At 62.0% G+C, this 57,671-nt stretch carries 49 protein-coding genes and 2 pseudogenes (1 of these 51 running past the window's edge); 23 read left to right on the forward strand and 28 right to left on the reverse strand.

Features of this window, described 5'->3' with window-relative positions:
- Positions 1-125: 125 nt before the first annotated feature.
- The 5 genes from C483_RS11305 to C483_RS11325 all read right to left on the reverse strand — a co-directional run bounded on the left by C483_RS11305 (position 126) and on the right by C483_RS11325 (position 5,460).
- The gene (locus tag C483_RS11305; RefSeq protein WP_006653492.1) at positions 126-587 is read right to left on the reverse strand and encodes a HalOD1 output domain-containing protein; all 462 of its coding nucleotides are present in this window, start codon (positions 585-587) and stop codon (positions 126-128) included.
- Positions 588-789: 202 nt separating this feature from the next.
- Positions 790-1,533 carry a DNA polymerase sliding clamp gene (locus C483_RS11310; protein WP_006653493.1) on the reverse strand — a complete coding sequence of 248 codons (744 nt, stop codon included), beginning with the start codon at positions 1,531-1,533 and terminating at the stop codon, positions 790-792.
- 164 nt (positions 1,534-1,697) lie between these two features.
- Positions 1,698-3,134 carry a receiver/sensor box histidine kinase gene (locus C483_RS11315; RefSeq protein WP_006653494.1) on the reverse strand — a complete coding sequence of 479 codons (1,437 nt, stop codon included), beginning with the start codon at positions 3,132-3,134 and terminating at the stop codon, positions 1,698-1,700.
- A gap of 80 nt (positions 3,135-3,214) precedes the next feature.
- On the reverse strand, positions 3,215-4,450 hold the full coding sequence (locus C483_RS11320) for an ATP-binding response regulator (protein ID WP_006653495.1): 1,236 nt from the start codon (positions 4,448-4,450) through the stop codon (positions 3,215-3,217).
- Positions 4,447-5,460, reverse strand: coding sequence for a winged helix-turn-helix transcriptional regulator (locus C483_RS11325; RefSeq protein WP_006653496.1), 1,014 nt, complete (start codon positions 5,458-5,460; stop codon positions 4,447-4,449). Before C483_RS11325 ends, C483_RS11320 begins: the two co-directional genes overlap by 4 nt.
- 232 nt (positions 5,461-5,692) lie before the next feature.
- On the opposite strand from C483_RS11325, the gene C483_RS11330 reads away from it, so the two are divergent.
- The 4 genes from C483_RS11330 to C483_RS11345 all read left to right on the forward strand — a co-directional run bounded on the left by C483_RS11330 (position 5,693) and on the right by C483_RS11345 (position 10,879).
- Complete coding sequence (locus C483_RS11330; protein WP_006653497.1) at positions 5,693-7,123, forward strand: DUF2334 domain-containing protein; 1,431 nt, start codon at positions 5,693-5,695, stop codon at positions 7,121-7,123.
- Positions 7,120-8,769 (forward strand): glycosyltransferase, encoded by a 1,650-nt coding sequence (locus tag C483_RS11335; RefSeq protein WP_006653498.1) that lies wholly within the window; start codon positions 7,120-7,122, stop codon positions 8,767-8,769. The genes C483_RS11330 and C483_RS11335 overlap by 4 nt, the downstream gene beginning before the upstream one ends.
- 179 nt (positions 8,770-8,948) lie before the next feature.
- Positions 8,949-9,971: a hypothetical protein gene (locus C483_RS11340; RefSeq protein WP_006653499.1), complete on the forward strand. Its 1,023-nt coding sequence runs from the start codon at positions 8,949-8,951 to the stop codon at positions 9,969-9,971.
- Positions 9,972-10,060: 89 nt separating this feature from the next.
- A complete protein-coding gene (locus tag C483_RS11345; protein ID WP_006653500.1) occupies positions 10,061-10,879 on the forward strand; it encodes a 23S rRNA (uridine(2552)-2'-O)-methyltransferase in 819 nt (272 codons plus the stop codon).
- A 218-nt stretch (positions 10,880-11,097) separates the two neighbouring features.
- Here the strand turns inward: C483_RS11345 and C483_RS11350 are convergent, their stop codons facing one another.
- Both C483_RS11350 and C483_RS11355 read right to left on the reverse strand, forming a co-directional pair.
- On the reverse strand, positions 11,098-11,277 hold the full coding sequence (locus C483_RS11350; RefSeq protein WP_004267407.1) for a ribbon-helix-helix domain-containing protein: 180 nt from the start codon (positions 11,275-11,277) through the stop codon (positions 11,098-11,100).
- 138 nt (positions 11,278-11,415) lie between these two features.
- On the reverse strand, positions 11,416-13,794 hold the full coding sequence (locus tag C483_RS11355) for a twin-arginine translocase subunit TatC (RefSeq protein WP_006653501.1): 2,379 nt from the start codon (positions 13,792-13,794) through the stop codon (positions 11,416-11,418).
- A 175-nt stretch (positions 13,795-13,969) separates the two neighbouring features.
- Between C483_RS11355 and tatC the strand changes: the two genes are divergently transcribed.
- Entirely contained in the window at positions 13,970-15,031 is a 1,062-nt protein-coding gene (tatC, locus tag C483_RS11360) for a twin-arginine translocase subunit TatC (RefSeq protein ID WP_006653502.1), read from the forward strand.
- A gap of 779 nt (positions 15,032-15,810) precedes the next feature.
- On the opposite strand, the gene C483_RS11365 is transcribed toward tatC, so the two are convergent.
- The 4 genes from C483_RS11365 to C483_RS11380 all read right to left on the reverse strand — a co-directional run bounded on the left by C483_RS11365 (position 15,811) and on the right by C483_RS11380 (position 19,130).
- Complete coding sequence (locus tag C483_RS11365; protein ID WP_006653503.1) at positions 15,811-16,212, reverse strand: hypothetical protein; 402 nt, start codon at positions 16,210-16,212, stop codon at positions 15,811-15,813.
- 165 nt (positions 16,213-16,377) lie between these two features.
- Positions 16,378-16,737 carry a hypothetical protein gene (locus C483_RS11370; protein WP_006653504.1) on the reverse strand — a complete coding sequence of 120 codons (360 nt, stop codon included), beginning with the start codon at positions 16,735-16,737 and terminating at the stop codon, positions 16,378-16,380.
- Positions 16,738-16,919: 182 nt separating this feature from the next.
- On the reverse strand, positions 16,920-17,759 hold the full coding sequence (gene larE / locus C483_RS11375) for an ATP-dependent sacrificial sulfur transferase LarE (protein ID WP_006653505.1): 840 nt from the start codon (positions 17,757-17,759) through the stop codon (positions 16,920-16,922).
- A gap of 87 nt (positions 17,760-17,846) precedes the next feature.
- A complete protein-coding gene (locus C483_RS11380; RefSeq protein WP_006653506.1) occupies positions 17,847-19,130 on the reverse strand; it encodes an MFS transporter in 1,284 nt (427 codons plus the stop codon).
- A 140-nt stretch (positions 19,131-19,270) separates the two neighbouring features.
- Here C483_RS11380 and C483_RS11385 point away from each other — a divergent pair, with 140 nt between their 5' ends.
- Positions 19,271-19,885 carry a hypothetical protein gene (locus C483_RS11385; protein ID WP_006653507.1) on the forward strand — a complete coding sequence of 205 codons (615 nt, stop codon included), beginning with the start codon at positions 19,271-19,273 and terminating at the stop codon, positions 19,883-19,885.
- A gap of 71 nt (positions 19,886-19,956) precedes the next feature.
- Positions 19,957-20,898 (forward strand): metallophosphoesterase family protein, encoded by a 942-nt coding sequence (locus C483_RS11390; protein WP_006653508.1) that lies wholly within the window; start codon positions 19,957-19,959, stop codon positions 20,896-20,898.
- Positions 20,899-21,107: 209 nt separating this feature from the next.
- Here the strand turns inward: C483_RS11390 and C483_RS11395 are convergent, their stop codons facing one another.
- Complete coding sequence (locus C483_RS11395) at positions 21,108-21,467, reverse strand: DUF7344 domain-containing protein (RefSeq protein WP_049912606.1); 360 nt, start codon at positions 21,465-21,467, stop codon at positions 21,108-21,110.
- Positions 21,468-21,535: 68 nt separating this feature from the next.
- Positions 21,536-22,195 carry a helix-turn-helix domain-containing protein gene (locus C483_RS11400; RefSeq protein ID WP_006653510.1) on the reverse strand — a complete coding sequence of 220 codons (660 nt, stop codon included), beginning with the start codon at positions 22,193-22,195 and terminating at the stop codon, positions 21,536-21,538.
- Between the two features lie 644 nt (positions 22,196-22,839).
- Between C483_RS11400 and C483_RS11405 the strand changes: the two genes are divergently transcribed.
- On the forward strand, positions 22,840-23,562 hold the full coding sequence (locus C483_RS11405) for a retinitis pigmentosa GTPase regulator-like protein (RefSeq protein WP_152419874.1): 723 nt from the start codon (positions 22,840-22,842) through the stop codon (positions 23,560-23,562).
- A gap of 310 nt (positions 23,563-23,872) precedes the next feature.
- Here the strand turns inward: C483_RS11405 and C483_RS11410 are convergent, their stop codons facing one another.
- Entirely contained in the window at positions 23,873-24,703 is an 831-nt protein-coding gene (locus C483_RS11410; RefSeq protein ID WP_049912608.1) for an IS5 family transposase, read from the reverse strand.
- 417 nt (positions 24,704-25,120) lie between these two features.
- On the opposite strand from C483_RS11410, the pseudogene C483_RS11415 reads away from it, so the two are divergent.
- A pseudogene (locus C483_RS11415) lies at positions 25,121-26,432 on the forward strand (RNA-guided endonuclease TnpB family protein).
- Between the two features lie 110 nt (positions 26,433-26,542).
- Here the strand turns inward: C483_RS11415 and C483_RS11420 are convergent.
- The 3 genes and pseudogenes from C483_RS11420 to C483_RS11430 form a co-directional block, all read right to left on the reverse strand.
- Complete coding sequence (locus tag C483_RS11420) at positions 26,543-27,274, reverse strand: Yip1 family protein (protein ID WP_006653514.1); 732 nt, start codon at positions 27,272-27,274, stop codon at positions 26,543-26,545.
- Positions 27,275-27,405: 131 nt separating this feature from the next.
- On the reverse strand, positions 27,406-27,636 hold the full coding sequence (locus C483_RS11425) for a hypothetical protein (protein WP_006653515.1): 231 nt from the start codon (positions 27,634-27,636) through the stop codon (positions 27,406-27,408).
- Positions 27,637-27,723: 87 nt separating this feature from the next.
- Positions 27,724-30,644: pseudogene (locus C483_RS11430) on the reverse strand (PAS domain S-box protein).
- 182 nt (positions 30,645-30,826) lie between these two features.
- On the opposite strand from C483_RS11430, the gene C483_RS11435 reads away from it, so the two are divergent.
- From C483_RS11435 to C483_RS11445, 3 genes are all read left to right on the forward strand, one after another.
- Positions 30,827-32,914, forward strand: coding sequence for a MutS-related protein (locus tag C483_RS11435; RefSeq protein WP_006653516.1), 2,088 nt, complete (start codon positions 30,827-30,829; stop codon positions 32,912-32,914).
- 195 nt (positions 32,915-33,109) lie between these two features.
- Complete coding sequence (locus C483_RS11440) at positions 33,110-33,538, forward strand: DUF7539 family protein (RefSeq protein WP_006653517.1); 429 nt, start codon at positions 33,110-33,112, stop codon at positions 33,536-33,538.
- Positions 33,539-33,954: 416 nt separating this feature from the next.
- Entirely contained in the window at positions 33,955-35,385 is a 1,431-nt protein-coding gene (locus C483_RS11445) for an amidohydrolase family protein (protein WP_006653518.1), read from the forward strand.
- Between the two features lie 76 nt (positions 35,386-35,461).
- Here C483_RS11445 and C483_RS11450 read toward each other — a convergent pair whose 3' ends face one another.
- Both C483_RS11450 and C483_RS11455 read right to left on the reverse strand, forming a co-directional pair.
- Complete coding sequence (locus C483_RS11450; RefSeq protein WP_006653519.1) at positions 35,462-35,962, reverse strand: hypothetical protein; 501 nt, start codon at positions 35,960-35,962, stop codon at positions 35,462-35,464.
- Entirely contained in the window at positions 35,955-36,635 is a 681-nt protein-coding gene (locus tag C483_RS11455) for a nucleotidyltransferase domain-containing protein (RefSeq protein WP_006653520.1), read from the reverse strand. Before C483_RS11455 ends, C483_RS11450 begins: the two co-directional genes overlap by 8 nt.
- Before the next feature lie 347 nt (positions 36,636-36,982).
- On the opposite strand from C483_RS11455, the gene C483_RS11460 reads away from it, so the two are divergent.
- Positions 36,983-38,113 (forward strand): ORC1-type DNA replication protein, encoded by a 1,131-nt coding sequence (locus C483_RS11460; RefSeq protein ID WP_006653521.1) that lies wholly within the window; start codon positions 36,983-36,985, stop codon positions 38,111-38,113.
- A 122-nt stretch (positions 38,114-38,235) separates the two neighbouring features.
- Positions 38,236-38,619 carry a RidA family protein gene (locus C483_RS11465; RefSeq protein ID WP_006653522.1) on the forward strand — a complete coding sequence of 128 codons (384 nt, stop codon included), beginning with the start codon at positions 38,236-38,238 and terminating at the stop codon, positions 38,617-38,619.
- A gap of 145 nt (positions 38,620-38,764) precedes the next feature.
- Here C483_RS11465 and C483_RS11470 read toward each other — a convergent pair whose 3' ends face one another.
- Positions 38,765-39,034, reverse strand: a complete 270-nt coding sequence (locus C483_RS11470; RefSeq protein WP_006653523.1) for a DUF7553 family protein — start codon at positions 39,032-39,034, stop codon at positions 38,765-38,767.
- A 255-nt stretch (positions 39,035-39,289) separates the two neighbouring features.
- Here C483_RS11470 and C483_RS11475 point away from each other — a divergent pair, with 255 nt between their 5' ends.
- On the forward strand, positions 39,290-40,300 hold the full coding sequence (locus C483_RS11475; protein ID WP_006653524.1) for a DUF4397 domain-containing protein: 1,011 nt from the start codon (positions 39,290-39,292) through the stop codon (positions 40,298-40,300).
- Positions 40,301-40,569: 269 nt separating this feature from the next.
- A complete protein-coding gene (uvrB, locus tag C483_RS11480; protein WP_006653525.1) occupies positions 40,570-42,630 on the forward strand; it encodes an excinuclease ABC subunit UvrB in 2,061 nt (686 codons plus the stop codon).
- Between the two features lie 78 nt (positions 42,631-42,708).
- Here uvrB and C483_RS11485 read toward each other — a convergent pair whose 3' ends face one another.
- The 5 genes from C483_RS11485 to C483_RS11505 form a co-directional block, all read right to left on the reverse strand.
- On the reverse strand, positions 42,709-43,197 hold the full coding sequence (locus tag C483_RS11485) for a GNAT family N-acetyltransferase (protein WP_006653526.1): 489 nt from the start codon (positions 43,195-43,197) through the stop codon (positions 42,709-42,711).
- Between the two features lie 121 nt (positions 43,198-43,318).
- Positions 43,319-43,615 (reverse strand): stress response translation initiation inhibitor YciH, encoded by a 297-nt coding sequence (gene yciH / locus C483_RS11490; protein ID WP_006653527.1) that lies wholly within the window; start codon positions 43,613-43,615, stop codon positions 43,319-43,321.
- Positions 43,616-43,650: 35 nt separating this feature from the next.
- Entirely contained in the window at positions 43,651-44,184 is a 534-nt protein-coding gene (locus C483_RS11495; protein WP_006653528.1) for a hypothetical protein, read from the reverse strand.
- Between the two features lie 96 nt (positions 44,185-44,280).
- A complete protein-coding gene (locus tag C483_RS11500) occupies positions 44,281-46,134 on the reverse strand; it encodes an excinuclease ABC subunit C (RefSeq protein ID WP_006653529.1) in 1,854 nt (617 codons plus the stop codon).
- A gap of 111 nt (positions 46,135-46,245) precedes the next feature.
- Complete coding sequence (locus tag C483_RS11505; RefSeq protein ID WP_049912611.1) at positions 46,246-47,103, reverse strand: hypothetical protein; 858 nt, start codon at positions 47,101-47,103, stop codon at positions 46,246-46,248.
- 138 nt (positions 47,104-47,241) lie between these two features.
- Here C483_RS11505 and C483_RS11510 point away from each other — a divergent pair, with 138 nt between their 5' ends.
- The 3 genes from C483_RS11510 (at position 47,242) to C483_RS11520 (ending at position 49,486) form a co-directional block, all read left to right on the forward strand.
- A complete protein-coding gene (locus C483_RS11510; RefSeq protein WP_049912612.1) occupies positions 47,242-47,511 on the forward strand; it encodes a hypothetical protein in 270 nt (89 codons plus the stop codon).
- Positions 47,512-47,603: 92 nt separating this feature from the next.
- A complete protein-coding gene (locus C483_RS11515; protein ID WP_006653532.1) occupies positions 47,604-48,530 on the forward strand; it encodes an ABC transporter ATP-binding protein in 927 nt (308 codons plus the stop codon).
- Complete coding sequence (locus tag C483_RS11520) at positions 48,527-49,486, forward strand: ABC transporter permease (RefSeq protein ID WP_006653533.1); 960 nt, start codon at positions 48,527-48,529, stop codon at positions 49,484-49,486. Before C483_RS11515 ends, C483_RS11520 begins: the two co-directional genes overlap by 4 nt.
- 43 nt (positions 49,487-49,529) lie before the next feature.
- On the opposite strand, the gene C483_RS11525 is transcribed toward C483_RS11520, so the two are convergent.
- Positions 49,530-49,931 (reverse strand): PPOX class F420-dependent oxidoreductase, encoded by a 402-nt coding sequence (locus tag C483_RS11525; protein WP_049912613.1) that lies wholly within the window; start codon positions 49,929-49,931, stop codon positions 49,530-49,532.
- A 368-nt stretch (positions 49,932-50,299) separates the two neighbouring features.
- Here C483_RS11525 and C483_RS11535 point away from each other — a divergent pair, with 368 nt between their 5' ends.
- Positions 50,300-51,571, forward strand: a complete 1,272-nt coding sequence (locus tag C483_RS11535; protein ID WP_006653536.1) for an RNA-guided endonuclease TnpB family protein — start codon at positions 50,300-50,302, stop codon at positions 51,569-51,571.
- Positions 51,572-51,849: 278 nt separating this feature from the next.
- Here C483_RS11535 and C483_RS11540 read toward each other — a convergent pair whose 3' ends face one another.
- Both C483_RS11540 and ligA read right to left on the reverse strand, forming a co-directional pair.
- Positions 51,850-52,272, reverse strand: a complete 423-nt coding sequence (locus C483_RS11540; RefSeq protein WP_006653537.1) for a universal stress protein — start codon at positions 52,270-52,272, stop codon at positions 51,850-51,852.
- 170 nt (positions 52,273-52,442) lie between these two features.
- Complete coding sequence (ligA, locus tag C483_RS11545; protein ID WP_006653538.1) at positions 52,443-54,539, reverse strand: NAD-dependent DNA ligase LigA; 2,097 nt, start codon at positions 54,537-54,539, stop codon at positions 52,443-52,445.
- Positions 54,540-54,717: 178 nt separating this feature from the next.
- Between ligA and rio1 the strand changes: the two genes are divergently transcribed.
- The 3 genes from rio1 to C483_RS11560 form a co-directional block, all read left to right on the forward strand.
- On the forward strand, positions 54,718-55,593 hold the full coding sequence (gene rio1, locus C483_RS11550) for a serine/threonine-protein kinase Rio1 (RefSeq protein WP_006653539.1): 876 nt from the start codon (positions 54,718-54,720) through the stop codon (positions 55,591-55,593).
- A 78-nt stretch (positions 55,594-55,671) separates the two neighbouring features.
- Entirely contained in the window at positions 55,672-56,580 is a 909-nt protein-coding gene (locus C483_RS11555; protein ID WP_006653540.1) for a hypothetical protein, read from the forward strand.
- 265 nt (positions 56,581-56,845) lie between these two features.
- Positions 56,846-57,671 carry the 5' portion of a tryptophan--tRNA ligase gene (locus C483_RS11560; protein WP_006653541.1) on the forward strand. It continues 488 nt past the right edge of the window, so the window shows 826 of its 1,314 coding nt (coding positions 1-826); it begins with the start codon at positions 56,846-56,848; its stop codon lies off the right edge, out of view.

Raw genomic sequence — 57,671 nt, forward strand, 5'->3', positions numbered from 1 at the left:
GACGATGCGTTCGCTGCTGCGGAGAATCCTCGAGTCGCCCACTCGAGTTAGCTCAGCTCTGTCCGGTCGACGGTGGCGCTTGAACCGATTCGTACGGTGTGTCTGTGCTGGAAGCGAGTGTTATCTCAGGCGGTTGCTGTATCGGTTTCATCGGTATCGGTGTCAGTGCTGGTTGCGCTCCCAGTTGCACTCCGCACCGTGAGCGTTCCGGTACTGTGCAGTCCGACATCGAACTCTGCGTAGGTGAACCAGACCTCCTGCTCACCAGCATCCGCTTTCGTCGCCGCGTGTTCGAACACCCGATCCAGCGCGTCCGGGTCGATAATGTGGGCCAGTGCTGGCAGTTCAGCCGGACGGGTGTCCGTGAGCGCGGCGATCGTGACGACGACGCGCTCGCTTGCGCTGTCTGTTATCGGGTCAAAATTGGTGGTGTACTCGAGTGGGTTTGAGTTTGGGTTCGAGTCAGCGTCTGAGTGTGGTTCTGATTGGACATCTGTCTCCGCTCCCGAGTGGGTTCGCTGGTCCGGTTCATCCGCTGATTCCTGGTCCTCGAGATCACCGTCGCACGTATCGTCGCTGGAGGGCATGGTCGTATCCCTCCCACCAGTACTGGACAGGTAACGACTGTCCTGTCTCTGTGCAGCCTTTATGTCAGGTCTGGTGGACTGTCAACGGTAGATCACGGTCACCGAACGAAGACAGCAGTGATCGGTGCTGGTCCGGCAGAAAAACAGTGTCAACTGCGATCACCCGCTCCTCTCTTCGAGACCGCCCGCGAAAACTCCGGACTCAGTCGCTCTGGATACGCGGTGCGAGCATGTAGGTCACCTGGCCCTGCCCTTCCGCGAAGCCGAAGTAGATCTTGACCGGGAACTCCTCGCCGAGGTGCAGCGTGACCTCGGTGTTCGAGGGGATCGCCTTGTTCATATCCTTCAGGTAGTCCAGGCTGAACAGCGAGTGGGCGGGACCGGCCTGCAGGTCGATCAGGTCCGCCTCGGTAAGTTCGAGGTGGACGTCGTCGGTGTCACCCTCCGCATCGACGTAGAACGACTCGTCGCCGTCGTCGACACCCAGCGCGATGTGGTCGGAAACCATGTCTGCCGCCGTAACCGAGCGGTTGACGTCCTTCCCTTCGAGAACGACCTCCGCCGGCAGGTCGAGTTCCGGAATGTCTGGTTCCTGGCGAATGCTGTCCGGATCGATGAGCGCGAGGGTGTACTCGAGTCCGTCGATCTGGATGTGGAGTTTGCGGGTCTCTTCGTCGAGTTCGAACTGGATGAGCTGGCCGGATTCGGCCATGCCCGCGATGTCTTCGAGTCGGGAGAGGTCGACGCCGATCAGCCCGCCGTCGGCCTCGTAGGATTCGAAGGCGGCCGCGTCGAGCGAGAGGTCGACCATCCCGACGTTTGCGGGGTCGACGGCTCGAATTTCGAGTCCGTCTTCCTCCAGGTGGATCTTACACTCGTCGACCAGCACGCTGATCGAGTCGAGCGCGCTGGTGAGCGTTTCCGCGCTCACGATGGCCTTAAACATATGAATCGGGCTACGGACGGTTGGCATAAAAAGGCACCCTTTCGGACGAGAACCGTGCCGGAAGTGGTGGTTGTCACGTGGGCAGTGGGTACGCTCACGTCGCCAACGGTTCACATCACGCCGGCAGTGATGGATATCACGCTGACTGCGGTCTGCTGGCGGCGTCAGTCGTCGGCGATTTGCACGTTCGTGATCTCGAAGCGAGCACCTCCCTCGTCGCTCTCGGTTACAGCTACGTTCCAGCCGTGGGCGTCGGCGATGTCCTGGACGATCCGAAGGCCGAGTCCAGTTCCGTCGGGGTTGGTTGTGTAGCCCGATTCGAAGATCACTTCGCGTTTGTCTGGCGGAATACCTGGACCGTCGTCTGCAACGAAGAACCCGTCCTCGAGTAATCCAACTGTGATCGTCACCGTCTCTGTTCCGTCGTCCTCGTGAATGCCGTGCTCGAGACTGTTTCCGAGGAGGTTCTCGAACAACTGTACGAGACGATTCTGGTCCGCCTGAACCTGCACGTCGTCCGGTATCTGGATGTCGAGGCTCGCTGTCACATGAGGCGGCGGATTCCAGGCATATTCAACGGCTTCCGCGATCGAGACAGCACTGCTGTCGTCGATGACGTTGCCGGCTCGAGCGAGCACCAGTAGGTCGTCGATGAGGGTCTCCATTCGCTGGTGTGCGGTTGCTACGTCGTCGAGAAACGGGACATCGTCGGCTTCTGCCCGGGCCAGTTCGAGATAGCCCGTTGCGGCGGCAAGCGGTCCGCGGAGGTCGTGTGAGACAGTTCCTGTAAACTCCTTGAGCCGCTCGTTCTGTCGACTCAGCCGTTGCTCGGCGAGCTTCCGGCGGGTTGTCTCGTGCTGAAAGCCGACAAAGTACGGCGTTTCGCTGCCGTCGATCGGAGCGATCGTCACCTCGTTCCAGAACATCGTCCCGTCGCGCCGGTAGTTTCGAACTTCCGCCGTTATCGACTCTCGCGCCTCGATCGCCGCACGCATTCGGTCGACTGGCTCCTGTTCGGTTCGTTCTCCCTGTAGCAATCGGCAGTTCTGACCGAGCACCTCCGCGGCGGGATAGCCGGTCAGGTCGTAGAATTTTTCGTTGGCGTAGACGATCGGATTATCGGGGAGACTCGAGTCGGTTAGTACGATACCGACCGGTGCTTCGTCCATCGCCGCGTTCTTGCGCTGGAGTTCCTCGAATGTCCGGTAGCGCTCGACTGCCGTTGTAATTCGTGATGCGAGCAGGTCGTACTGTGCCATCCCGCGTTCTTTCCGAAGATAATCAGTTATACCGCGCCGAATCGCCTCGCTTGCAATCTCCTCCGAACCAGCGCCGGTGAACAGAATCACCGGTATCGTTGCGTCTTCCTCTCGAATCGCATCGTGCAGTTCGAGCCCCGACAGCCCTGGCATCTCGTAGTCACAGACGACACAGTCGTACTCTCGCGTTCGAAACCGCTCGAGCGCTACTTTCGGGTCCGTTTCCGTCTCGACGACGATGGCGTCCTCGAGTCGCTCGAGTACGGTCTCCGTGAGTCCGAGAATAACGCTATCGTCGTCGACACAGAGCACACGAATCTCGTCGTCTGCTGCCGCCGTCATACCGATCCTACGTGGTCGAGGGGCTTCAAGCTTCGAGCGCTGCTCTCGAGTCGAGACATCGATACACTGAGCCACCCCACTCACTCAGCAGCGTTCAATTCAATGCATAGGACGGGCTCTCCGTCGCCATCAGCCGGGTGGACAACCCCCACCTCGCCACCGTAGCGGTCGAGAAACGTCTGCACGAGCACCGACTCGATGTCGTTCCCCTCGCGTAGCTCGTCGACCGTCGCTTCGAGTACCGGCTTCTCGAGTGTCGGGGCGACGAGATCGAACCCGGCGCTGATCCCGTCCCCACCCCACCCGTCGGTATTGGTGATGCGTCGGCCGCTTTCGGTGTCCGTGCGTTCGGACTCCGGCTCCGGTCCTGACTCCGACTCGACGCACCGCTCCATCTCCTGCTCCGTTCGGAACGGCCGCAAAACGATCCGCTGCTGTGAGACATTACTGTACTCGACGAGCGTATACACGACCGCCCTGACAACAATTCCGAGAAACCGGTCTGCTTGCACCCGAACGTCCTCCTCCGATGTCGGATCGCACTCGAACGTCACGTCGCCGTAGCGCGTTTCGAGCCGATCGATCGCTATCTCGAGTACCGGCTCCAGCGCGACGGACTCGAGTACCGGGTTCGGCGTCTCGATCGCCTGCACCAGTGCGCCGATCGAGTCGGTGAGGTCGACGATGTGCTCTCCCGCGTCGACGATCCGTGAGACGGTCCGCTGCGTGTCGGGATCGCTCGGTGAGAGTTCCGCCGCCCAGCCCAGGATCACCGCGGCATCGTCGCGATACTCGTGGCGGACGTGCCAGTGGAGCAGCGCTAACTCTCGGCGCTGGCGTTCGATTTCGGCCAGCCGGCGCTGGCGCTCGATGGCGTATCTCACGGCCTGTCCGAGCAGCCGCGGTGTTACGTGCTCTTTCATCAGATAGTCCTGTGCGCCGCGCTCGACCGCCCGCTGACCGAGTTCGGTGTCGTCCATCGCAGTCAGAACGACGACCGGTATTTCGTGAGTGTCCTCGAGTACCGAGGTCAACGTGTCGAGACGACTCGAATCGGGGAGGTTCAGATCGAGGAGGATGAGGTCGAACGGACAGGTAGTCGTCTCGGCTGTGGTCGTGTCGTCCGTCTCGGGCGTGCCGATCGCGCTTCGAGCCTCCGCCAGCGTTTCGACGTGCTCGACGGAGGCCGACTCGAGTGGTGTGTCCTCCAGTTTCGAGAGGTGCTGGAGCATCGTCCGATACAGCCGTGCCTGCAGGTCGTCGTCCTCAACGAGGAGGATCGATTGGCCGCCGGCGAGTGCGCTCGGTGCTGTCATTCGTTTTCATCACCGTCTCTGCCGTCGTGTGTGCTGGTGTCGTCAGTCGAATCGTCGACCGCGTGGGTTCGGTTCTGGTTGTGGTCGTGGTCGTGGTCGTAGTCGTGATCTTGCCCGTGGCGCTGTGCGTAACTCACACCTGCCGACTCCGGGTCCGCTGTCGATCGCAGTCGCCGCCAGGGCTCTCTCGTCTCGGCAGCCGCCGCTCGGTCCTGCTCGAGTGTCGCCAGTTCGTCCGCTACCTGCTGGTAGGACTCCGCCGTCGGTGCCGTCGGTCCGAGGTGGCGCTCGACGAACGCCAGTCGGTGGCGACGCGCACGAATGTCTCGCCCAATCGCCGACTCCGCTCTGAGCCGCGTCAATCGCCTAACGGCGTCGCGAAGGGTCGTTTTCGAGAGCGGATCGCGGACCAACACGTCTGCCGGAATCGACACATCGTCGGGTGACACGTCTCCTGACGTCACGATCGCAACCGGTGTTCGCTGGCCGGCCGTCTCGAGTGCGGCTGCGATTGCGGTACCGTCGAGTGTCGGCAGACCGCGAGCGAGCACTGCTACATCGATGCTCTCGTCGAGCAAGCGGAGCGCCTCCTTGCCGTCTGCGGCCGTTGCCACGTCGTAGTCGGTTTGCAACCACAGTGCGTACAGCTCTCGGAGCCGCGGATCGTCTTCGGCGAGCAGGACCGTCGGCACGCCGCGCTCGGTTGCGTACGTCGCGTCCCAGTCTGCGAGCGATTCGAGGAGTCCGTACAGTTCACGCCCGGCACCGGTCAGTTCGTACTCGACGCGGCGGGGCTGTTCTTGCAGGACGTCACGTGAGACGACGCCGTGGTCGCGTAGTTCCTCCAGGTTCTCCGACAGCACCTTTCCCGAGATGTTCGGGAGTTCGCGCTTCAGATCCCCGAATCCGAGTCGACCGTTGGTCGCGAGGGCGACGATCAGCCGGGGTTTCCACTTGGTGCCGAGGATCGCCAGTGCGGTCGACTCCGCTGGGGTCGGTGGAGTGCTCATGGGTCGTCAGTGTGGGTCGCGGTCGTGAGTTCGTGAGTGAGTGTTCGTCTGTGGGCCATCGTTCGTGGCCATCTCTGCGGGCCAGGCTGTCGATCAGTGGTTGCTGTCCTCGCCAGCGATGATAAATAGCGGGTCCGTACGGAACGGAAAACTGGTGTTACCTCGAGGTAACCGACCGAGACTACGTACAGGTCGCTGACAGTACTGCCTGTCTCAGCTCTCTCCTTCGTGTATGAGTTCACTGCCGTCCACCTGTCCGATCTGTCGGTCACGCACGCTCACCGCAGAACACATCGACGAACACGACTGCGGCCACGTCGCGCCGGAAGACGACTTTGCGGACGGCTGTGAGAAGTGCAATCAACAGGTGTCGGCAGACGAGCTCACGCGACTCCAGACAGTCGGCCGGTGTCTCGAGTGCGATTCGCTGGCAACCGACGATTTCGACCTCAATCTGGATGTCGCGCCACCGCTTCCGACGGTGACGTTTCCGACGCTCCCCTCAAGAGAGGACAACCTGAGCTGGCTGCCGGCGCGCTACGTGCCCGAGTCGCGGCTGGCCCGGCAACTACTGAGTTCGGCGCTCGTCGTGATGGTGCTCCTGGCCGGCATTACGGGGGCGATATCGGTGATGCCGATGCTCGAGAGCGAGCCGGCGACGGTTGCAGCGGGCGAACCGGAGTGGGAGGAGTACGACTCCATCGTGCTGTTCAGAAACGACGACGTGCAGGCCTGGTACAATCAGGACGAGCTTCGGGACGTGAATCAGGTGTTCATCGACGAGGAGGTGCCGGTGACGCTTGGGATTATCCCGGATACGAACGGTGAAGCTCCGCTGACCGACGATCCCGAGCTCTGTACGTACCTGCAGTCCCTCGAGACGGAGTATCCCGGCCAGTTCGAGATGGCGCTGCACGGTTTCACTCACGAGCCGCTAACGGAGTTCTACGGTTCGAGCGAGTTCGGCGACCTTCCAGCGGACGAGCAACGCGAGCGACTGGAAGCCGGCGAGGAACTGCTCGACGAGTGTGTCCACTCGCCGTCCTCGACGTTCATCCCGCCGATGAACACCTACGACGAGACGACGGTGTCGGTCCTCGAGGAGGCGAACTACACCACCGTCTCTGGCGGCTCGTGGTTCACTGATGCGTACTACGATGGGAACGAGAGCACCTTCGAAGACGGTGGCCTCGTCCACGTCCCCGAAACCCGAGCGTTCGAAAACTGGACTGCCTACGAAGAACAGCTTCTTGAGGAAGATGAGGCGGACAGCGACGAATCCAACGAATCCGACGACACCGCCGTCCCGTTCGAGGACCTCGAGACGCTCACCGACTCCTTCGACGAGGCCCACGCGGCCAACGACGTTCACGTCGTGATGTTCCACTACCAGTACTTCACGACCGACGAACGCGTCGAGCAACTCGAGTTACTCGTCCAGCACATGAAAGACGAGAACACGGGCTTTCTGACCATCGAGCAGTTCGCGCTCGGAGTCGAGATGGGGACGGTCGAGCAGACGGACGACGGCTGGCGTGTCCTTGAGCCGGCTCACGTCGCGATTGCGGCGGAGCAAGCCGAGGCGGCCGCTGCGGACCGAGATAACGGGGACGGAGAAGCCGAACAGGCGCTTGCCGATATACAACAGTGGGTGGGCCGATGAACCCCATCATGATCGCGCCGGTCGTCGTCGGCCGCGACCGCGCACAGTTTGCGATTCGGCGGCTCCAGTCGGTCAAGTGGCGCTCGGTCGCGCTGTTTCTCTCCGCACTGGTGCCGTTCTGGCTCCTGGTCGATGTGATGGCTCCACAGACGCTGTACGCCATCGCGCTCCTCGGCCTCCTGTTACTGGTCTACCTCGGCTGGTCGTACTACGTCGTCGAACGCGCCCCACGATTCCGAGCTGTCTTCGGAACGCGAGGGCTGGCAGTCGCTGTCACCTGCTACATCGGACTCATCATCTGGCTCGGCTGGCTCAGGCCGTCGCTGCTCGCGCTCGTCCACCTCGGCGCCGTCGTGTTGATCTTCGTCTACTACTGGTTCATCGCGTTCATCGCGTTCTTCCACGATCAGGTCGGCCGCTCGAAGTACGCCCCGAAACCGCCCTACCCACAGCTCACCGTCCTCATCCCGGCCTACAACGAGGAGGGCTACGTCAGCCGAACGATCCAATCCCTGCTCGACGCCGACTACCCCGAAGACGCACTCGAGATCGTCGCAGTCGACGACGGCAGTACCGACAGCACCTTCGCCGAGGCGAGTGCCTTCGCCGCCGCGAGCGAGCGAGTCTCGGTCGTCAGCAAGGCAAACGGTGGCAAGTACTCCGCGCTGAACTACGGCCTCCTGTTTGCCTCCGGCGCCATTATCGTCACCGTCGACGCCGACAGCATCGTCGACCCAGACGCCCTGAAACACATCGTCGCCCCGTTCGCCGCCGACGAGGACATCGGTGCTGTTGCGAGCAACGTCACTATCTGGAACCGCGACTCGCTCGTCACTCGCTGCCAACAACTCGAGTACACCATCGGTGTGAACATCTACCGGCGCGCGCTCGATTACTTCGGCATCGTGATGGTCGTCCCCGGCTGTCTGGGTGCGTACCGCCGCGAGGTGCTCTCGGAGGTGTTCGCCTACGATCCGGACACGCTCACGGAGGATTTCGACGTGACGATGAAGGTGCTTCGGGCTGGTTACCGCGTCTCCGTGAGCGACGCACGCGTCTACACGGAAGCGCCGGCGACCTGGCACGACCTCTACCGTCAGCGCCTGCGCTGGTACCGCGGCAACTACATGACGATCATCAAGCACTGGTCGGTCGTGACGGACTCGTCGTACGGCTACTTGAACCGGATCGCACTCCCGTTCCGGCTGGTCGAGATGTTCTTCCTGCCGTTTGCGAGTTTCGTCGTGCTGGCGTACATCGCCTGGCTAATCGCTGCCGGTCACGTGCTCACCGTGTTCGCGGTGTTTGTTTTCTTCACGAGCATCGTCTTCCTGATTGCGGCGCTCGGCATTCAGATCGAGGGCGAAGACTGGCGGCTGCTCGTCTACGCGCCGCTGCTCGTCGTCGGCTACAAGCAGTTCCACGACGCGCTCAACGTCAAGTGTCTACTCGACGTGCTCACGGCCCCAGAACTCGGCTGGACGCGCGCAGCCCGTATCGAGCAGGTCGTGAGCGGGCGGCCCGACGTCGGTGTGATTCCAGAGCCGGAGGCAGGGGAAACGATAGGGGCAGAGACAGAGACAAAGACAAAGAACGAGACCAATCCCGGCACGGACCCGGACGCACACAACCACGGCGGAGACTGACCCCTGAGATGGGACTGGACTCGAGTACCGTGCTCGAACTGTCTTTCCTTTTTGCCTTTCTGCCTTCTTTCCTTCCTTTCCCTCCCACTCACCTTCTCCTCATCCCCTCACCAGACACCCCGAAGGTCCCGTGCTGTGCAGGCACGATACCCTTCCCGTCACTCCCACTACGCCCGGTTATGAGTCCCACTTTCACGGACGACGATGTCGGAAAGGCCGTCGAGAGCGCGGACGGCAAGCCACTTGGCATCGTGGTCTCCGTCGAGCCGGAAACCGCGTACGTCGACGCGGATCCGGAAACTACCGACTCGATCAAGGCCGTCCTCGGCTGGGGAAGCGAGTCGGAGGGTGCGGTGCCGGTGACGGACGACGCGGTCGAGCAGGTGACGGAGGATGCGATCCGACTGGGTCCCGCTGTCCCGGAGGAGAGCATCACGAGCGACGAGTCCCGAGACGCCGGCCAGACCACTGAGCGGCGAGCGGACCGGCAGGCAGCGACGGGCGCTGAGCGCGGTGACGACGAGTACACGCCCGGCGAACCGGTTTCCGGCGACACTACCGAATCAGAAACCGGAATCGACGGCACCGAGGAAGGTCCCGGTACGACGGCGGGCGATACCTCGGAGCCGATGATCGGTGACGAACACTACGACGGTCTGGCGGACGAACCACGCGTGGATCCGGACGAGCAACTGGAGGCGGAACCGGACGGGAGTGAGACAGAACCGACAGAGCGGGGAGAGACTGACGCTTCCGAACGTCCCACTGACGAATCACACCCCGACGAACTGGACGCCGTCGAGGAAGAGGCGAGCCGCGGACTCGAGGTCGACCCCACCGAACTGACTGACCACGATGCAGGTGCCGAGATCGAGCCCAGCGAAGATATAGGCCAGCGAACGGACGCCGAAGTCGAACCCGAAATGGACCTCGAAGAGCGCTCAGATGCCGATGTCGCGCCCGGTCATATGGACGAAGGCCGCCGTGACGACGCCGAGGTAGATCCGGAGCGAATCGATTCCGAAGTCGGTGAGGGGGCTGGCGTCGACGACGACGCAGGGCTGGACGACCGAGACCGATCCGAAGACACCACCGCTGAACGGACAGACCCTTCCTCCGACCGTTCTGACCGCTCTGATCGCTCTGATCGCTCTGACGAAGACGGGGACAGAGACAGCGACGACAACGCTTCCGCACAATAACCTCACACCGCCGCCACATCCCGACTCAAAGCCGAAAGTCGCGACACCTATCCGTCTTCACCCGCTAGTACGACCAACTGAGTACCCGTATGGCACGAAAGGACCACTACTACAACAAAGCAAAGCAGGAAGGCTACCGCAGCCGGGCAGCCTACAAGCTCAAACAGCTCGACCAACTCGAGAACGTCATCTCCGGCGGCGACACCGTCGTCGACCTCGGTGCCGCCCCCGGCGGCTGGCTCGAGGTCGCCGCCGAAGCCGTCGGCCCCCAGGGCCAGGTGATCGGCGTCGACCTCCAGCGCATCCGAGATTTCGACGACCACGACACCATCGAAACCCTGCGCGGGGACATGACTGAGGAACGAACCCGCGAGCGCGTTATCGAGGCTGCGGGCGGCGACGACTCAGCACAAACTGGCACCGCTACTGGAACCGGCGGCCCCGTCGACGTCGTCATCTCGGACATGGCACCCAACATGTCCGGCGAATACTCCCTCGACCAGGCCCGCTCGCTCCACCTCGCGCGACAGGCGTTCGAGACTGCACTCGAGTTACTCGACACGGACGGCGACTTCATCGTCAAGGTGTTCGAGGGGCCGGATGTCGACGACTTCCGTGCGGATGTCGAGGAGGAGTTCCAGTATGTGCGCGCAACGAGTCCGAAGGCGTCGCGCGATGAGTCCTCGGAGATCTACTTCATCGGGAAAGGACGACTCACCTCGCCGGTGAGCTCGGGAGACGAACTCGAGGTGGAGATCGTCGACACGGGGACGGAGGGCGACGGAATCGCCTCGGTCGAGGGCTATCGGCTGTTCGTGCCGGGAACTGCGGAGGGTGATGTTGTGACGGTTCGTGTCGGTGACGTGAAGCCAAACTTCGGGTTCGCAGAGCGGATCGACGAGGAGTAGGGTCGGTTTTCGTCTGTCATTTTGTGTCTTTGTGTCTGGCTGTTTTCGTCTCTCGTCTCTCGTCTTCTGCCTCCCGCCTTCGGTCTCTTTTCTTCCAGCGTTCGATCTCGTTTTTGCCGGTGTTCTGCTGTCGCGCTGCCCGCTGTCGTTTCTGCTGTCGCGCTGGCCGTTACGTCTACGTGACCGGCTCGCGACCCGCTGTGTCCCCTTCGGCTTCCTCACTCCTCGTCGGTGTCGAGTCGGTCGTGTCGGTCGTCGATTTCGTCGAGGAGATCGAGCGTTTTCCGGATCGAGGCGCGGATCGCATCGCTTCGGTTGACGAACTTGCCGTCGTCGCCGACGTGGCCGTCTAGGTCGTCGAGCAGTTCCTGTGGGATTTCCACGCTGATTTTGGGCATCAGTCTAGCAGCCCGTTTCGTAGCCTCCTCCCTTAAGTCGTCGGACAGCGGTGCCGTAGCTGGTTGCTGTCGACGTTGCTGTAAGGATCGGTCTGGGGCGTATCGGTGTTGCTGTGAGAACAGCCTGGAAGTGCCGACCTACGTCGTCGCCTCGCCCTCCGGCTCCGGACCGGCCTCGTCACCACCGCGGCCGCCACCGCCGAAGAGGCGGCCACCGCCGGTGAGCAGGTACAACACACCGAGTCCCAGCATGTAGGTCAGTGCGATCGGAATCGCGAACAGGAGCATCGTCAGGATCCCCTTCGGGCTGGCGATGGCCGCGATGGCGAAGATACCGACCACGACCGGCCGCCAGCGTTTGAGCATCGTCCGGTAGCTGATGATGCCGCCGACGTGGAACAGCGCCATCGTGACGACGATGTTGAACAGGAAGCCGATACCGATGGTCGTGAAGATCACCAGCCAGAAGAAGCTGCTGATCCGGTAGGAGACGACCATTCCGTTGGTGATCGCGTCGGAGACGAGATAGGAGATGACAGCGGGTGCGACCCAGAAGAATCCGAGGTAGGTCCCGAACGCGAAGCCGCCAAGCAGTGAGCCGCCCCAGACGACGAAGACGCGCCGGTCACCGCGGACCAGTCCGCGCTCTTTCATCGCCGGCCAGCCGTAGTACAGCACCATCGGAAGGATGGCGACGATGGCTGCGAGCACACTCACCTTCACCTCGAAGATCAGCACTTCGACCGGGTGGAGCGCGATGACGATGTCCATCTCCATGATGAGTTCGTCGAGGGTCATCCCGGCCGGATCGACATCGTTGCGGACGGCGACCTCGTGGAGGATGTGCTCTGGAACGCGGTCGAGGAACATCGTAAGGATCCAGCCGAGTCCGCCCTGGTAGAGCCAGAAGAACGTCCCGCCCATGACGACCATGAAGACGGCCACGATGCGGAACATCTTCGACGTGAGGCTGTTGAGGATGAACGCGATGTCGTAGGCGTAGCCGCCGATGTCGTCCTCGTCCGTTTCTTCCTCGGTGAACGGATCGAGCATGCCGGCGGCCGTACTCGCGAAGAGACCGCCTTCCTCCTCGTCCTCGTCCTCGTCGGCGTCGGCCTGGCTCAGTCCCTCTCCCTGGATATCGGCACCGTCTTCGCCTTCTTCGGACTCGGACCCAGACTCGGCCTCAGCCTCTGCCTGCTGCTCGTGCAGTGTATCGAACCGATCCAGAATCGCCTGTGCCTTCTCCCGGTCGTCGTCGTACATCGCCTTCCGAGCCGTCTCCATCGCCCGATCCTCGTCCATCTTGAGGAACACCGTCGCCGGCACCTCCTCGATGTCTTCGGGCATGAGCATCTCGAAATCGACATCGTCGGGATCGCTCGCCGACCGAATGTCACCCTCACGCGGGTACACCGGCGCCTGCAGTACCTTGATCGTATAGAGGAACAGGACGGCCACTCCCAGCCCGAGGGCGACCGCGAGTCCCACCGCGACATCACCCAGGAGGCCGTACTCGAGTGCAACCGACTCGAGTCCGAGCGGGCCGTCGGGGCCGGGGTGGGCCCACTCAGGGAGCGATGGGTAGATCGCTTGCTCGAGGTAGTCGAAGGCACCCTGATTAACGGCTGCGGCGATGGCGGCCGCAGCGACGACTAATACGCCGACGAACTGGATCACGAGCCGTTTGAGGTGGTCGGTTCCGGTGCCGTCGGTTTCGGCTGCGCCGCGTCGGCGGATGTTCGAGACGACTTTGGCGAGGCCGAGGCTGAAGATGTAGAGTGCGACCATCGGCATCGCCCACATGATGAGCGTGAACGGGTCCGGTGGGGAGAACAGCGCACCGAAGACGGTGACGCCGACGATGGCGTGGCGCCACTTGTCCCGGAACGTCTCGTAGGGGACGATCTCGGTGTACGAAAGGACGCCCATAAAGAGCGGCAACTGAGCCGCAAGCCCGAACGAGAGCGTCAGTAGTGCCATGAACTCGGTGAATTCGGTAATTCCGAAGCTCGGCTTGACACCGGCGCTGACGGCGTTACTCGCGAGGAAGTCGAACGCGTACGGGAAGAAAATCGAGTAGGCGTAGGTGATACCGATACAGAAGAGGATGATCGACGTGAGGCCGAAGCCGGCCATGTACTTCCGTGAGATTGGGACGACGCTCTTGTAGCCGCGGCGGCGAAGCGCATCCCGGGAGAGATACAGCAGGGCGGGAATCGCGAGGAGGATCCCGACGAGCATTCCGATTTTCGCCTGTAAGAGGATCACTTCGAACGGTGTTCGTGTGATCAGGTCCGTCGAACTCGCCACGTACGGCGACATCTCAGCTTTCGCCGTCTCTTCGAGGAAGTCCCAGATGAAGACGCGCAACGCATAGAAGGAGCCGATAAAGCCGATAACGAAGACGATAAACACCTTCTGCAGATGCGTCTGCGCGCTCGAGAACATCGCGCCGAGGGTTTCGCGCCCACTGTTTATCGCGCGGGCGGTATCCTCATCGACGGCAGAACTCATTTCGTGTGCTGGGGTAACTGACATCCAGTTATCAACCTTTCGAGTCAGGGACCCCCTGATCACGGAAGTGTCCGTGAGACGGCCCGACTTCTCGACCGGTCACCCGGCTTGTCACTCTCTCCCGGTGCTCGTAAGAAAAAGGCCTATAACTGGCGGCCTATCTATATCTCGATAGATGTCGGACGAGTCGGCGGACACGGGGGAGACTGTGGACCCCGATGAGGACCCTGCGAACGGAGACGAGGAGCCGTCGCCATCGTCTGGGTCGGAGGCGCCGGAGACGACAGCGGATACGTTAGCGGACTCAGAGGCAGAGGTAGAAGCAGAAGCAGAAACAGAAACAGAAACAGACGCGGACGCTGACGCTGCTACTGACACTGACGCTGACGCCGACGCCGACCACCCAGTCGAAACCGACGGCGAAGGCGTTGTCGGCGGCCACGAACCTGGCTCGGAGTCAGACGAGCCGTCGTACCCCGACCCTGACGAGGACGTCGGCGGTATTTCGACACCGCCGGACGACCAGGAGATGCCCCTCGCAGACCACATCGAGGAGATGATCCTCCGGGTTGCGGTCGTCTTGCTCTTTGCGTCGGCCGGGACGGCGATCGGACTGCTCGGTGCCTCACAGGCAATCGAGTACATCTGGTTCAACGTCTTCCCGTACGAGATCGAGAACGTCCCACCGCCACACGTCTACCACCCGCTGGAGCTGTGGCTGACCCGAATCAAGGTCTCGGCGCTGCTCGGCATCATGGTCGGGCTGCCGGTGTTCGTCTACCAGTGCTACCGGTTCATGAAGCCGGGGCTGTACCCGCATGAGCGCAAGTACTACCTTGCAGCCGTGCCGACGAGCGTCATCCTTGCGGGGATCGGAATGCTGTTTTCCTACGTGCTCGTCCTGCCGATTCTCTTCGAGTACTTCACGTTCTACGCGGAGGGCAGTGCGGATATTGCCTACGCGCTCGGCGATACCTTCGATCTGATCATCACGCTGATCGGCTTCCTCGCCATCGTCTTCCAGATCCCGCTGTTCATCATGCTCGCAATCATGATGGGCGTGACGACTCGGCGCTGGCTCGCTGACAAGCGCCTGTACTTCTGGGCGGCCTTCTTCGGGCTGGCGTTCATGTTCACGTTCGACCCGACCGCGATGGCCCCGATCCTCGTGGGGATCACGATGATCCTGCTGTTCGAGGGCACACTGCTGATCCTGAAGTGGGTCGGCGTGGACTGACTCCGTTCGCCGTCTTGACTGCAGCCGATGTCGTGAACGATACTTCTGCGAGTGACTCTGTGTGTCCATGTGTCTGCTAGCCACTAGCCACTCTCTCGACTCTCCCGGCCCCTTGATGGGAATGCTGTGCCTGTGAGCAGGGCGTCTCCTCGAGATCGCCCACTCTCGCTCACGCGCTCGTTCCCTGTCGAATAGTCTACTCGAGTAGCCATCCGATTGCACGCACTCTTCGTGGGTTGTCCGTGCTCGACGGCGCGATTGCAGCTGCTCGATGGTGCGGTTGCAGGTGCTCTCCTGCGAGTCGTGTCGGGAGTCGTACTCGCGAGGACGTTCCTCCCACGTCTTCGCTCGCTCGCGCCGGTTCCAGCTACGGTCGGCCCTGTGGGTGAACCGTCGCTTGGACGTAGCCCTGGCATCGTTGAGCACCCGTGTTACCTTGAGGACCCGTATTGTCGTTGAGTGGCCTTCCTGCCACGAACACCGTCACCGTCGGACGAGTTCGACAGTACATACTGGCAGACGAAACGCCGAGTGCGATCCGACGCCTGCTCGCGGCGTCCGTCACGCCTCGTGAGAAAACAGCCTGGAGACGACCAGCGAACGAAACAACCTCGTTAGCGGGTTTCGTCGACGAAATCCCCGCACTCACTGCTGCTGTGAGTTGCGAGAGCGTTTGTCGACGCGCCGTGAGTACGGAGCAGAAAACAGGTGCGGTAGCCGGGTTGACCGCAATTCAATACATAACGGGGAACGGACAGCCGTCCAGCATCCGCGGCCGATCAGTCAGCCGACTGCTGGTGACCGGACTGGTGTTCAGTCTGGGACTGTGTCTGTGCCTGACCCTGTCCGCCGTCGGTGGTCGGCAGTGCGATCTGTACGACGTCCCGTGTCTGTCGGCCCAGATCGGTCGCAAAGCGCAGAATGTTTTTCATGCCCTGCTCACCAGGTGCGCGATAACACGCGATCAGCGACCACATGACCGCGACGCCGATCGAACCGGCAGCCGAGAACGTCATGCCCATCGTGCCGTAGGTGAACGCGTAGATGCCCCCGATCGTCATCGAGGGGACACTCGAGCCGAGCGGGACGCGGGCCGAGGCGTCTTTGATTGTCGGTGCGAGGAAGACGATCGAGAGAATGCTTCCAGCGAGAAAGACCAGATCTTGCCACATCATTTCCATCATCAAAACTGCTTACTCGGTAGTGAGTAAAAAGTCTCTCGGTGTCGAAAACCGCACGGAAACCGGACTCTCGCGCAAACGTGGTTGTTCGAGATCAGATAGTGACACTGGGTATTGACAGTCGTCCGATAGTGGGTGTTCGAACAACTTCGCGGTGTCCAAGGCTCAGCGATGCGACCGCGTCCGCACCGCCGCGTACTCTCGGGCTGCCTCGAGTGAGCCCGCACCGTCGTACCGTGCCGAAAAAAGCAGCATAAACCGGCGCGCGAGTTCGTCACAGCGGTCGAACGTCAATACCGTTCGCACCCGCTGGCGCTCGCTGCACTCGAGTTCCGGGTAGCTCGTGACGGTCAGTGCGTAGCCGGGCTGGTCGCTGTCATCCAGCGAGGCGGGGGCGACTTTCAGCCGCAGGTCTTTGGAGACGTGGTCGTAGAGGCGGTACTGGTGCTCTCGTTCGTGGTCGGCAGGCGTGTACGCTCGGGCGGTGTGGACGGCCCACTCGGGCGGCAGATCGGCGTCGTCCATCGAGTATGGGTACTCGATCTGTTGTGACGTTCGTGTCGCCTCGTGCAATATTGTCGGACACCGTGGCGGTTGCTGGGCCAGTAGCGTGTTCGAGGGACGAAATCACGTTATGTTTTGACCGAACGACCACTTCACACCGATCGATCCGAACGAACGAAAACCGAGAGTCCGCGGAGCGACGGTCAGTCGTCCGACTCGGTTGTAACTGTCTCGTCCGACTCCGGGCTGACGCTCCCCGTTCGGTAGCCGTGGAGATCGAGCGTGACGTGGTCGAAACCCAGGTCCGAGAGTTCGTCGCGGACGGTCTCGACGAACTCGCGCTGGAGGGCGCGCTCGAGTTCCGCGGGCGAGACTTCGATGCGGGCGAGGCCGTCGTGGTCGCGCACGCGGAACTGGTCGAACCCCCACTGACGCAACAGTGCCTCGGCCTGCTCGACGCGCGTGAGCCGTTCTTCGGTGACCTCGAGTCCGGTCGGGATGCGCGAGGAGAGACACGCCATCGAGGGTTTATCCGCCACCGAGAGCCCGTACTGGTCGGCGATCGCGCGCACCTCCGCTTTCGCGATGTCGTGTGCCAGCAGCGGCGAGTGGATCTCGAGTTCCTCGACGGCCTGCAGTCCTGGCCGATGACCCGCACCGGGGTCGTCGGCGTTGGTCCCGTCGCAGACGGTTTCGATGCCAAGGTCCCGTGCGGTCTCGATCATCTCGCCGAGGCGCATCGTTCGGCAGTGATAGCAGCGCTCGTCGTCGTTCTCGACGAACTGGTCGCTCTCGAGTTCGGAGAAGGAGACGATTTCGTGACGGATCCCGATTTCGTCGGCGACGCGCGCTGCGTCCTCGAGTTCGGCTTCGGGAAGCGTCTCGCTCTTTGCGGTGCAGGCGACGGCGTCGTCCCCGAGCGCGTCGTGGGCGAGCGCGGCGACGACACTCGAGTCGACGCCGCCGGAGAAGGCGACGAGGACGCCGTCGTGGGTGGCCAGTTCGTCGCGGGCGGCCTCGCGTTTCGCCTCGACCGTTGTCATGGCATCTCGTTCGGACTGCGCGGGCAAAAGCGCGTTGTCGTTGTCGTGTGCTGCCGGCCCCTGCGTTTCGGCCGTTGGGACCCACTCTCAATCGTCGAGCGACTCGTTGATGCCACCGCGAAGCCGCGTTGCGGGGAGCAACATGCCGGTTTCACGGTAGACGCCGCCGAGCAGGATTGCACCGGCGACCAGTGGCATGATCGCGCAGGCGGCGTACACCGGGGCGAAGCCGACGACTTCGACGATTGGAACCGAAATCAGTGGGCCGAGTCCACCGCCGACGTCGCCGAGGACGTTGTTGGTTCCGGCGGCGCGTCCCATCTCGTCGTTCGGCGTGAGGTCGGCGAGCAGCGCCATGAGCGGGCCGCTCGTCCCACCCTGACCGGCGCCGATGAAGATACACGCGAGGGTGAGTGTTTCGACCGAGTTCGCACCGGCGAGGAGGATGAAGCCGACGAACGAGACGATCAGGAAGACGAGCAGTGTCGGGATGCGTGAGTCCGTTCGGTCGCTCACGAAGCCGCCGATGAACATGAAAACGGCCGCAGCGAGCACGGTGATTGCCATGAAGATTCCCGACGAGCCCTGCGCGTTGAAGCCGAGAACGCCGATGCCGTGTTCGTCGAGAAAGAGCACGAGCGTCGCGAACAGCGCGCCGATGTAGGCGAACAGGACGGCGAAGTTGACCAGGCCGACGGTGACGGTGGTCAGGCTCGTGTCGATGTTCCACGGGGAGACAGTCTGGCGGTTCTCGCCCTCGACGTGGGTCTCTGGGACGGTCGCGTAAGCCATCGCGCTCGCGACCAGTGCGAACGCCGTGGCGACAATGAACGCGGCGTTGATGCCGGCGACCTCGCTGACGATGCCGCCGAGGACGAGTCCCGTCGGGAAGCCGAAGATGCTCCCGCCGCGAATCAGTCCCATACTGGTCCCCCGGGAACCGCCCTGGCTCACGTCGGCCGCGATGGTGTAGGCCGTCGCGAAGACGAGCGCGCTGCCGATCCCCCAGACGAGTCGGGCGAGGAGGAACCAGGCTTCGGGAAGCGGCGCGATCATCGCGATGACGTAGCCGAACGTGCCGACACTCTGGATGAGCAGGCCGGCGATGAACGGCGTTCGGGTGCCGATACGGTCGACGAGGCTCCCGGCGGGTGCGTTCGCGACGAGCCGCGAGAACCGGTTCGCACTCAGAATGAAGCCGACGAGAAACGGCGAGATTCCGAGGAGTTCACCGAGGTTCGGGAGGATCGGGAAGATAACGCCGCCGCCGAAACCAACGAAGAAGGTACTGGCGACGACGGAGCCGATAATGAGGTACCGCCGTCTCGAACTGTAGTCTGCTTGTCCGTCCGCAGTCGTCTTGTCGTCCACGCGTCCGATCTCACTGACTACTCGGTCAATTCCACGTAATGGTCTGTCGGTTCCGGCAGGCCGGGCCGAGCAGTTCCGACCTGCAGTCAAACGCGCGCCGGAGCGTTAAGAGGCCGGTCGTGGTACCACACCGAACCCCAATGTCCGTATTCGATCGGTTATCATCGCTGTCACCTCGCTCGCCGTCCCGCCCGTCACGAGCGGCGGACGCGGCCGACGCTGCGGATCAGTCTGTCCAGTCCGCCTCGCCCACCGATCGCTCGCGCACAGCCCACGTTGTCACCGCAGCAGTCCGCGGGTTGCAGGCCGGCTTCGTGGCGACGCTCATCATGACCGCGTTTCGACTCCCAATCTTGCGTTCGCTGCCACCCTCCGCGAACTTCTGGACGCAGTATGTGGCTCGCGACGACTCCGACCCTGGCGACCACCCGGTCGCGGGGCTCGTCTTGCACCTCCTCTACGGCGTGCAGGCCGGTGCCGTCTTCGGCGTCATTTTCGCGCTTCAGGACGCAGAGCGCTCGATCGAACCCGAACAGCGCGGCATCGTCTGGGGGAGCGTCTTCGGCATGGCGCTCTCGGCGTTCGGCTCGCAGTTCATGCTGAAGGAACTGCTCGACGTTCGACTCGAGAACGACGAACTCGCGCTGTTCCACGCCAGCCACCTCGTCTACGGCATCGCGCTCGGAGCCTGGGTCGGCTCGCGCACCGAAGGCGTCGAGGACCCAGAGCGGGAGTACGGTTACAACGACGAGTGAGTGGGTCTGCATCGGTTTCCCAGCTCCGTTCCCACTCCGCCCCACATCCATTCTGAGCGACCACTGATCAGATGGCACACCCACACACCGGTCAACTGCTCGCCCGGTTCGCCCGACCCACTACAGCCGAGCCGACGCGCATCGCCATCCTTTCGGATATCCACCTCGCAACCGATGCGACCGGCACCTGGAAGGTCTTTCACCGCACCGAACGCCACCTCCGGGCCGCCGTGTCGGCGGTCAACGACCGCGCGTTCGACGGCGTCGTCGTCGCCGGCGACCTGACGCGAAACGGAACGCCGCCCGAGTTCGACCTGTTCGACGAGCTCGCCGACCTCGAGCCACCCGCGGTCGCAGTCCCCGGTAACCACGACTTCCCGACGACGTTCGACGAGCACGAGTCACTGCCCGTCCGGACGTTCGAGGACCGGTATACACCCGACGGACTGCCGTTTCACGTCCAGTTCGGCGACCTCGACGTCTTCGGACTCGACAGCCACGCCGCGACCCCAGGCTCACCCGCCGAGACCTGGGACGGCCGCATCGACTCGGAACAACTGATGTGGCTCGACGAGGCCCTCTCCGCCGCAGATCCCGACACGTCCATCGTCGTCGTCCACCACAACCTGCCCGCGACGGGCGACCTCTACGAACGCTACCGCGCCGAACTCCCCGTCGAGGGAAGCGTTCCCGGCTTCACCAACCCCGAACCGCTGGTCAAACTGCTCGTCCAACACGATGTCTCGCTCGTCGTCACCGGCCACCTCCACTTCCCCGCCGTCGAACGGGCCGACGGCGTTACCGAACTCACCGTCCCCGCCGTCTCCTCGTTCCCTCACGCGCTCGTTGCACTCGAGTCCGATCCGCGCGGGACGACAGCACGATTGGTGCCGTTGACCGACGGGGCGGGGATGGTCGAGTCGATTGCCCACGGCTGGGAGAAGGATCGCGTGTTGCTGTCGGCGGCGCAGTTGGCAACGTTGCCGCTGGTCGAGGACGATGTACTCGAGTAGTCGAGTCCTTTTATTGGATATATTGAAATAATCAGAACATGATAAGAGATGGCTGCTGAATACAGAGCATGAGTGCAGCACACCGACTTTGTTTGTTTCACGCCAAAATAAGTGAATTATCTGCTCACTATACGTGCTTATTGACCGCACCTCCAATCAGACACCAGTAATCCACGCGCCATATCGCAGATAGAGTCACCTGAACGAACTCACAACTCAATTGGTTCGTCGAGATTCGGATCGGTACCGAGGATTGCAGATAGATGGGGCTGTAGTTGGTCGAACTGTTCCGTTGGTTCTACGAGTTGACGTTCTGAATCGTATTCAATAATCCCTGCCGATTCTAACTTTGGAATGTGCGTGTGATGTAGCGAAGACTGAATTTCCGTTAGCACCTCTTCAGAAGCGTCGGTAACTGGCATATGATGATTATGGGTGAGAATCGTACTCCTGAGATCATTCACCATCAATGAACGCTGTTCTGCGGCGAGTACCGCGAGGATGATGCGACGGTGCTCATCTCCACACAGGTCGAGCACCGTGTCGAACGGAATGGGACTCTCGCTCACTACATTATTTTCAGACGACCTGCCCGGATTACTCTCCTTTTTTAGTACCCAAGACGCTTTTATACTCTCTATCGAGAGGGAGCCGATACGTCGGAGAGCGTACTTCCGAGGATGTGTTTGATTCCACGGCGGAGTCTGGATGCGACGGCCTGCTGTGTGATGCCGAGTTCGTCGCCGATTTCTTCCATCGTCGCCTCGCGCGGGGATTCGAAGTATCCGCGCTCGTAGGCCAGCACCAGCGCCTCTTGTTGGGTGTCGGTAAGGGCCGCCTCGGTACCCGTCTCAACAGGCGTGAGCGCGTGAAGCTCCGTGAGCGTGATCGGGATGTCCAACTCTCGACAACGGGATTGAAAATCGGCTATATCACCACGGGTGTCACCACGAATATCGAACGTCCACTGCTCGTCCGTCCCGACGGCTTCGATGAGCGCGATCTGTGTCTCCGTCAACGTGGTCAACACGTCGTCGTAATCCACCGCCCACTCGACGCGCAACAGATGCTCGTCTTCGACGGAGTCGATGAACTGGATCCCCTTCACGCCCGGGTGCTCCAAGAACGCCCCTTCGACATCGTCAACTGTCGTTCCCCGTACCCAGAAGTACGGGATCACCACGTCTCGAGCGGGGATGATCCGCTCCAGTTCGACTGACACATCCGGCAGTTGCTTGAACACCGTTCCCAGCGGGAACTCGTCCGATGGAACGGTGAAAGAAGCCTCTGTAGCCATCATTCAACCCGTGGTTCCCTGAGCGTAAATACCCTCCACGGGACTGTGCAACCGAGTCACGAACAGATTCACGTTTCGTACGCGGCACCGACCCGGTATGTCTTTGCCCTGTACTGAGCGGTAACTACACATGCGGATGGAACGGTTACGCATTCCGCCACAGGCGGGCTACTTATTCTGTAACACGTTCGGACTACGATGTGTTCGAAAAACGCAAAAAGGAACAACACAGGGGCTGCAGGGAACCTTATCCATCACCACCTCTGCACTGTCTGCCAGTTCTATCTCTATCCAAAATCGATCCAAGTGGGTAACCTGCTGGTCACGTCTACTCGGCCCATCGAGGGTGGTGCGAAACGATACATGAGCCCCCCTGTACTCACTAATTGGCCAACCAGCGGTACGTCAATCCCCCTGTTCAGACCGGACAGTCTTCTCTCTCGTATGTACTCCATATCATCTATTACGCGCCACATACTGTTTGGAGAATAACAATTTAGCCGCCATTTTTCGACTTGCTGCTGCTGGCCGAAGAATACTCTCTATAGAGCCGATGATAGTACTTGATGTCCAGTAAGCCAGACGTGACCACTCCACACGAGAGGAGGACCAGACACGAAGACCGGAGGAGAAGCGAGGGGGAAATGACGACCAGCGATGAGGGGAGAAAGACTACTGAGAAAGGGAGCTCTCGTCCACGTCTAATTGATATAATCACTCTCATTGGCCTTGGGTACGTACTCCGAGATTGGTTTAGTTCAGTAAGCGAAAAGGTCGGTTCTGAGGGTAACACCTCCTCAAATCAGAGTCATAGGGTCACTGACACGGTCAAAAGTCGCACGTGGGGGATGACCCACGGTGCGGCTGATCAGGTCCAGAAGGGTGGTCAAAGAGTAGCAGAAAAGACGGAGGCGACGACGGAGAACGTCGCCAACCGAATTAGAGAGTCCAGCGAGGGGGTCAGCGATCAGATCGAAGAGGGAAGTAAACAGATCGGTCAGATGGCCGAAAACAGTGGTGAAGAGGCGGGTAAGATGCTCGAAGAGGCGGGCGAGACGCTCAAAGAAGGCGGTGAGGAGACAGCTGAGATGGTCGAAGAAAGTGGTGAAGAAGCAGCTGAAATGGTTGAAGAAGGTGGTGAGGAGACAGCTGAGATGGTCGAAGAAGGTGGCGATGAAGTAGGCGGAACGGTCCGAGAAGGCAGTGAGGAGACAGCTGAGATGGTCGAAGAAGGTGGTGAAGAAGTGGGTGAAATGGTCGAAGAAGGTGGTGAAGAAGTTGGCGAAATGTTCGGAGAAGGGGAAGACGATGATGAGGACACGAGAGAAAAAAATGAGGGACGGCGGAGAAACAGTCGAAATGACTGATGAGGAAACAATAGTAGAACGTATCCGTCAGACTATACTAAAATAGGAACCCCCCGAGAGATCGATATTGAACGCGCACAGTAAGTCGGTGAGCAGTTGGTTCCTCGTCGTTGACGCGAAAAAAGAAGCCGCTGTGCGGAACGCATCTTCTATATTCAACAGGCGACTTTTGGCATGTTTCGGTCAAATCAATAGCTGCCTTGGTAACTGCTTGTCCTGTACTGACCGACCGCTATCCTTTGCAGATTGGCGCTCAGATCGTGCCACATTCGTGCTTTGGGGCTTGTTTAGACGTGTGAGATCAGTGGTGTCAGAGCTTCACGGCTTGCTCGATGTTTCTGACGGCGGCCTTTAGGACGAGCTCTCTGAACTGGCCAAACCACGTTCTAGCCCGCAACGTCTCGCCGAACCGATGTTTCAGGGCGAAGAAAATCGCCTCGACGACCGACCGGCGATGATAGACGTTCTCGTCGTGGCGAGCGTTGTGCGCTTTGTCGAGTCCGTAGAACTCACGATGTTTGATCACTGGGCGGATGCCAGCGTCCCTGAGTTCGTGCCGGAGCGCGTCCCAGTCGTAGCTTTTGTCGGCGGTGATCGTGGTCAGCTGTGCCAGATTTCTCGTCAGTACCTGCCGTCCGACCTGAGTGTCGTGCGGTTGTTTCATCGAGCAGTGAATATCGATGATGACGCTAGTATCGCAGTCAACGAGCGCTGTCGTCTTGATATCGTCAAAGTTGTAGCCGACGCGGAGAACGTAGTGACGGCTGGCTTGATGTCGTTTGAACCCAGTTGCGTCAATCGCCTGAACGTCGCCGAGTTCGTGCAGCGAGACAGATAACCGCAGCAACACCCGCCAGATCCGCATTTTGAGATCCTGTTTCCGCGTGCAGACCGTAGTGAAATCCGGTAGCTGATCCACAGAAAGTCCGAGCTTAGCGGAGATTCCGGGCATCTCGTATAGGATATCGAGTAATCGGCGGTAGGGCTGGTTCAGGTACTCTCGAAGGCAGTGAATCGAGACGATCACCCAGTCAGCGTAGCCGCCGTCACCCTTCTCGACCGCCGGTGCTGGCTCACCAGTGACAGCGTTCTGGGACAAATCAACGCATTGGTCGGTGAAGCGGGCGAGTTGAGACGGCATACTCCCTGCTTCCTCACTCAACGCCACATAATCCCGGTCGAGACGGCAACTGATCGGCGTCTAAACACGGCCCGTGCTTTGTATTCAGCACAATCGCTGAATCCTATCACTCAGTGAGGATTCAACAGAGCCACTTTGTTTTGTTCTGCTCTGTTCTATCTTTAAACAGCGAGAGAATCCCGCCGTTCACGGCGGGCGTGAATTGCGTCACTCAACTACCCAACCCACAGTCTACAGCAGTCCGAATACCGAACGGAAGTTATTAGTGCCAAAATAACGTACAAATAGTTGTGCGAACTGAAATCGATATGGAGCGAGGGAGCGGTCTCCACGAACGGGTGAAAGAGTATGCCCGCGATAATGGCATCCGACATCCTCGAGCCTATGCTGAACTAATCGAGAAGGGATTAGACGCCAGTGACAACGATAACTAAGACGCTTCAAGCGACGTTTGCCCCACCGACAGCCCACAAGCAGTCGAAACTCAACGACCTGCTCGAAACCTACCGTGACGGTCTGCAAGAGGCGTTCAACGCCGGGGCAAGTACCATGTCGGCGGTGAGCGACATCGTGACACCCTATGACCTCCCGTATCAGGCCAAAGCTGCCCTCTGCAACTACGTTCCGAAACTCCGCAAGACGTACAACGCCGAGGAGTTGGACGACGAGCACCCGATACGGCTCACGAATCAGGCTGCGAAGTTCGACCACTCCGAAGAACGCGACTACGAGTTTACGTGGTGGGTTCCCCGTCCCGGTCGGGGAACGAACTTCTGGATACCGCTCCGCATCAACCCAGAACAAGAAAACCTCTGGCACGACCTCGTATCGGAGGACGCGAAGGCGGGCGAGATACGGCTTCAGAAACACCGGAAGAGCTGGGTACTGCACGTCACCGTCGAGTACCCAGTTGAACAACCAACGACAAACGGTGACGCCACGCACATCGGTTTAGACATCGGAGAAACCGCCCTCATCACGGGCTGTGCCCTCAAGGACGGTTCTCCGACTGACCCGTTTGTGTGTAGCGGAAGCAGAGCGAAGCATCTCCGCAAAGAGATGCACACCATCCTGAAACGCCTCCAAGAGCGTGACGCATCCGAGTGGCGGATTGACGACCGATTCAACCACTACCAGAACGCGCTTACCGACATCGTGGAGAAGGCGTCTCGGCAAGCCGTCGAATACGCCACACAGTTCGAGAATCCGGTGTTGGTGATGGAGGACTTGACATACATCCGCGAACGTCTTGACTACGGGAAGTACATGAACCGTCGACTTCACTCGTGGGCGTTCGCCCGCCTCCAAAGGCGCATCGAGGACAAGGCGACGGAAGCAGGCATCCCGGTCGAGTACGTGAATCCGGCGTACACCTCGCAGACGTGCCACTCGTGCTACCGTATTGGTCGGCGGGGATTCACAAGCCGAGTTCCGGTGTTCGAACGACGATTGCCACGTTTCGACGCTTCAGGCTGACATCAATGCTTCCGCGAATATCGCACGACGGGTTGACCCGTGGGGAGAGAGCGTCCCGCTTGACAAGGCGGAACGCAATGACTCGCCACGGGACGGGAGCGGTTGTGATACCGCCACGACTCACCGTGAGCAGAGCGTACCAGCGCAGATGACGCTCACGGCCTACGAAGAGTCGGAACCCTCTACCAGCGTTCACGAGACCGGAGGTCTCGTGCAGCCCGCCAGAACCTTCAGTTCTGGAGACGACGACTGACTGGTATTCCCCATGCGTGGGAAGCCTCGCCGTCGTCGGGCTACGCCCGACTGCCTGAGGGACCTTCGGTCCCTCTCCGTTTACGGCGAGGAGGATGTCACTCTGTCCTGCTAGGCCAGACTGAGCAGCAATACGATCGAGAGTGGGATACCGACTGCGACGCCGGCGGCCGCTCGCGACAGATCGGCATCTTGCTGGAGGCCGCCGGTAAGGAGGGCCCACTGCCAGACCACGGTTGCGATGGTGGCGACGGCCAGGACGGGCTCGACGGGGCCGAGCGCAGTCTCGATCACGTTCGGTGCCTGCTCGAGCTGGGTGATCGTCTCGTCCGAGAGTGCGTAGGCGATTGCGAGCAAGCCGGCCGTCAGTCGCGCGAACTCTGGGACGGCTGCCCAGCCCGCCAGTGCGAAGGTCCCCCCAAGCGAGGGCGACCCGTTCGCGAGTCTGCCGGCGGCGAACAGGACGAGACCGCCGACGAGCCACATGACGAACGGAAGGACGGCCACGTAGCCGACGTAGTCAGTCGCCGCCTCGTATACGAGCGAGCCGCCGTCGCGTTCGATGGTTTCCGGTTCGTCGCAGTTGCTCGTCTCGTGCATCTCGCCGGCGGGACCGTCGCACACCCATTCTGGGGGTCGATTCGGATTGTCGACTGCCACCGTCCCGTCGATCGTCCCGCCGAGGATCGACGCGATGAAATAGATCGAGAGGACGAGCGCAATCGCGAACGTGACGACGATGCCGATCGCGACCGGGAGCGTTGTGGCAGGTTCGTGTTCCTCGAAGAATCTCGACGGACTCCGGAGGAACAGGGAGAGGGAGTGCAGCAGGGACCGTTCCATACTGCATGCCGTTTCACGTCGAACAGTTAGCTCTGTTGATCAGTCCGCGGGTTCGTCGGTGAGAACGAAATCGCTTCTTGGGCCGGCTACGAACTGGCCGACCGCTTAGGTTGGCACTTCCTCGTCCGGACTCAAGCCGGCTGCGAACTCGAGTGCTCCGACTCGTCGCGCCGGATCAAACTCGCGAGTCCGTGTGCGACCAGCCCGATTACGGCCCACTTCCAGGCGAGGACCGCGACGGCGAGCAGCAAAATCGCGCGGGCGTTGTGTCCACGGTCGAGCGCGCGTTTCATCTCTGCGAGGACGGAGACGACGGTGAACGACCGCGTCGCCTTCGACCCGAGGAATCGTTTGAGTACCATGTCCGTCGTTGGGACGCACGCCGGATAACGACGGTCCCGTAGACCGCAAGCGCCAGTCACCGCCCCGTCGTGCTCCCGCAGTCGTTCTCACTCTGCCGCCGGTATCGTAAACGAAACCGTCGTCCACTCGTCCGGTTCGCTCTCGAGCCACATCTCGCCGTCGTGGCGTTCGACGATCCGCTGGCAGAGCGCGAGCCCGATCCCCGTCCCCGGATACTCCTCGCGGGTGTGCAACCGTTCGAACACCTCGAACACCCGCTCCTGATCCGACGGCTCGATTCCGATTCCCTCATCATGGACCGAAATCACCCACTCACGGCGTCGATTGCGGACACGAGACTCGGCATCGACGCGTATCCGCGGGCGCTCGTCGCCGCTGTACTCGAGTGCGTTCTCGAGCAGATTCTGGAAGACCTGTCGCAACTGGTTGGCATCGCCCTGGACGCGAGGGAGGCCGTCCTCGGTCACCGTGAGTTCGGCGTTCGTCTCACCGATCTGTAGCTGGAGGTCTTCGCGGACGTTTGCGAAGATATGGTCGAGGTCGACGGGCTCAAGGGGGTCACCGCGCGTTTCGACGCGGGAGTAGGCGAGCAGGCCGTCGATCATCCGGCGCATTCGATCCGCGCCATCGATGGCGTACTCGAGGAACTCCTCGCCGTCCTCGTCGAACGCGTCGCTGTAGCGCCGTTCGAGCAACTGGAGATAGCTCGAGACCATCCGCAGGGGTTCTTGTAAGTCGTGGGAGGCCGCGTAGGCGAACTGCTCGAGGCGGTGGTTCGATTCCTCGAGTCGCGCAACCGTCTCCTCGAGCTTGCGCTGATTCTCCTTGCGCTCGGTGATGTCGTGGGCCATCGTCATCCCGGCGAAGACGGTCCCCTCACTGTCGGTTACCGGAACCGCGTACAGCACCCATTCCCTGCCGTCGTGCCGGAGTTCGACCGATCGTTTCTCGCCCTCGAGTGCGCTTCGAAGCACGGGCTCGAGTGTTTCTCGCACCTCCGGCGTCCAGGTGTCCTCGAAGTTCGAGCCTTCGATCTCGGCGGGGTCTTCGTCGATCATCTCGAAGCCCCGGCCCGCCGCGAGGGTGTACTCGAGGTCGTGGTCGAACAGGGTGACGACGCCGTTCGGGAAGTACTCGGCGATGGTCCGGTAGCGCTGTTTCGACTCCTCTAACGCCTGCTCGCGCTGCTTTCGATCGGTGACGTCCCGGAAGTAGACTGAGATACCGGTTTCGGATGGGTAGAGGTTGGCCTCGACCCAGAATCCGAGTCGGGGATAGTAGAGTTCGTAGTGCGTTGCGACCTGTTCGTCCCGTGCCGTATGGAACGCATCCCAGACGTCGTCGATCTCGGCGGCTGACGGGAAGACGTCCCAGAGGCGCTCCCCGAGGAGGTCCTCTTCGGGGTGACCGAGCAGTTCCTCGGCACGGTCGTTGACGAGCGTGAATCGAAACTCGTTATCGACTGCGTACAGCGCGTCGGACACCCGGTTGAAAACGCGCTGGAGCTCGGTCTCGAGTTCCCGTTCACGATTTCGTCGGTCGGTCATATCGCGCGTTACCTTCAGAAACCCCTGATGAGTGCCGTCGTCGTCCCAGACGGGTGTGATCGTGACGTTTGCCCAGAACTGTGATCCGTCCTGTCTGACGCGCCACCCCTCGTCCTCGACCGAGCCCGTCTCGAGTGCAATCCGGAGATTCCGTTCGGGAACGTTCGCTTCTCGGTCCTCGTCGGTGTAGAACACCNCCCCTCGTCCTCGACCGAGCCCGTCTCGAGTGCAATCCGGAGATTCCGTTCGGGAACGTTCGCTTCTCGGTCCTCGTCGGTGTAGAACACCGAGAAGTGCTCGCCGAGGATTTCCGCCCGGTCGTACCCCTTGGTCTGGCGTGCGCCCTCGTTCCAACTGATGATACGGCCGTTCTCGTCGAGTCGGAAAATTGCGTACTCCTCGACGGTGTCGACGAGGGTGTTGAACGCCTCCTGGCTCTTCCTGAGCTTTCCTTCCGAACGTTTTCGGTCGGTGATGTCGTCGTAGAACTCGACACGACCGCCGGCGTAGGGGCCGGTCTCGATCGGTTTGCTCTGGCACTCGAGCCAGCGCTCGCCGTGTTCGTCGACGAGTTTGAACTCGAGATAGTTGCTGACGGCTGTGTCATCGGTTGTGTGGCTGTCCGTGCGGTCACCTTCGGTTTCGTGTGGGTTGTCGCTTACTTTAGCGCCGATTTTGCCTCGGTTCTTGCCCTCGTTCTTCCTCCCGTTTCTGCCCACAGTATCGCTAACTCGGCTGACGAACGAGGCGGGTTCGACGACCCGGTCAGCAAGCTGGTCTTCGATGACAGTGCGTTTTGACTGTCCGAGAACTGACTCGCGATCGAGATCGAGGAACGCTTCGGCGGTTTCGTCGAGCCACCTGATCGTCCGGGACTCGTCGAGGACGATTGCACCGATGTTGGCTCCGTTCAGAGCGCTTCTGATGGAGTCTGCCGAGGCGCGATCCGTGTTCGAAGCGGCCGATGCCGAGCCCTGTTCTTCATTCTGGCTCGTTTCCAAGCTGGCCGCAGACGTTTCACGGTAGTTTCGGATGAAACAGAGCACACTCTTTCTCTCTCCTTCTCCCTCTCTTTCGTCTTCGTGCGTCTCTCCCATTGGTGGGACCTGCGTAACCCGCACGGTGCAGGACACGTCGTCCCCGTTGGCGGTTCGGACATCGACGACGGTTTCGACGACGGGTTCGTCCTCGGGATTGGACCCGAGAACGTCGTTGATCGCCGCGATACCTGCATCGTCGAAAACTGTCGAAATGTGGGCGTTCGTGAGTTCCTCACCCGGGTAGCCGGTGACCGATCGAAAGCCATCGTCGACGAGTTCGATACACCCCTGTTCGTTACACTGACAGAGTCCACCGTCGACCATCCGCGCGAGAGAACGGTAGCGTTCCAACTCCCGTTCCTCATCCCCAACCTCGGCAGTTCCCCAGAGCGTCCCGGACGCTCCCAATCGACGCGACATACACATCCGAAAGTCACCGAGAAGGATAAGCGCCGTGGCGTCTCTTGCAGTGTGCCCTGTGCCCGTTTCGAGGGCTGAAACTGCGCAATTCGACTGCCTGACGATCATTGCTGGGTGATACCACACCGTCTCCGTCGGGCGGGAGCTTTTTCTCGCTCCGGTTGGATACGACCGTCGAGAACATGGACCTCGAGTCGATTCCGGGTGTCGGCGAGAAGACCGCCCGGGCGCTGTCGGATCTCGACGATCCCGAGCGAGCGCTTCGCGCGGGTGACGTTGCGACGATCGCGTCCGCTCCCGGCATCACGCAGGGACGGGCCGCCCGGATCGCACGCGGTGCAATCCGGCGCGAACACGACGACCCCGGCGGCTTCCTCGCCACCGACCGCGCCAGAGAGATCTACCGCGAGGTCCTCTCGTTGCTCAAAGAACGTACGGTCACGGCCTACGCCGCCCAGCGCGTCGAGACGTTCTACCCGAGCCCGCGCCGTTCGCGCATCGAGGAGGTCCAGACGTTCGCGCGCGAATCTATCTCACGCGAGGCCGACCCCGCCATCCTCGAGGCACTCGAGGGCGTCGAACCACTCCGAACGCCCGGCGACGTTCGCGTCCGCGAGCGCTGTCTCGCGACGACCGACGCCGAGCGCTACTCCGCGGCTCGCGAGGCAATTCCCGAACTCTCCGTCGAAGTCGTCGAGGACGCCCAGGGACTCGCCGAACTCGCTCGCGGCTACTCGACCGTCATCGCGCTCGACGAATCCTTCGCCGGCGTCACCGTCGAGGGCGATGTCCAGGTCAGACCGGACGCACTCGAGACGCCCGCCGAAATCGTCCCCGAGCGCCCGCTCGCGTTCTTCGCGCGAAACCGGGATCGAATCACCGCCGCGATCGACGTTCACCGGACCGCTGGCCTCGCAGATGAGGTCGACTGCGACCTCGATGCACTCGAGGACGGCCTCTCGCGACTCGAGCCGGATGGCACCGTCGCCGGCGACGACGAACTCGACCGACTGACGGTCGCCGCTGACGATTTAGACGCCGCGGTCGGCACCGCAGAAACTGTCGCGAACGACCACCTCCGGGACGCGATCCGCGAGGAGGACGTGACCATCGAGGGCTCGGACCTCCTCTCGCTTGTCGAACGCGGCGCTGGCGTCGACTCGCTGCTCTCTCGGGAACTCGCAGACGAGTTCGCCGCAGCCGTCGCCGCCGCGCGCGAGTACCTGATCGACTCGCTCGACCTCGACGCGGGCGAGGCCGAACTCGCACGGCGCATCTTCGGCGACGAACCGACGTTCCCGGTCGAACGCGACGAGGACGCCACCGCTCGACTGCGCGAGGAACTCGTCGCGGCCAAGGAGCGCCGCGCTGGCAAACTCAAGCGCGAACTGGCGGCCGACCTCGCCGATCAGCGCGACGGCGCGCGCGAACTCGTCCGGGCTGCACTCGAGTTGGATGTCGAACTCGCGATCGCCCGCTTTGCTGAGGACTTTGGGTGTACGATGCCCGAGTTCGTCTGGGACGCTGACGGCGGCGGCGGTAGCGGCGGCAGTGGCGGTGATACCGCCACGAACGCCAACACCGGCTTCACCATCGAGGCCGGTCGCTCGCCCCTGCTCGACGAACCACTCGAGGCCATCGACCCCGTCGACTACGAGGTCGCTGGTGTCGCACTCCTCTCGGGGGTCAACAGCGGCGGGAAGACCTCGCTGCTCGACCTCACCGCGAGCGTCGTCGTCCTCGCCCACATGGGGCTGCCCGTCCCCGCCGAGCGCGCGCAACTGCGGCGCTTCGACGACTTACACTACCACGCGAAGACCCAGGGCACCCTCGACGCCGGCGCGTTCGAGTCCACTGTTCGCGAGTTCGCCGACCTCGCACAGGGTGGTGAAGGCTCGCTCGTGCTCGTCGACGAACTCGAGAGCATCACCGAACCGGGCGCGTCGGCGAAGATCATCGCCGGGATTCTGGAAGCCTTGCACGAAAACGGCGCGACGGCGGTCTTCGTCTCCCACCTGGCGGACGAGATCCGCGAGATGGCCGGCTTCGCGGTGACCGTCGACGGCATCGAGGCCGTCGGACTGGTCGAGGGAGAACTCGAGGTGAACCGCTCGCCGGTGAAGAACCATCTCGCGCGCTCGACGCCGGAACTGATCGTCGAGAAGCTAGCGACCGAGGCTGGGACTGATGATTCGGTGCGCGCAAACGGCGGCACCGAGACCGTGTCGGAGCCCCAGTTCTACGACCGGCTACTCGAGAAGTTCGAGTGAGCGCCCGCCGAAATTCCTGTTCGGATAGCGCTCGGGTAGAGACTGGTGTTTGCCCTCTCTGGGATACTCGTTCTGGGGATTGCCGGAGCGGGAACCGGATGATCGTACCGGACGATGCCCGAGGACTCGGTTCGTTCGATGGGGCCGCCGGCCGTTGGCGCAAACGTTGATTGAGCTGGCTCCCGTCCATAGTCTATGGTCGAGTTACCGGCTGAGCAACACCTCGTCATCCGAGCGCGATCGCACTTGGAGCAGTGGACGAACAACGCCCGGACGAAGGCGTACGAGGAGCTGTTCGAGGGTGATGCACCGATCCTCACCGCTGACGAACTGCACCGTCTCGATGCGTTTGATTCCCAGCTGGAACGACACGGCGGCGATGGCGTCTGGGGAACGGATCAGTACGGCATTCACACTGCTGGGGCCACGAGTTCGGATCGCCCGCTCGGCGTGGTCTGCGTGTATCACCCCCACATCACCGAAGACTCCGTTCTTCGGGGTGGTGATGGGATAGATGACGAGACCGAAGAGCGACTCAATGCCGCGCTCTGGCGGTACAGCGAGCGCGTCGCAACGCTCATCGAAGAGGAACTCGACGAGTTCCTCCGTCAAACCGAGGGCTAGACCCAATCCGATTCCATCTCCCGAGAACGTGAGGTAGTATAGCGATGATCGGTGCGATGCGGACGGCCCTCCGCCTGGCCGGAAGCGGCTTCGATACAGCGGGTACTGGCGTTGTTGTTCTAGAAACGCAGCGACAGTTGCCGTCAACATGACCGTGACCGTGACCGTGAGCGTCGTTTAGCGATCACTGCGCGGGCGCACTTGCTGGATCAACTGATCTGGATTCGCACACGTTCTGGCTACCGAACTCGTATGACAAACTACTGCTCTAGTACAACTGCAACTATTCACACACTGATCGCGTAGCCCTCATGCGATCAGGTGCGCACTGCCTTGCAGTGGCTACCATCGTTCCGCTCACATCAGCGGGCTGCCGGTTCACGACTCCTTTTTGCCGTTCTGTTCATTGAACAGGTATGGGTGCAGATCTTGCAATCACGAACGCGCTCGCACTCACGATGCGCGACGGCCGGCTCGGAATCGTCGAGAACGCTACTATCGCCGTCGAGAACGACGAGATCAGTTCCGTTGGCCCCGCCGACGAGTTCGACGGCAATCCGGCGCGAACCATCGACGGAAGCGGCCGGGTCGTCCTCCCCGGACTGGTGAACGTCCACGCCCACACCGGCCTGACACTGCTTCGCGGCGGCGCGCAGGACGTGCCCGAAATCGAGTGGATGAACCGCGCGCTCGGCCCACTCTCGGAGGCGATGACTCCCGACGACGAAATCGCCGGCGCGCGACTCGGCGTCCTCGAGGCGCTGCGCTCGGGTGTGACCACCGTCGGCGAGTACGCGGCCGATGTCGCGGACCTCGTCGACGCGGTCTACGATCCGATGGGCGTCCGCGTCGTCGCCGCGGAGACGATCAACGCCGTCGACGACGCCGCGGCAGATCTCGGGCCAGACGAGCCGTACCCGCTCGACGACGAGCAGGGCTGGGCGGGACTCGAGCGCAACGAAGACCTGTTCGAGACCTACGCCGACCACGAGCGCGTCTCGTGTCTCTACGGTCCGCAGGCACTCGACATGGTCCCGCCCGAACTACTCGAGACGATCCGCGACCGGGCAATCGAGCACGACCGGGGCATCCACATGCACGTCGCGCAGGGCGAGCGCGAGCACCGCCAGATCCAGGCTCGCTACGGTGCAAACGAGACGACCGTCAGCGTTCTCGACGATCTCGGAATCGTCTCGGAGCGCCTGCTCGCGGCCCACCTCCACAACGCCACGGCCGCAGAACGCGAGCACCTCGCTGACGCCGGCGTGCGGATGGCTGCGAACCCGAGTTCGATCGCCGCCATCGACGGCATCACGCCGCCGATCGATGAGTACCGCGAGTACGGCGGCGTCGCCGGCATCGGGACGGATCAGGCACCCGGTCCGGGCGGGCACGACTTCCTGCGAGAGCTGCGGACCACGGCGCTGCTCGCGAAGACCAAGCGGACCGATCCGACTGCCTTCCCCGCGTGGGAGGCACTTCGCGTCGCGACCATCGAGGGCGCAAAGACGCTGGGGATCGACGACCGCGTCGGCTCACTCGAAGTCGGCAAACGCGCCGATCTCGTCGTGCTCGACCTCGACCACCCCTCGACCGCACCCGTCGTGTCAAAGCCGCTGCAGACGGCCGTCCCGAATCTGATCTACGGCGCGAACGCCGGCCTCGTCGACACAGTCGTCGTCGACGGCGAGGTGGTACTCGAGAACGGTGCGGTCACGACGGTCGATGAAGAGGGGGTACTCGAGTCGGCGAACGAGCGCGCTGCGGCAGTCTTCGATCGTGCGGGTGATGCGTGGCGCGCGGCTGATTCCGAGCTCGTGGGTCGAGTGGAGGATGGTTGGCTCTGAACGGTGATACCTGAGAGTCGACAGCTGACGTTGGTGTCGGTATCGGCGTCGACGTCGATGTCGACGTAGGCCGTGACTATGAACCCGTCTCGGTGCACAGGCACTCGTGGCCCTGCGACGACCGGCCGATGACGAAGGCGTGGATCTCAGTGGCAAGTGCAAACATCGCCTGAGCCCGTTCTGCTGAGGCCAGTCCGTCCTGATAGTACGTTTTTGCCCGATGGTCGCGCCAGAGGTCGGCGAGGTCCGCAGCCATAGATTCAGAAACAGTGCCGACCGCGGCTGCTTCTCGATACACACCGGAATGCGTTCCGGGAAGATCGTTCGGCTCCATCGTCCTGCGTTCGAGGAGTCGAAACTCGACTGTTCGTTCGATTGCGACGAACGAGGCCTCGATGACGAGCGTGTAGTATCCCGCCTCACGCAGGGCGGCAGCACCGGCGAGCAGTCGGCACGCCTTCCGTAGCTGGAGGAGCGCTGCGTCCGTCACATCGAGTCCGGATTCGATCGCTGTCGGCCGTCGGTCGAACGCTGCCTGTGCGTCGGCGATGAACTGTTCGATTCGCGTACTACTCACCGCCAATCACCGCCTTCCGGAGCGATTGCAGTTGCTCACTGCCGTACACCGTGACGCCCTCCGTGAAAATCTCGCGGAGCTTCGGCCCTGCTCGACGTGAACTCGCTGTGGATTCGACGTACGGTTCGAAGTCGAACCGGTCCCCATCGAACCGTTGCTCCTGGAGGCCGGCAACAACGTCGGCGATCATGCGACGGGCCGTTGTCCGGTCGCCGTCGACCACGACGAACAGGTCGATGTCGCTCTGTCGGTCGGCTTCGCCTCGAGCGACGCTTCCAAACACGACGATGCCGACAACGTCGTCGATCTCATCGGCATCACTGGCTGCCTCACGGATGTGCGTCACGACAGTCCGAATCGGCGCGTGGAACTCCGATTGTTCGATCGCGAGTATCGGGTCGTCCTTCTGGAGCCGATCCGGATTTATCGAGACGTAGTTTCGCCGTGCTGTTTTTCGGATTCGAACGGCACCGATACTGTCGAGGAGATCGACAGCTCGCCAGACCGTCGACCGAGTGACATCCGTTGCGTCGACGAGATCTGGGATCGTAAACTCCGTCTCGTGGGCATCGGCCAAGAGCCGGAGGATATCGTCCGCAGCCCCGATACGAAACACGTCGGTCTCCGCATCTGGATACGCATCGATGCAGATCGTCACGTTCTGTTGCGCCATTTCGGACACTATCTGATTTTGTGCAACGGAACATAAATAGATAGCGTGCTCTTCCGCAGCACGTGCGCACCGTGCCGGCGTTGGCGGCTGGCTGCTTGCGAATCCGAGCCCGATCGCCGCCATTGGTAGCGGAACACGGTACTCGAGAGCCGCGAGCGATGCGTGGCGCGCGGCTGACTCCAAACTTGTAGGCCGAGTGGAGGACGGCTGGCTCTGAACAGTGACCGCTGGGAGCTGAACCATCGGTGCGATGAGAGCCGACCATCGGTGTGGATCACGGCTGTCGAACGGGTCAGAACCCGATAGACAGCAAACAACTAAGTAACTTGGACAGCGTGGTGAAAGTGATGGCAGACGACCCCGAGGAGGGGATGTTGTCGTGGGACGAATCCGTGTTTCGGGACGAGCACGTCTTCGAGATCGACTACGTTCCCGAGACGTTCCAGCACCGCGAGGGCCAGATGCGAAACCTGACGTACGCACTTCGGCCAGCGGTGCGTGGTTCGCGCCCGCTCAACGTCGTGGTTCGCGGCCCGCCGGGCACCGGCAAGACGACCTCGATCCAGAAACTGTTCGACGAGGTCGGCGCACAGACCAGCGACGTGCGGACCATCCGCGTCAACTGCCAGGTCAACGCGACCCGCTACTCGGTGTTCTCGCGACTGTTCGAGGGCACCTTCGACTACGAGCCGCCCTCGTCGGGGATTTCCTTCAAGAAACTGTTCAGCCAGATCGCGGAGAAACTCGTCGAGGACGACCGCGTCCTCGTCGTCGCCCTGGACGATGTCAACTACCTCTTCTACGAGAACGAGGCCTCCGACACGCTCTACTCGCTGCTTCGCGCCCACGAGGAACACCCTGGCGCGAAGATCGGCGTCGTCGTCGTCTCTTCCGATCCCGCACTCGACGTCATCGACGAACTCGACTCCCGCGTCCAGAGCGTTTTCCGCCCCGAGGACGTCTACTTCCCGGTCTACGACCAGCCCGAAATCGTCGACATCCTCGACGAGCGCGTCCGCCGGGGCTTCCACGACGGTGTTATCGGCCGGGAGACACTCGAGTACGTCGCCGAACTGACGGCCAACAGCGGCGACCTTCGGGTGGGGATCGACCTCCTGCGCCGGGCGGGGCTCAACGCGGAGATGCGTGCGAGTCGCAGCGTCGAACGCCAGGATGTCGAGGAGGCCTACGAGCAGTCGAAGTACATCAACCTCTCGCGGTCGCTGTCGGGGTTGACCGACACCGAGCAGACCTTACTGGAGGTTATCGCCCACCACGACGGCGAGCAGGCTGGCGAGGTGTACGAAGCCTTCCGCGAGCAGACGGATCTCGGCTACACCCGCTATTCGGAAATCGTGAACAAGCTCGACCAGCTCGGGTTGATCGACGCCGAGTACGCAGAGGTCGACGGTCGCGGCCGCTCGCGGTCGCTGTCGCTGTCCTACGAGAAGGACGCCGTGCTGGATCGACTCGAGTAAGCCGCCGACTGCGCCGACCGGTCAGTGTGGATTCACCGCCCGCTCGCAAATTTATCGACTCAGAGCTGTGCTCGGTTGCGCGACCTTCTGTTTTATCGTGGTCGCAGCTGTGGAGGTGAACGATGGAGCCAGTTACGACAGACGGCGCGCCGTCGTTCACCGATCTGTATTCGCTGCCGATCGGGCAGGGAATGATCCACGGAGAGACGCTACACGCTGCACAGCTCCCCGGCGATCCAGAGACCGGCGAGATCGTCGGCGAGACGATGAGCGAGCAGGCCGAACGGACGCTCGATAACATCGAAGCGACCCTTGAGGCGGGCGGGTCATCCTTCGACGACGTCATCAAGGTAACTGTGTACGTCACTGATCTCGATTCATTCGATGAGTTCAACGAAGTCTACGCACAGTACGTCTCTGAGCCATATCCGGTTCGGTGTGTCGTCGAAGTCTCCGACCTCGCTGCAACAGCCATGGTCGAAGTCGATGTCGAAGCCGCCGTCTGATACGGTCTGCTGCGGGTCTGTTCCGGTGCAACTGCTGGACGGGGCACGGTTTCACCGGTAAACCGTTCCAGTGACTCGTCAAGCCCAGTCTTTGTGAATGGTGAGTCTCTGAGTAAATTATCTGGTGTTTTGTGAGGTATTGCACTCAGGCTTGATCGATCTGTTCGCGATACTCTTCTGCGATCTCGAGTGCGTTGTCGATCCGGTCTTGTGTGTCGGTGTCCGTTCGCTCGCTGAGCTGTCTGAGCTGGTTGAGATGCTCGTCGAGAATCGCGTGATCGGGTTCGTGATCCCCGACAGTGTAGTCTTTGAACGAATCGGCGACCTCGCGGATATCCTCGCGAGCGCCGTCGTCGTCGGCCGTCTTCGCCGCCTCCTCGAGTTCGTCGCGCGCCTGCGCTAGTTCCTGAACCATGTGCGAGGCCACAACGACCCGCCCTATAACGGTTAGCGTGGCACCTGAATAGGTGGTTGTTTCGCACCGTTCAAATCCGTTTCAGTCTGTTTTCCATCCGGCGTTCTGCGTTCAACATCGTGTTGGTCGACTGCCATCAGGGAATGACTGATTACCTCTTATCGAGACACATGGCATTACCAGCAGAAACGGTAGTCAACCCGCTGAAACCAACTGCTGAGTTCTTCTGGTCGAACGCCCCTTGATTGGCTGCAAATGACGTTCTCACGACGCACGACGCTCAAGGTAATTGGTGTTGCAAGCGGAGTTGGACTCTCCAGTGGAGTCGCCCTCGCGAGCGGTGACGACACGACAGATACAGACGGGAAGCCGTCGGAAGACGACGAACCGACGACCGACGACAAACCGATGGACGAGGACCGTCCGGCAGACGAGCCCACCGACGCTGCAGTTCGCGTCGCACACTTCTCACCCGACGCACCCGCGGTCGATATTCTCGTCGATGGCGCGGAAGTCCTCTCGGACGTTCCCTACGGTGCCATCTCACCGTATCTGGACCTCGATCCTGGTACCTACACGGTCACCATTACTGCGGCTGGTGATCCCGACACCGTCGCATTCGAGGGTGATGTCGATGTCGGTGACGCCTACTACACGGTTGCAGCAATCGGCGAACTCGAGGCGGAGACGTTCCGGCCAGAGGTGCTGACTGACGCCGCCCCACTCCCAACAGATGCGCCGGCGGAGTCGGCGTTCGCTCGTGTCGCCCACTTCTCGCCCGATGCGCCCGCAGTTGACATCTACGCCGACGACGATCCGCTGGTCGAGGACGTCTCCTTCGGTGACGTCTCTGAGTACCTCGCCGTTCCCGCCGGCTCCTACGAACTTTCCGTCCGTCCTGCGGGCGACCCAGAGACTGTGGTCGCGTCGTTCGATGTTGAACTCGCTGCCGACGTAGCGTACACTGGGTACGCGATTGGCTACCTCGAACCGGCGGCCGATGTGGACGACCGTGACTTCACGGTCGAAATCGCTGTCGACGGCCCTGGGGCGGATGAGGAAGCGGCGCCAGCGGAGACGGAGGCCGACCCTGTAGACGAAGATGACGAAGTCGACGACGCCGTTGGGCCCGATGAGCCTGCTGACGAATCGACGACCGAGCCAGAGACTGAGCCTGAAGCCGAACCGGAACCAGAACCCGAACCTGACCCCGACACCGACGACGCACCTGTTGACGAGCCAGCCGAGGCTGACGCAGGGGCCTAAACAGGGCTTGCCGAGACAGTAAACCGCGGGCGCGTCAGGCAAGAAGGGGCGAACGGCCGGACAAACGAAGCCACACACGACCGGCGACACACTACAGCGATGGGCCCCGGTCTGTTTCTGCTTTTGATCGGCTCCAGACGAGTGACTGCTCCCGAGACAGCCGACGACTCTAGCAAACCCGGCCACTGTTCCCGCGCTGAGGATAGAGCGAGAGATCAGGCCCTCGCATATGCGAGCGCGTAAAGTAGCTCCAGTCCTTGATCCCGATGATGAGTGATTCTCGAGGTCCCCTGCAGCCGGACCGACCGGACGCCGACCACCCGTTCGAGGTCGACGCGCCCTTCGAGCCCGCCGGCGACCAGCCCGAGGCGATTGAGCAGCTAGCCGACGGGTTCAACTCGGGCATGGAGAAACAGACGCTCCTCGGCGTCACGGGATCGGGAAAGACGAATACCGTCTCCTGGACCATCGAGGAGGTCCAGCAGCCGACGCTCGTGATCGCACACAACAAGACGCTCGCGGCCCAACTCTACGAAGAGTTCCGGAACCTCTTCCCCGAGAACGCCGTCGAGTACTTCGTCTCCTACTACGACTACTACCAGCCCGAGGCCTACGTCGAACAGACGGACACCTACATCGACAAGGACGCCTCGATCAACGACGAAATCGACCGGCTTCGGCACTCGGCCACGCGCTCGCTCCTCACCCGCGAGGACGTCATCGTCGTCGCGAGCGTCTCGGCCATCTACGGCCTCGGTGACCCGCGAAACTACATCGACATGTCGCTGCGACTCGAGGTCGGCGAGGAGGTCGGCCGCGACGACCTCCTGAAACAGCTCGTGGACCTGAACTACGAGCGCAACGACGTCGACTTCACGCAAGGCACGTTCCGCGTCCGGGGCGATACCGTCGAAATCTACCCGATGTACGGCCGCTACGCCGTCCGCGTCGAACTCTGGGGCGACGAAATCGACCGCATGGTGAAAGTGGACCCACTCGAGGGCACCACCCAGGGCGACCAGCAGGCCGTCCTCGTCCACCCGGCAGAGCACTACTCGATTCCGGAGCCCAAACTCGAGCGCGCGATGGACGAGATTCGCGACGACCTCGACTCCCGAATTTCGTACTTCGAACGCAAGGGCGACATGATCGCCGGCCAGCGCATCGAGGAGCGCACGACGTTCGATCTCGAGATGATGCAGGAGACGGGCTACTGTTCGGGCATCGAGAACTACTCGGTCTACCTCTCGGATCGCGAGTCCGGCGAGGCACCGTACACGCTGCTCGATTACTTCCCGGACGACTTCCTGACGGTGATCGATGAGTCCCACCAGACGATTCCACAGATCCGCGGCCAGTACGCCGGCGACAAGTCCCGCAAGGATTCGCTCGTCGAAAACGGCTTCCGGCTCCCAACCGCCTACGACAATCGCCCGCTCACCTTCGAGGAATTCGAGGAGAAGACGGACCAGACGCTGTACGTGTCTGCGACGCCGAGCGACTACGAGCGCGAACACTCCGAGCGCATTGCTGAACAGATTGTTCGGCCAACGCACCTTGTCGACCCCGAAATTTCTGTCTCGCCGGCGAGCGGTCAGATCGACGACCTCATGGACCGCATCGACGACCGGATCGACCGCGACGAGCGCACCCTCGTCACCACGCTCACGAAGCGGATGGCCGAGGACCTCACGGAGTACCTCGAGGAGGCCGGCGTCAACGTCGAGTACATGCACGACGAGACGGACACCTTGGAGCGCCACGAGATCATCCGCTCCCTTCGATTGGGGGAGATCGACGTGCTCGTCGGGATCAACCTCCTGCGGGAGGGGCTGGACATCCCCGAAGTCTCGCTCGTGGCGATTCTCGACGCCGACCAGGAGGGCTTCCTCCGCTCGGAAACGACGCTCGTCCAGACGATGGGCCGCGCGGCGCGAAACGTCAACGGCGAGGTCGTCCTCTACGCCGACGACCCCTCGAACGCGATGGAGTCCGCAATCGAGGAAACCAAGCGCCGCCGTCGAATTCAACAGGCGTACAACGAGGAACACGGCCTCGAACCGACCACCATCGACAAGGACGTCAGCGAGACCAACCTGCCCGGCAGCAAGACCGACACCTCGCAGGTCTCCGGCCGGGAACTCGAGGACGAGGACGACGCCGCCCGCTACATCGACGAACTCGAGACGCGGATGGACGAAGCCGCGAGCAATCTCGAGTTCGAACTCGCCGCGGATATCCGCGACCGGATTCGGGAGGTCCGCGAGGAGTTCGAACTCGCAGGCGGTGACGAAGACGAGGGTGTCGCGCCGCCGGCCGAGGAATTCTGACTGTCTGGCTGTTTGACTGTCCAGTTGTCCCCCCACCTGTTCCTGAAAATCCGCTCAATGGGTGCCCGCGAACGATCCTTACAACTCGAGTGTGTAGACGACTTCCTCGTGCTCCTCGTCACCCATCTCGACGGTACCGCCACCGGTCTCCGTGAAGCCCAGGTCTTCGTAGAACGTTCGCCCGCCCTCGTTCGAGGCGAGGTCGATCGCCTGCATTCGGTTCATGTTGAAATCCGCGAGATCGTCGCGCAGCCGCTCGTGGAGCGCAGTCCCGATCCCTTCGCGCTGGTGGTCCGGGTGAACGTACATCCGCAGCACGTTGCCCTCGTCTTCTTGCACGACGCCGTGGGTGAAGCCGACGACGCCGTCGTCGGTTTCGGCGACCAGCACTGCGGTGCCGGGTTTCGAGAGGGCGCGCTCGAGTTCGTCGTCGGCGTACCAGTCGTCGACCGTTTCGTCGATGACGTCGCTTGCGAGTTCGTCGTAGGTGTCGTGCCAGGTGTCGCGAGCGACCTCGCGGATCGCCTCGCGGTCGTCGGCGGTTGCTGGTCGGATTGTTCCCTCCATACTGTGGTCTACGATACCGAGGAACAAAGAGGGCCGCTCAACGCGGATTGTGGTAGTGCAACCTGCGTTACGCTCGGTTGAGGACAGCGTCGAGCAGCAGTCGGCTCGGACAGGTCCGACCTCACGCCTGCACGTCGAACCCGCGATCGCGAAGCAGGTCCAGCACTCTATCGCGGTGGTCGCCCTGCAGTTCGATCCGGCCGTCGTCGACGGTGCCGCCGGTGCCGAGCGACGATTTGAGATCGGAGGCGATCGACTCGATTTCGGATTTCGAGAGGTCGAAGCCCTCGACGATCGTCACCGGTTTGCCGTACCGCCGGGATTCCATGCGAATCGACAGCACCTGCTCTGCGGTTTCGAGGTCACTTTGGCTATCTAATTCGTCAAGCAGGTCGTCGAGTGGGTCGTCTGCGGGCACAGTCGATTACAGGTGGCCCAGGGCAATAGCCCTAGTCACCGGTCGGATTTCCGGACCGTCGTCCGTCGTCCAACGAGTTCGGTGGTGCCGACCGAGAGGACCGACAGCCAGAGCGCGCAGGCGACGAGGCCGATTGTCGTCGCAACCACGGAGTGGATCGCGAGCGGTGCGAGAACGAGCAGTGGAAGACCGGGGAGGATCATCACGAACGTCAGCGCGTCGCCGAGCACTGCTGGCCCGATTCCAACGAAGACGACCAACGCCCAGAGCGCACAGAGTCCGACCAGCGCGAGGAAGACGGTGAGCGAGGCGGTGTCGGGCTGAAACACCCGTTGTCGGAACGGTAGCTCTTCGGCCGCGACAGACTGGTTTCGCCCGACGGCCGCGAGAAGGGCGGCGACCACAGCGGAACCGGCGACTGCGCCGGCCAGACCGAGCAGGAGTAGTCCTGCACTGGGCTCGATCGTTGGCGGAAGCTGTGCGGCCGTCAGGTTCCGGTTGACGAACCAGACCGCCGGAAAGAGGGCCATGAAGAAGGGGACCACCATGGCGCGGACGAAGTCGTTCATCGCCGAACGATTCAACCCGACAACACAAATACGTTAGCAAACTGCGACGATTCGATCTGCTGTGAGTTTTGTGCGTCCTCTCACTGCATATCGACTCTATAGCCGCTCCTTCACCGTCTGAGCCGTCTTCTCACCGACACCCGAGACACTCTGGAGATCCTCCACGCTCGCCTCGCGGACGTTCTCCACGCTGCCGAAGCGCCCGAGCAGCCGTTTTCTCGTCTCGGGGCCGATTCCCGGAACGTCATCCAACACCGTCTTCACGTCGTCGCGCAGCGTCTGGTGGTACTGGACGGCAAACCGGTGGGACTCGTCGCGAACACGCTGGAGAAGGTGCAAGTGCGGTGCGTCCGAGGGCCAGGAGAGCTGTCTGTCGGGTGTGATAACCGTCTCCTCAGCCTTTGCGAGCGCGATTGTGGGTACGTCCCAGCCAACCGAAGCCAGCGCGTCCCGGGCCGCCTCGAGTTGCCCCTCGCCACCGTCGATCAGCAGGAGGTCCGGATCCGGTCTGTCGTCTCGGCCCTCGACGGCTCGGCTGGCGCGCCACTCGAGTAGCGCGCGCATGTTGTCGTAGTCGTCGTTCTGGTCGGTGAGCTTCTTCCGGCGGTAGTCGGCTTTGTCGGCGCTGCCGTCGACGAAGGTGACGTTGCTTCCGACGGCGGCTGTTCCCTGGGCGTGGCTCACGTCGAAGCCCTCGATTCGGCGGGCCGTCTCGAGGTCGAGTGCGTCGGCGAGCATGCCACACTCGTCGCGGCGGCCGACGTTTCGCCGGGCGTTTTTGAGCGCGAGGTCGACGAGTTTGGCCTCGCGGCCGGCACCGGGGACGCGGACGGCGACGCCTTCGATGTCGAGCCAGGCGCTGACCTCGTCGTCGCCGTGGCGTTCGGGGAGGAGGAGTGCGTCGGGGAGGTCGCGTTCGGCGTAGTACTGGACGATGAAGGCGGCGAGGACGGCGGGGACGCCGCCCCGGCTGTTCGCTGTCTCCGTCCCCTGTGCGAGGCCGCCATCGACCGCAGCTGCTGTCGCGTTTGCGTCTGTGCCTGCGTCGCCGTCCGTGTTCGCGTCCGTTTCCGTTTCTGTTTCTGTTTCTGCACCCGGCGCTTCGAGCGTGTGGCGCTCTCTATCCACGAGCTTCCCGCTCTCGGCGCGCAGCCGGGCCACCGTCGCGTCCTCGCCCTCGATGGCGACGCCGAGCACGTCGACCGCGCGCTCGTCACCGACCGACTGGACCGCCTCGCCGCCCTCGCCGTGGAAGGCTTCGACCGTCTCGAGTCGGTCCCGGAGATTCGCCGCGCGTTCGAAGTGCTGTTCCTGGGCGGCGGCTTCCATCTCCCGACGCAGCGGGTCCGTGAGAATCCCGGTTTCACCTTCGAAGAAGCGCTCGACGGCGGTCACGTCCTCGGCGTACGTCTCGAGTTCGATCTCTCGCGTACAGGGGGCGGTACAGAGCCCCATCTCGTAGTCGAGGCAGGGCCGGTCTCGGCCGGAGTACTTGTGGTCCGAACAGCCCCGGACGCCGTAGGTCTCGCGCAGGGCTTTCACGACGGTCTCGACCTGCCGTTTGTTGGTGTAGGGGCCGAAAACGGTCGCGGACTCGCTCGGATCACGGGTGATCTCGATCTGCGGGGCGGGGTGATCCGTCAACTGCACCATCGGGTACGATTTGTCGTCCTTGAGCCGGACGTTGTACCGCGGCTGGTGGCGCTTGATCAGGTTGGCCTCGAGCAAGAGCGCCTGCGTCTCGGTGTCGGTGACGGCGATTTCGACCGCGTCCGCGCGGTCGATCATCCGACTGATGCGGGCGCTTCGCGGATCGGCGTAGGAGCCGACGCGGCCCCGGAGGTCGACGGCCTTGCCGACGTAAAGAGTCGTGCCGTCGGCCTGGAACTGGTAGACGCCCGGCTCTCGCGGCAGCGACCTGGCACGCTCGCGAACCGCGTCTGCGTTCATCGAGCGCGTTAGGAGGCGGACGGCTTTCAGCCTGACTCATCGGGTCCGTGATTTCGTCGCCGTCGCCGTCGCCGTCGACGTCGCTGTCGCTGTCGTTACCAGTGGATCGACTCACCACCCGTTCCCCGGACCGAACTCGTCGTTTAGCGAGTGGCCGTCCCCGTCTCTGTCGGAAGTACTGCCGCTCGTCGCTGCGAGCGACTGCCCACCCACCGGTCCCGGCCGGATCGCCTCGCGGAGACTGAGTGCAGTCACCCTCCCGTCGTCCGTTCGACCGAGCGGTAGTTCGATGTTGGCCTCGCCCGCGACTTCGATCCGCAGTCGCTCCCTGCGAGAGCGGACGTACAGTGTCGCGAATACGGCCGCCAGTCCGAGCGAGAGCAGGCCACCCACGAGCACCGCCAGGTCGAGTGCTTGAAACACCAGCCCGAACGTCTCGAAGATTCCGTCGACGGCGGCCGTCGTCGAGATATCCGTTCCGGACTCCGCTCCGGTTGCTGTTTCCGCGCCCGACGCACCCGTTTCTGATTCAACACCTGAGCTGGTCCCGTCTCCGCTTGTTCCGTCGCTCTCGAGTGCCACCGCTGGAACCATAGCCGCGAACGAGGTCGCCAGCGAAATCGTCAGGAGTGTGAGTCCGAGCGCACCACTGAGCAGCGTCCGGTAGAGGTGTACCGGCGCTCCGCCCGTGCTGACGTCGACGCGTTGGACGTTTGGCCGGTCTGCGTACCGGTAGGGACGGTTCCCAGCAGTCTCTCGACCGCTGTCGCCGGCGTGATCGACCGCCAGCACCCGGTGGCTGGTGACGACGACCGTCGCCGACTCGAGTGCGACGCGTCGCTGTTCGGTCTCGCCGTCGTAGCGAAGGCGGTCGAGGGGGTCCACTCGAGGACCAGTGTCGTGGGAGTAGCTACGGTCGCTCCTGGTGTCTCGACTGGTGGCGTCGTCTCCGTTCCTGCGCGTGGCCATCGGTTCGTCTCGCTCGTGAGTGCACCAACTGGACCCAAGTACGCTGTGGCGTTCTGCTGTGCGTGCGAACGGACGATTCCTGCGACCGGCCACGACGGACGCGATACTTTCTCGGTGCTCCACCGGTTACGGTCGGCCATGACTGAGTCGACGGTTCGGTGCTGGCTGGTCGAACGCGAGTTCGGGACGCGAAATATCGTGACGCTCGTGTACGCGACGCCCGATGGCTCGCGCTATCAGCAGCGCGAACGCTCCTCGACTGCACTGCGAACAGGCTCGGCGGTGACTGCCGCGGTGAGTGTTCCCGAGGAAGACCTCGAACCAGTCGAGGACGAGCAAACCCGCGAGCGCTACGCCGCGGAGGTCGACCGTGTAACCGACCAGTACGAGCCTGACGAGCCGATCTGACTGGCTGCTGTAGTTTCTTCCTTTCAATCTGGTGTGTGGATTATCTCTCACAAGTGGCAACTCTTATCGGTGAACGTGCTGATGGGTCAGCCATGCCCGCACTCCGCGTCGACGACCTGACGAAATCTTACGGTCAGACGCTCGCGCTCGACGACCTCTCCTTCGAGGTCCGTGAGGGCGAGGTCTTCGGCTTTCTCGGCCCGAACGGCGCAGGCAAGTCGACCACGATCAATGTCGTCCTCGACTTTATCCGCCCGACCGCCGGCCGCGTCGAGGTGCTCGGCCGCAACGCACAGGCCCACAGCCGCGATATCCGCTCGCGGACCGGCGTCCTCCCCGAAGGGTATCGCACCTACGACCGGCTCACCGCTCGCCAGCATCTCGAGTTCGCCATCGAATCGAAGGGGGCTGACGACGATCCGGAAGCCCTCCTCGAGCGGGTCGATCTGGCAGACGCGATCGACAAAAAGGCCGGCGGCTACTCGAAGGGGATGGCCCAGCGACTCATGCTCGCGATGGCCCTCGTCGGCGAGCCCGACCTGCTGATCTTGGACGAGCCCTCGACGGGGCTCGATCCCAACGGTGCCCGCGAGATGCGCGAAATCGTCCGCGAGGAGAACGCCCGCGGCGCGACGGTGTTCTTCTCGAGCCACAGCATGGAGCAGGTCGAAGCAGTCTGTGACCGTGTTGGTATCCTCCGGAACGGCGAGATGGTCGCCGTCGACTCCGTCGAGGGGCTTCGTGACTCGGTCAGCGGCGGCACGACGCTTCGGATTACGGTCGACCGCATCGACGACGAGGCGGTGCAGTCCGTTCGCGCTCTCTCGGATGTCTCGACCGTCACCATCGGATCGGAACAGCCACCGACGATCACCGCGCAGGTCGAGGGCTCGAAGACCGCTGTGCTCACCGCACTGGAGGACCACGGCGTCGACGTTCGGGACTTCTCGACGGAGGAAGCCTCGCTCGAAGACGTCTTCCAGTCGTACACGACGGGAACGGAGGTGCACGCGCGATGAGCACTGACGTTGGGTCCGGCGCTGGACCTGATACGACCGCAACCGACGCTGGAGCTGGCGCGACGGCAGGCGGCTCGCCGAGCAGTTCGATCAACCCGGCGAGTGTCCGCGCGGTTGCGAAGAAAGACTTTCGGGATTCGATTCGTTCGTGGGTGTTCTGGGGGCTGAGCGTCTTTTTCTTCACCCTGCTGGTTGCGACGACGGGCGTCATCTCCTACTTCGGTGAAGATATCGCTGCGCAGGGGGAGACGACGGAGGCGCTCGTGGCCATGGTCAACGGGATCACGCGGCTGGTTATCCCGCTGATCGCGCTGATCCTCGGCTGGAAGGCCATCGCTGGTGAGCGCGAGTCGGGGAGCATCAAGGTCCTGCTCTCGCTTCCTCACTCCCGGAAGGACGTGCTTCTCGGGAAGCTCATTGGACGGGCCGCTGTGCTTTCGGTCTCGCTCATCGTCGGTTTCGTGCTCGCGGCGCTCGTCGTCGTCGCGCTGCTCGGAAGCTTCGATATCGTCGACTACGGTGGGCTCCTCGTGATGTCGATCATCTACGGGCTCGCCTACACGAGTATCGCGGTTGCCGTCTCGTCGCTGACGCGCTCGACGACCGTTGCTGGTGCGGGGATGATCGGCATCTTCGTCCTCTTCTACATTCTCTGGGATACCATGCTCGTCGCGTTCATGACGCTGATGAATATGGGCTACTTGCCGGAAGGTGAAACGACCGCACAGGTCATGCTGTTCTTCAACAGCCTCGATCCAGGAATGGCTTACCAGAACGTCCTCTCGCTGGTGACGTCGGTGGGTGACCTCGACGGACAGACGGTGATGATGCTCGAAAACATGTTCGGTAGCGTGCCGTTCTATCTGCAGGATTGGTTCGCGTTCGTCATCCTGCTGGCCTGGATCGTCGTGCCGATCGCGATTGCGCTCTTCCGGTTCGATCGGGTCGACCTGTAGAGCGACGCTTTCGCATTACCTTTTGTAGAGCGCGCCTTCCGCGTCACCCTTCGAAGTGGCTCACCCGCTCGGGTTCGATCGAGATGATGACGCGCTCGCTCTGGATCGGACTTTGATACTCGTCGTTGCCCGTGTAGCGCTGTGAGAGTTCGTCGATGTGTTCGCGAGCGTTCTCGGTCGTCACTTCGTCCACCGTCCCCGTCACTGAGAGCATCCGATACGGGTTGTCGGGATCGGTCATACTCACGGCGACGCGGGCGTCGTTACGTGCGTTTTTCTCCTTGCGCCGGTCACGCTCGGTGTTGACGAGCAGCCGATCCGTGTCGGCGTCGTAGTCGATCCACACCGGCGTCACGTGTGGTGCGCCGTCCGGTAGCAGCGTGGCGACGTGAGCGAACGTTTCCTTCTCGAACAGATCCTGGAAGTCGTCGGGGATCGAAGCCATGTGATCCATACATCGCTTCGGTACTAAGTCGCGTGCCCCACATTGGTAGGTAGGATTTACTACACAGCGGTCTTCTCCGGTGCAGTCGGTCTTTCGCTGAATGATTCCCCGGTGCAGCCGACCAGTTACCGATCGAAATATATTCGGTAACGAACACATCTGATCTAATGTCGGATAATCCAATCCTCCTGCGACTCAATCTGATTATCGCGCTGTTGAGCGGGCTCCTCGTTCTGGAGCTCATCTCTATACTAGAGAAACAAGGGCGAGTACCCCGACCCACCGAGGTCGGGGGTGAAGCCCGACACTCGGCCAACCTATCAACCGTATTCCATACCTTTACAAGACCGCAGTACGACGATTAGGGTATGCAGAAGTCGCTGACCAAAACACTCGTCTTCCAACTCCAACCCGACGAGGACGGTCAGCGACTTCTGGATGACGCCTTCCTTGAAGCCCGGCGCGTGTACAACGAAACGATCTGGCGAGCAAAGAACGGTGAGGACTGGGACGAGATTCGACAGGACTTGGAGTCTGACGCCAACCTCGTGAACAACACCGCACAACTCGTCGTACAGAAATCACTGGAAGCGATGGAGAACTACTACGAGTACGACGACTATAACCAACCCAGCCACACCAAAGACGGCACATACCCGCTCCGGTCGAACTACGAAGAAGGCTACAACCTGTTCCTCAAAGACGACTGCATCCGCTATCGGGTCAGTGCGAAACCGTACAACCCGGTGAAGGGGACACTCAGTGGCTCGCTCGACTCTCTTGAACAACTCCGCCAAGCAATCCAATCCGATGAGTGGCGTGTTGGAACGGCGGAAGCGATGCAGCGGAACGGAAACTACGAACTCCACATCAACATCACCCACACCGAAATCGAAGTCCAAGACAAAGCGGAGTCACGAACAGTGGTTGGTGTGGATAGTAACGAGGACTGTATTGCTCTCGCTGCCCTCCACGAGAACGACATTGTTGACTCGGTGGTCATCGACTTCCCTGAAATCAAGAAAGAACGGCATCGGTACTTCACGATGCGAAAGCGGATGCAGAACGCCGGGAAGTCGTCATTTGATCGGGCGTTCGAGCAGAAGGAGGAACGGTTCGTTCACGACCAACTCCACAAAGTCTCTCGACAAGTCGTGGAGTGGGTGTCACTGTTCGAAACTCCCGTCATCGTCTTTGAAGACCTCAAAGAGATGCGGGACTCGATTGACTATGGCACCCGGATGAACCGTCGCCTCCACTCACTTCCGTTCCGTAAACTTCGGGACTTCATCACGTACAAAGCCGCGTTCCAAGGCATCCCGAGCGAGGAGATCAACCCTGAATACACGAGTCAGGCGTGTTCACTTACCAAGTGTGAGCATACGACTCGTGCAAACCGGAACAAGAAGCGATTCAAGTGCGTAGAGTGTGGCCGCCAAGACCACGCTGACCGGAACGCGGCCATCAACATCGCCAAGAAAGAGTTGGAGAAACTGGATAGGAATGTGCCTGCTCTCAAGACGCTTCCCACTGTGCGGAAGTTGCGACGGCAGGCATCGGGCTGTGTGGACCAGCCGACCGTGACCCACGACACCGCCAGAGGTCATCATGCCGATGGTGTCGCGGGTGTGTCAGACTAATCCACGAGAAGCCACGGGCCACCGCGCCCGTGGCGGTTCACTCTTCCGTCAGACGTAGTGTTCCCGCTAGCTGTGATTACGTTACCACTGCTCTTTCCAGTCGCCGTTATCGCGGTTGTCCGACTCGCAGTCGGTGCAACTACGTAGATTTGACTTTGTCGAACATATCACTGAACGGTCTGTTCTAGTGGGAGTGCTGAATACAGAGAACAGTTCCATCGCTCATCAGTCGTTGGCTGTGAGCGACTCAGCGGGTGAGTTTCCCAGACAACAACTGGTCAGTCTTCGTTCGAGAGTGGTACGATAGTCAGCGGAATCTGCGTCTGTTCCGCGAGTTGCTCGGTCGTCCGTCCGAAGATTGTTGCCTCGAGTTGTCCGGCACCACTCTGTCCGACGAGAATTAGATCCGCATCAATTTCAGCAGCATACGCCAGCAAGGCATCAGCAGGGTCGCCTCGACGAACTTCGGCCGTGATGTCGTCATTCCCGGTTGTTTTTGTAATGTTTTCAATGAGGGTCGCCTTCGCCTGATTCAGTTCATCCACTTCGGTGACGCTGAACCGCATCGGGTTCGCCGTCGAATCGACAACCGTGATGACGTGGAGGGTTGCCCCAACAGCTTGCGACAGTTCGACAGCGTGTTCAAGCGCTTTCTGTGCGAAGTCACTCCCATCTACGCCAACCAGAAGCGTATCGTACATGTGAAATCGTTGTACACCAATCCGCTTCGGCGTTCTGGTTGCCGTCTTCGTTCCAGTTGCCGTTCTCGTCCCCGTTCTGGTTGCCGTTCTCGTTCTCGTCCTCGTCCCCGTCTCCGTCCCCATTTTCGTCCCAATCCCCGTTCTAGACTCGCCACCACCGATCCACTCTCCTACGATCCAAGATCGATCCCACGCTCTGCCAGCAGCTCGCGGAACTCGCCCTCGTCGATGATCGGCACGTCGTTTTCCTCGGCGTCCTCGCGCTTCGTCGCACCCGGATTCTCGCCGACGATGAGGTAGTCCGTATTCCCAGATACACTTCCTGTCGCGTTCGCGCCGTGGGCTTCAACCGTCTCCTGAGCCTCGCTGCGGGTCACATCGGCGAGCGACCCCGTAAAGACGAACGTCAGACCGTCGAGTTCGTCGCCGCCGGACTCGAGTACCGTCTCCTGTGGCGAGACGTGAGCGAGAATGTCGGCCACTGCTGCGGCGTTCGCCTCGCTCGCGAAGAACTCGTGAATCGTCTCCGCGACTGTCTCGCCCACGTCGTCGACGCCCTCGAGTGCCGCCGGGTCGTCCTCGGCGGCCTCACGGACCGCCTCGAACGTGCCGAACTCGCGGGCGAGTTCGCGTGCCGTCGTCGGTCCCACGTGGGGGATACCAAGTGCTGAGAGGAAGTCAGCGAGCGGCGGCTCGCGGCTGGCGTCGATCTCCGACAGGAGGTTCTCGGCGCTGGTTTCACCCCAGCCCTCAAGTGTGGTCAGATCTTCGCGCTCGAGTTCGTAGAGGTCGGCAATAGACTCGACGAGTCCGGCGTCGACGAGTTGGCGGACGCTCTGTTCGCCGAGGCCCTCCAGATCGAGGCCGCCGTCGCTCGCGTAGTACTCGATAGAGCGCCGAAGCTGGGCATCACAGGCCAATCCACCGGTACAGAACGCCATCGGCCCGTCACGTTCGATCGCGCTGTCGCAGACGGGACAGTGGTCGGGGAGTTCGTAGTGACTCTCGGGTTCGTTCTCCGCCCCCTTCTCGATGACTTCCTCGACGTAGGGAATCACGTCGCCCGCACGCTGGACGCGAACCGTGTCGCCGATATCGACGTTTTTCTCGGCGATTTCCTCGGGGTTGTGCAAACTCGCACGCGAGACGGTGACGCCGCCGACGTCGACCGGTTCGAGCAGGGCGACGGGCGTTACCCGACCGGTACGACCGATCTGGACGGCCACGTCGGCAATCGGAGTCACTTCGGCACGGGCGGGGAACTTGTAGGCGAAGGCGTAGCGGTCGTGTCTGGCCGTTCGGCCGAGTTCCTCGCGAGCGTCGCGGTCGTCGACCTTGATCACGGTGCCGTCGATTTCGTAGTTCAGGTCGTCTCGGGCCTCGAGCATCCGGTCGCGGTACGCGATGGCGTCGTCGATGTCGTCGACAATCTCGACATGGTCCGTGACTCGCAGGCCGAACTCGGGGAACCGCTCGAGTTCCTCGCGATGGCTGTCCTCGAGTTCACTCGCTGCGAGCACGTCGAAGTAGAAGACGTCGAGCGGGCGCTCGGCGACGATTTCGGGGTCGAGCTGGCGGATGGTGCCAGCGGTCGCGTTGCGCGGGTTGGCGAAGGGGTCCTCGCCGCGTTCGATTCGCTCGCGGTTGTGCTCCTGAAAGGCGTCTTTCGGCATGAAGACCTCGCCGCGGACCACGAGGAAGTCGGGGTAGTCGCCGTGGAGTTTCTGTGGAACCGAGCCGATGGTGCGGGCGTTTTGCGTCACGTCGTCGCCTTCGCGGCCGTCGCCGCGGGTGACGGCGCGTTGGAGGCTGCCGTCCTCGTAGACGAACTCCATCGAGACGCCGTCGAACTTGGGCTCACAGACGTAGTCGACCGCTCCGACCTCGCGCCGGACGCGCTCGTCGAACTCACGAACATCGGCCTCCTCGCCGCTCTGGTCGATCGAGAGCATCGGTGCCTCGTGGTCGACCGTCTCGAAGGCCTCGATCGGTTCGCCGCCGACGCTCCTCGTTGGACTGTCGGGGTGACTGCAATCGAATGCGGACTCGAGTACCTGCAGTCGCTCGAACAGCGCGTCGTAGGTCCGGTCGGCGATGAGCGGGTCGTTTTCGACGTAGTACCGGCGGTCGTGTTCGCGGATGGCCTCGCGGAGCAACTCGACCTGCTCGCGGACCTCGGCCTCGGTGAGGTCATCGACCGGATCGAATTCGGTCGACGGATTCCGAAGGTAGGGGTTCTCGTCGGCGTCCGAATCGGCGGCTGGCATCGTTGTCGGAGCTATCGAACTCCCCCTTCCTAAAGTCGCTGACTCGGAACGTCGGTTGCCGTTCGTTGCTCACCGCAGTGGGTTCGTCGCTCGCTCTGGCGGGGTCGGCTGTGCGGTGGGTGTCTGCGGGGACGGATACCCAGTCCTTTACCCGCTTGCACCTCTTAGATACGAGTAGATGGGACAGGGCACGGACGCGGAGTACGGGTTGGTCGATCTCGAGGAGGCCGAGACACCTGGCGACGAGTGGGAGGAAATCGACGTTTCGGACACCGAGGCCGACCGGATCGCCCGCAAGCGCGACCGCAAATTCGAGCAGTTCGAGGAGCGGATCAAAGACGCCGATCAGTTCAAAGTCGAGCAGTCGGTGTTCGACGACGCGACGCTGGCGGCGCTCTATAAGCTAGTCCAGGACGGCTACGTCGAGGCCTTCGGCGGCCCGCTCTCGACCGGTAAGGAGGCAAACGTCTACCATGCGCTCGGCGACGACCGCGATGTCGCCGTCAAAGTGTACCGGATCAACGCTTCGAACTTCCGGCACATGCGCGACTATCTCGAAGGCGACCCGCGCTTCGAGGGGCTGGGCGGCAAAAAGAAGGACGTCGTCCTCGCCTGGACGAAAAAGGAGTACGCGAACCTCATGCGGGCCGAGAAAGCGGGCGTTCGCGTTCCCGAACCGATCGCTACCGAGCGCAACGTCCTCCTCATGGAGTACATCGGCAACGAGGACGGCCGCGCAAAGCGCCTCGGCGAGGTCCACATCGAGAACCCCCAGACCGCCTACGAAGTCATGCGCGAGTACATGCGCCGCCTCTACGCGGCCGGCCTCATTCACGGAGATCTGAGCGAATACAACGTCGTCTTCCACGAGGGCCAACTCGTCGTCATCGACCTCGGGCAGGCCGTCACCGTTCACCACCCGAACAGTCGCACCTTCTTAGAACGCGACTGTGAGAACGTCGCGAACTTCTTTTCCCGACAGGGGCTCGAGACCGATGCCGAGGAGCTACTCGAGTTCGTCACTGATCCGGAGCCGGATCCGTCCCGAGACTGACCTGAGGGTAGCAGCTTCCTCAAAGAGACGTTTCACCTTCCTGAAGATACTTGTCTGGTCCCGTCGTGCGTGTTCGTAATGTATCGACGCCGCCTGCTGGCTGCTGCCGGACTGTCCACTGCGGTGGTTGCTGGCTGTCTCACCAGCGACGGCACTGACGGTGATGGTGACGAGGCCGGCGACGGCGATGGTGAGGGCAACGGCAATGGTGAGACTGACGGTTCCGGAGAGTCCCTCCCGGAACCACCCCAAAACGCGCCGAGTGGTGACTGTCCCGCGACCGACGCTGAGCCGCCAACGGAGCTCTCGCGTGAGACGGCCGAATCGTTCGTCGACACGTTTGAATCGGACTGGGTCGCTGCCTCGGCACCGGACAACGCGACACGCAGCGGGTCCGTCTCTATCGAGGCGGTGCGCGTCGCGGACGAGGCTGAGGGTGAGAGTGAAGATGAAGATGAAGATGAGGACGAAGACAAGGTCAACCGGGCACGAGTCGATGCATCCGTCGGCTTCAGCGGCCGTGGCTGGGACGGGGAGATAGTGATTCGCCCGTTCGAAGACGAGTCTGCTGCGGACAGCGACAAAGACGACACCGAACCCGCGGACTCGTCCGACCTCGAACGCGTCTCCACGACAGCGGACCCAATCGCCACCTCTGAGCCGTTGCTCGACGCAATCGACCACGTTGCCGACACCGGGGAGTCCCGGTCGATCACGGACGCCGACTCACTCGAGGCGCTCACCGAGGCCGGCGAGTACCTCGATGATTTCCTGATCGAAACCGAACACGACGATAAGGTCCTCTACGCTGACAACGACGCGGCCGTCTGGGAGAGCCACGGCGAGTGGTTCGCCGGCTACTTCCTCACGGCCGACGCCGTCTACCGAACCGAACACGACCCTGGCGAGTGGACCGACGACACCCGCTCCGATGAACCGCTCTCGGTTCCCGACGAGGACTGGCGGCGACTCGAGTGCTGGTCGTGATCGGTGTCCTGGATCGCTTGCTTTGTGCTCGTACTTATACTCGTGTTCGTGACCGGAGAAACTGTTAGGTAACCCGGGCGACTACTGGGTAGTAATGGCAACCGCTCTCGAGTGGCGCTGGCGCTGGCAGCCGTCCTCGAGAGCGGACAGTGTCGTCCTCGCGGCCGGCGCGGCCTAACCCGCGGTCGCGGTGGCGGGTGCTCCCTCCGTTTTTCGTTTCGTACAGATTGCTGACGAGCACTGCGAGACAGTCACGACACAATACATGCCAACACCAGCCGATCAGAGAGAGCAGACCGATAGCGAACCGACCGATACAACAGCCAGTACTGATAGCGAGCCAACTGACGCGACAACCAGCACCGACAGTGACCCACCCACCGACGCAGAACTGAACGCAGCGGCCGATCAGAACGCACCTACTGACGACTTCAGGGTCACGCCCTACGCCGTCACCGGCGAGGTCGACTACGAGAAGCTACTCGAGCGCTTTGGTGCTGACCCGCTCACCGCCGACCAGATCGAGCGCTTCCCCGACCACCCGCTGCTGCGTCGGCGGACGTTCTACGCGGGCCGGGATCTCGAGGACTACCTCGACGCCGCCGAGGCCGGTGAACCGCACGCCGTCGTGACGGGGCGCGGTCCCTCGGGACCGATGCATCTCGGGCACGTCCTCCCGCTGTACCTCGCGAAACGCTTCCAGCAGGCGACGGGTGCGACCGTCTACATCCCGCTCTCGGACGACGAGAAGTACCTCGCGAAGGAGCAGTCGTTCGAATCGATCGGCGAGCACACTCGCGAGAACCTCCGTGATGTCCTCGCGGTCGGCTTCGACCCCGAACGCACCCGGATCGTGGTCGACACCGCCGACGCAGACGTGGTCTACCCGATTGCCGTTCGACTCGCAAACCACCTCACGCCGGCTACCGTCGAGGCTGTCTACGGCGAACAGGATACCGTCGGCCTGCAGTTCTACCCCGCCGTGCAGGCGGCCCACCTCCTGCTTCCGCAGCTCGTGGCGGGTCGACAGCCCACGATTGTCCCCATCGCCATCGATCAGGACCCGCACGTTCGCGTCTGTCGCGACGTGG

The organism is Natrialba hulunbeirensis JCM 10989 (genome assembly GCF_000337575.1).
GTDB lineage: Archaea > Halobacteriota > Halobacteria > Halobacteriales > Natrialbaceae > Natrialba > Natrialba hulunbeirensis.

Coding starts and splice junctions, on each gene's coding strand:
- C483_RS11330 (WP_006653497.1), top strand. CDS start 5,693: ATGAGTTCACTGCCGTCCACCTGTCCGATCTGTCGGTCACGCACGCTC.
- C483_RS11555 (WP_006653540.1), top strand. CDS start 55,672: ATGTATCGACGCCGCCTGCTGGCTGCTGCCGGACTGTCCACTGCGGTG.
- C483_RS11390 (WP_006653508.1), top strand. CDS start 19,957: ATGGCACACCCACACACCGGTCAACTGCTCGCCCGGTTCGCCCGACCC.
- C483_RS11460 (WP_006653521.1), top strand. CDS start 36,983: ATGGCAGACGACCCCGAGGAGGGGATGTTGTCGTGGGACGAATCCGTG.
- C483_RS11535 (WP_006653536.1), top strand. CDS start 50,300: ATGCAGAAGTCGCTGACCAAAACACTCGTCTTCCAACTCCAACCCGAC.
- C483_RS11510 (WP_049912612.1), top strand. CDS start 47,242: ATGACTGAGTCGACGGTTCGGTGCTGGCTGGTCGAACGCGAGTTCGGG.
- C483_RS11400 (WP_006653510.1), bottom strand. CDS start 22,195: ATGGCTACAGAGGCTTCTTTCACCGTTCCATCGGACGAGTTCCCGCTG.
- C483_RS11540 (WP_006653537.1), bottom strand. CDS start 52,272: ATGTACGATACGCTTCTGGTTGGCGTAGATGGGAGTGACTTCGCACAG.
- C483_RS11465 (WP_006653522.1), top strand. CDS start 38,236: ATGGAGCCAGTTACGACAGACGGCGCGCCGTCGTTCACCGATCTGTAT.
- C483_RS11410 (WP_049912608.1), bottom strand. CDS start 24,703: ATGCCGTCTCAACTCGCCCGCTTCACCGACCAATGCGTTGATTTGTCC.
- larE (WP_006653505.1), bottom strand. CDS start 17,759: ATGACAACGGTCGAGGCGAAACGCGAGGCCGCCCGCGACGAACTGGCC.
- rio1 (WP_006653539.1), top strand. CDS start 54,718: ATGGGACAGGGCACGGACGCGGAGTACGGGTTGGTCGATCTCGAGGAG.
- C483_RS11455 (WP_006653520.1), bottom strand. CDS start 36,635: ATGGCGCAACAGAACGTGACGATCTGCATCGATGCGTATCCAGATGCG.
- C483_RS11425 (WP_006653515.1), bottom strand. CDS start 27,636: ATGGTACTCAAACGATTCCTCGGGTCGAAGGCGACGCGGTCGTTCACC.
- C483_RS11435 (WP_006653516.1), top strand. CDS start 30,827: ATGGACCTCGAGTCGATTCCGGGTGTCGGCGAGAAGACCGCCCGGGCG.
- C483_RS11370 (WP_006653504.1), bottom strand. CDS start 16,737: ATGGACGACGCCGATCTGCCGCCCGAGTGGGCCGTCCACACCGCCCGA.
- C483_RS11525 (WP_049912613.1), bottom strand. CDS start 49,931: ATGGCTTCGATCCCCGACGACTTCCAGGATCTGTTCGAGAAGGAAACG.
- uvrB (WP_006653525.1), top strand. CDS start 40,570: ATGAGTGATTCTCGAGGTCCCCTGCAGCCGGACCGACCGGACGCCGAC.
- C483_RS11485 (WP_006653526.1), bottom strand. CDS start 43,197: ATGGAGGGAACAATCCGACCAGCAACCGCCGACGACCGCGAGGCGATC.
- C483_RS11420 (WP_006653514.1), bottom strand. CDS start 27,274: ATGGAACGGTCCCTGCTGCACTCCCTCTCCCTGTTCCTCCGGAGTCCG.
- C483_RS11350 (WP_004267407.1), bottom strand. CDS start 11,277: ATGCCCAAAATCAGCGTGGAAATCCCACAGGAACTGCTCGACGACCTA.
- C483_RS11365 (WP_006653503.1), bottom strand. CDS start 16,212: ATGGAAATGATGTGGCAAGATCTGGTCTTTCTCGCTGGAAGCATTCTC.
- C483_RS11505 (WP_049912611.1), bottom strand. CDS start 47,103: ATGGCCACGCGCAGGAACGGAGACGACGCCACCAGTCGAGACACCAGG.
- C483_RS11325 (WP_006653496.1), bottom strand. CDS start 5,460: ATGAGCACTCCACCGACCCCAGCGGAGTCGACCGCACTGGCGATCCTC.
- C483_RS11495 (WP_006653528.1), bottom strand. CDS start 44,184: ATGAACGACTTCGTCCGCGCCATGGTGGTCCCCTTCTTCATGGCCCTC.
- C483_RS11445 (WP_006653518.1), top strand. CDS start 33,955: ATGGGTGCAGATCTTGCAATCACGAACGCGCTCGCACTCACGATGCGC.
- C483_RS11345 (WP_006653500.1), top strand. CDS start 10,061: ATGGCACGAAAGGACCACTACTACAACAAAGCAAAGCAGGAAGGCTAC.
- C483_RS11515 (WP_006653532.1), top strand. CDS start 47,604: ATGCCCGCACTCCGCGTCGACGACCTGACGAAATCTTACGGTCAGACG.
- C483_RS11405 (WP_152419874.1), top strand. CDS start 22,840: ATGACGACCAGCGATGAGGGGAGAAAGACTACTGAGAAAGGGAGCTCT.
- C483_RS11475 (WP_006653524.1), top strand. CDS start 39,290: ATGACGTTCTCACGACGCACGACGCTCAAGGTAATTGGTGTTGCAAGC.
- C483_RS11440 (WP_006653517.1), top strand. CDS start 33,110: ATGGTCGAGTTACCGGCTGAGCAACACCTCGTCATCCGAGCGCGATCG.
- tatC (WP_006653502.1), top strand. CDS start 13,970: ATGTCGGACGAGTCGGCGGACACGGGGGAGACTGTGGACCCCGATGAG.
- ligA (WP_006653538.1), bottom strand. CDS start 54,539: ATGCCAGCCGCCGATTCGGACGCCGACGAGAACCCCTACCTTCGGAAT.
- C483_RS11305 (WP_006653492.1), bottom strand. CDS start 587: ATGCCCTCCAGCGACGATACGTGCGACGGTGATCTCGAGGACCAGGAA.
- C483_RS11335 (WP_006653498.1), top strand. CDS start 7,120: ATGAACCCCATCATGATCGCGCCGGTCGTCGTCGGCCGCGACCGCGCA.
- C483_RS11520 (WP_006653533.1), top strand. CDS start 48,527: ATGAGCACTGACGTTGGGTCCGGCGCTGGACCTGATACGACCGCAACC.
- C483_RS11315 (WP_006653494.1), bottom strand. CDS start 3,134: ATGACGGCGGCAGCAGACGACGAGATTCGTGTGCTCTGTGTCGACGAC.
- C483_RS11355 (WP_006653501.1), bottom strand. CDS start 13,794: ATGAGTTCTGCCGTCGATGAGGATACCGCCCGCGCGATAAACAGTGGG.
- C483_RS11500 (WP_006653529.1), bottom strand. CDS start 46,134: ATGAACGCAGACGCGGTTCGCGAGCGTGCCAGGTCGCTGCCGCGAGAG.
- C483_RS11320 (WP_006653495.1), bottom strand. CDS start 4,450: ATGACAGCACCGAGCGCACTCGCCGGCGGCCAATCGATCCTCCTCGTT.
- C483_RS11385 (WP_006653507.1), top strand. CDS start 19,271: ATGTCCGTATTCGATCGGTTATCATCGCTGTCACCTCGCTCGCCGTCC.
- C483_RS11470 (WP_006653523.1), bottom strand. CDS start 39,034: ATGGTTCAGGAACTAGCGCAGGCGCGCGACGAACTCGAGGAGGCGGCG.
- C483_RS11310 (WP_006653493.1), bottom strand. CDS start 1,533: ATGTTTAAGGCCATCGTGAGCGCGGAAACGCTCACCAGCGCGCTCGAC.
- C483_RS11340 (WP_006653499.1), top strand. CDS start 8,949: ATGAGTCCCACTTTCACGGACGACGATGTCGGAAAGGCCGTCGAGAGC.